The following is a 54,853-nucleotide window of genomic DNA, read 5'->3' on the forward strand; positions in this document are numbered from 1 at the left end:
GATTCGGCTCATGATGCTGGCGCCAGTGGAAGCCACAGCACGATGCGCAGGCCGCCCAGCGGCGATGCCGAGGCATCGATCTCGCCGCCGTGCGCCTCGACCATGGCGCGGCAGATGGACAGGCCGAGGCCGGAGCCGCCGAATTCGCGGCTGCGCGAGCTGTCGGCACGGAACAGGCGCTCGAAGACCATCGGCAGCTCGTGCGGCGCCACGCCCGGCGCGCTGTCGTCGAAGCGCAGCACCAGGCGCTGCGCGCCCGCGCTGCCCTCGACGGCGGCGCCGATGCGCAGCAGGCCGCCGGCGTCGGTGTAGGCGAGCGTGTTGTCGAGCAGGTTCATGAACACCTGGTGCAGCCGATGCGCATCGCCCTCGACCATGGGCTGCGATGGCGCGGCCAGCACATCGACCGTTTCGGCATCCACCGCGATGCGGCGTTGGGCGAAGCGGTCGCGCGTGGCGGCGAGCGCCTCCTTGAGCAAGGCCAGCGGGAACACCGGCGCCCGGGTGAGCGCCTCGGCCTGCGGCTCGCGCATGCTGCTGCGCAGGTCATCCACCAGTTGGCCGAGGCGCATGACCTGGCGGTGCAGCCGCAGCGCGGTGCGGTCGTCGAAGCTGCGCACGCCGTCCTGCAGCGCCTCGATCTCCGCGCGCATCGCCGCCAGCGGCGTGCGCAGCTCATGCGCCACGTCGGCCAGCCAGGCGCGGCGCGAGGCATCGGCGGTGTCCAGGCGCTCGGCCATGTCGTTGAAGGTGCGTCCGAGCAGGGCCAGCTCGTCCGAGCCCTGCACCTGCACGCGCGTGCCGAGCCGGCCGCGCGCCACGTCCTGCGCGCCCTGGGTGAGCGCGTCGATCGGGCTGAGCCAGCGCCGCGCCAACAGCCAGGACAGCACCAGCGCGAGGCCCAGGCCCACCAGGCCGGTGAGCGCGATGAAGCCCGACTGGCGCGCGACGAAGGCGCGGTCGGCCTCGCTCTCGATGCCTTCGACGGGCGCCAGCACCAGTTCGCCGACGACCAGGTTGGCGCGGCGGATCGGCAGGTGCGCGGCCGAGGCCGGGTCCACGGTGGCGCCCGCCACCTGCCGGCCCTGGGCATCGACCACGCCGAGCCGCCGGTAGATGGAGTCGGCCGCGTCGCGCAGCCCGGCGAACAACCAGGGCGGCGCCGGGTGCAGGTAGCGCCGGGGCAGCAGCTCCAGCTGCGGGGGCGGCCCGGGCGGCTCGCCGGACTCGAGGCGCGGGGAGCGCGCGTACCAGGGCGGCAGGCGGGCATCCTCGCCCTCGCGCCCTTCGCTGCGCGGCAGGCCGGCATCGCCCATCTGCAGGCGGCGCCACAGCTCCTCGTTGTCGCGCAGCCGGTCCCAGCCGCCGTTGGCCACGTAGTGCTTCTGCAGGAGCTGCGCCAGCCAGTCCATGCGTCGGATCTCGATCTCCGCCACGTAGGGGCCGAGGCCGCGCTGCAGCGCGAAGATGGAGAAGCCGGCGGAGATCAGCAGCAGCAGCACCAGCAGCGTGGCGAGCGCGAAGAAGATCTTCCGGGTGAGCGTCAGGCGGGGCATCGGCGACAGGGGTGGCGCATGGCGGCATTCTGCGTCACCGCCCTGCACCCGCGCCGACACCGGCCGGCGGGATCAGAAGGTATGCCGGATGCCGAAGTCATAGCCGGTGGAGGAACGCGGCAGGCCGCTGCCGAAGCCGACGCCGTTGCCCGCGTTGCCGGTGGTGATGGCCGAGCTCAGGCTGCCGGTGTAGGCGGCGTCGTTGCGGTTGTTCACGCGTGCGACGGCGGCGTAGAGCGCGGTGCGCTTGGACACGTGCTGGCTGTACTGGACCTGGCCGTAGAAGCCGCCAAGGTTCGGCGGCAGGAAGTAGCCGATCGAGTTGCTGGCGCGCGTGAGGCGGCATCGCCTCAGCGCCGCGCGCGCGACTCGCGCACCAGCAGGACCAGGGCCCATGCATGGGACACCAGCATGAAGATCACGCTGGCCGTCATCAATCCGTCCTCGAAGGTGTCGCTCATCCCGTCCTCTCGGCGGAGATGATCGCGGGCGATTGCGTAGAAATCTGGGAGCGGGCGCGCGCCCGCATTCCTCCGAAGTTGCGGCCGGGCATCGCGCCCACGCATCAACGATCCCGCATCGACGTCAGCGGCCCCGCGAACCACGGCAACGCCTTCTCCAGCAGAAGGCCCACATCGAGCGCCTCCGGCGCCGGCGCGAACGCAGCGGCCGGCTGCCGCAGCCCGGCGCCGATCATGGCAGCGCGTTCCGGTGCGGTGCCGCAGGCTCTTCCTGCGCCAGCGACAGGGGCATGCGCAGGGTCAGTCCCATGCCGCCCAGCGCACAGAAGCTTGACATCTGCTCGAGCAGAGTGCGCAGGTCCAGCCATCGGCGCGCAGGCGGCTCGACGTGTGCGACCAGCGCCTGGTGTGCACGCCGCCTGCGCCAGCCCAGCAGGAGTGGCAACACGAGCAGCGAAGCGCTCAGGCCGAACGCGACGCAGAGAGTGGGCGAGAGTGCCATGGGAATGCCTTCGGATGAGTGGCTGCGGGGATGGATCGCCGACGCGATCCATCGCCTCATGCTGGCCGCCGAATACGGAGGAATCTGGGAGCGCGCCGTCCGCCTCAGGCGAGCGGCCGGCGCAGGTCGCGCTCGCTCGCTACCGCGAAGTAGAACCACTCGGTCCCGGGCAGCGCGGCCGAGTTCGGGAAGACGATGAAGCCGTCGCGCTCGGCGGCCAGCACGCTGCCGTCGGCGCGCACGCCGATGGGCTCGCCGCGCGCCACCGGGTCGAAGGTGGCCCATTCGCGCACGAACTGGTCTTCCTCGCTGTCGCGGTCGATCACGCTGACGAGGCGCAGCAGCGCAGGCGCCGCGGCCGGGGGCTGCAGGTGCCGGTCAGACGCAGCCTGCGGCTGCGCGTGCGGATCGGGCGCGATCATGCCGAGCAGGCGCAGGGCGGCATGGATGGCGCGGTGCGCGACCTCCGGTGCGGCCGGGTCCCGGTGCTGGCCGCACTCGAGCGTGACGCCGTAGCCGCCGCGGCTGCGCATGTATTCGTTGGTGCCCTTGCCGAAGGCGATCTCGCTCTCGTCGGCCGGCTTGCCGCCGGCGCGCTGCGCCAGGCCGGCCGCGTAGATGTCGAGCCAGCCTTCCACCACCCGCGACGTGCCCAGGTGCAGGGCAAGCTGGCCTTCCTCGAAGGCGCGCGCGAAGGGCTCCAGCGTGCCGCTGTTGTCGCGCGGGCCGATCATGGCGAAGGCCTCGCCGGCGCTCTGGAAGGAATGCAGGTCGAGCAGCACGTCGTGCGCATCGAGCAGCGGGCATAGCAAGTCGGTGATGCGCGACTCGTAGTCGGCCGGCTGCTCGCCCGCGCGGGTGGGCTGGAACAGACGGTTGAGGTTGCGCTCGCCCTCGCGCCGCATCAGGCTGCGGGCCAGCGGATTGGCCACCGGCACCATGGTGAGCTGGCCGCGCACCAGCGCGAGCGCGCCGCTGTCGAGTTCGGCCAGGGTGCGCTCGATGCCGGCGGTGCCGCAGGTCTCGTCGCCGTGCACGCCGCCCAGCACGATCAGCTTCGGGCCGGGCTCGAGGGCACTGAAGCCATGCACGCGGAGGACGTCGGGGACCGGGGCGGGGGTTCGCTGCTGCTCGCTCATCTCGCTGCCCATCCTACAGGGCGGCACAGGCCGGTCCTACCGGGCTTTCCGCGATGGCATGCGAGAACGCTGCGATGACAAAGGAGCATGCCATGCCCAGCAAAAAGCCCGCAGACAAGACCGCCGCCGACAAGACCGACCCCCTGAAGGATGCGGGCGGCGGCCAGACCAAGGTCGGGCAGGGCGGCGAATCGGCGCCGCGCCTGCCGCACGAGCGCGACCAGTCCTCCGACAGCCAGCAGAACCAGGGCGGCTCGGCCGAGTTGGGCCGCAAGGGCATGGAGGACGTCGAGCGCGGCGTGGTCGACACCGACCGCGGCCCCGAGGCCGACCGGGTCTACAACGAGAAGCTCAAGCGTTGAGCGAAGCCATCCCGAGTTGAGCGCGCATCTGCGCGATCACGGCCGCGTAGTCCTTGGCGTTGAAGATCGCGCTGCCGGCCACGAAGGTGTCCGCGCCGGCGCTGGCCACGCGCGCGACGTTGTCGGCCTTGATGCCGCCGTCCACCTCCAGGCGGATGTCTCGCCCGCTGGCCTCGATGCGCTTGCGGGCCTGCTCGATCTTGCGCAGCGCCGAATCGATGAAGCTCTGGCCGCCGAAGCCCGGGTTCACGCTCATGATGAGAATGAGCTCGATGTCGTCGATCGCCCAGTCCAGCGGCTCCAGCCCGGCGCCCGGATTGAACACCAGCCCCGGCTTGCAGCCGGCCGCGCGGATGGCCTGGATGCTGCGGTGCGTGTGGGGCGAGGCGTCCGGGTGGAAGCTGATGTAGTCGGCGCCGGCCTGCGCAAAGGCGGCGGCCAGGGCGTCGACCGGCTCGATCATCAGGTGCACGTCGATCGGAACGGGCGTGCCGTCGGCCTGCTTCGCATGGGGCTTGAGTGCCTGGCACACCATCGGCCCGAAGGTGAGGTTCGGCACGTAGTGGTTGTCCATGACGTCGAAGTGGATCCAGTCGGCGCCGGCGGCGATCACGTCGCTCACCTCGGCGCCCAGGCGGGCGAAGTCGGCCGAGAGGATGGAGGGGGCGATGCGGAAGGGGCGGGGGCTCGTCATGGGCCGGAATTGTCGCAGGCCGGGGTGGCGGGTTGTTAACATTCGCCGGATGTCCAGCCATCCGATCCGCATCCAGGCCGAGCCGCGCTACCTGCCGGACCAGTCCTCGCCCGAGGACCGGGTCTACACCTTCGCCTACACGATCACCGTGACCAACGAAGGGACCGAGGCGGCGCAGTTGATCTCGCGCCACTGGCTGATCAATGACGCGGCCGGGCAGACGCAGGAGGTCAAGGGCCTCGGCGTGATCGGACAGCAGCCGCTGCTGGCGCCTGGGCAGTCCTTCCGCTACACCAGCGGGTGCCGGCTGCAGGCACCCAGCGGTACCATGCATGGGAGCTACTTCTTCGTGACCGAGCGCGGCGAACGCTTCGACGTCGCGATCCCCATGTTCGTGCTGGAAGCCGACACGGGCGGAACGCCCGTCTCGCGCGTGCTGCACTGAACGCATTTCACCTTTCTCGAGCAATGAACGCCTTGCGCGCTCTGCTCGACTCGTGGCGCCCCGGGCGGGCGCGCGACTTTTGAATTGATTGGGCGATGAGCGCTTTCATTACCAATGACCTGCTGGGCTTCTGGTCCGAGTGGGTGCGGCCCTCGGCGGGGCTGCCCATCGTGCTGTGGTCGCTGCTGCTGGCCGCCGCCGCGGCGGCTGGCCACCTGGTGCAACGCTACGCGGGCATGCCCAAGGTGGTGGGCTACTCGATGGTCGGCACCGTGACCGGCCTGGCCGGCTTCGAGGGCGTGATGTGGCCGCTGCAGGGCATCAGCCTCTTCCTGCTGGAGCTCGGCGTGGCCATCGTGCTGTTCGAGGCCGGCGGCCGCCTGCCGCTGCGCTGGTTCCGCCACAACCCGATGGTGCTGGTGCAGAGCCTGCTGGAGGCCGCCCTCACGTACTTCGGCGTGTTCTGGGTGCTGCACTGGATGGACGTGCCCGACCCGGTGGCCAACCCGATCGCGCTGATGGCCATCGTGGCCTCGCCGGCGGTGCTGATGCGCGTGGTGATCGACACCCGCGGCTCCGGCCCGGTGACCGAGCGCGCCATGACCCTGGCCACGCTCAACACCTTCTACGCGCTGGCGCTGGGCTTTGCGCAGGCCGGGCTGATCGAGCATGCGCCGCTCGGCCTGTTCCAGAAGCTCTACCCGGTGGCGGTGGTGCTGGGCCTGTCCTTCGTGGTGGGCGCACTGATGGCGCTTTCGCTGCGCTCGGCGCTGCGGGTGATGAGCCCGACCAGCGAGAACACGTCCATCCTGCTGCTGGCCATCATCGCGGCCGGCGCCGCCATCGCCGCGCATTTCGGCGGCTCGGCACCGCTGGCGGCGCTGATCGGCGGCGTGCTGCTCAAGGCCTTGCATCCCAAGCCCTGGATCTGGCCGCGCCAGCTGGGTACGGCGGCTTCGCTGCTGACCATGCTGATGTTCGTGCTGGTGTCGGTGGTGGCGGCGCAGGCCGACTGGAGCCTGCCGATCGCCAGCGTGGTGCTGGCGGTGATCGCCGTGCGCACGGTCGCCAAGATCGCCGGCGTGGCCATCGCCAATCCGGGCAGCGGCGCGAGCTGGCGCCAGGCGCTGTGGGTGGGCTGCGCGATGTCGCCGCTGTCCTCCATCGCGCTCATCATCACCTCCGGCTTCGTGAGCGCCTCTCCGCTGCTGGGGGCGATGATCACGCAGATCGCGCTGCCCGCGATCCTGCTGATGGAGATCCTGGGCGCGGTACTTGCCACCATCGCCATTCACGGCGCCGGCGAGAGCTCCAGGCCCTGGACGCCGGAGGCCTTCGGCATCACGGAGGACACGCAACGATGAGCCTGCAGGGCCCCGACCTCCTTCCCGGCGCGACGCCGCCGGCGCCCGGCTCCTCCGCCAGCCGCGCCGTGCCGCTGGAGCCCTTCAACAAGTCCGTCGCGCTGTCGCTGGGCGTCGAGCTGGAACTGCAGCTGGTCAACACCCACGACTACGACCTCGCGCCTTACGCCGAGGACATGCTGCGCCTGATGGCCCTGACCCCGCTGCCCGGCAGCGTGGTGCCGGAGATGACCTCGAGCATGATCGAGATCTCCACCGACATCTGCCATTCCGCCAAGGACGTGGTGGCGCAGCTCTCGCCGATCCGCGACGCGCTGGTGAAGAACGCCGACAAGCTCAACATCGCGGTGGTGGGCGGCGGCACGCACGCCTTCCAGCAGTGGCACGAGCGGCGCATCTACGACAAGCCGCGCTTTCGCGAGTTGTCCGAGCTGTACGGCTACCTGTCGAAGCAGTTCACCATCTTCGGCCAGCACGTGCACATCGGCTGCCCCGACGCGGACGGAGCGCTGCTCATGCTGCACCGCATGTCGCGCTACATCCCGCACTTCATCGCGCTGTCGGCCTCCTCGCCCTTCGTGCAGGGGCAGGACACGCAGTTCGACTCGGCGCGGCTGAACTCGGTGTTCGCCTTTCCGCTGTCCGGCCGCGCGCCCTTCACGCTGTCGTGGAAGGAGTTCGGCAACTACTTCGAGCGCATGACCCGCACCGGCGTCGTGCGCAGCATGAAGGACTTCTACTGGGACATCCGGCCCAAGCCGGAGTTCGGCACCATCGAGATCCGCGTGTTCGACACGCCGCTGACGGTGGAGCGCGCTGCCGCGCTGGCCGGCTACGTGCAGTCGCTGGCCGCCTGGTTCCTGCAGGAGCAGCCCTTCACGCCCAGCGAGGACGACTACCTGGTCTACACCTACAACCGCTTCCAGGCCTGCCGCTTCGGCCTGGACGCGGTGTACGTCGATCCCGCGAGCGGCGAGCACATGCCGCTGCGCGACCATATCCTGATGACCATGACGCAGCTCGAATGGCACAGCGAGGCACTCGACGCCACCGAGGCCCTGGCCGTGCTGCGCACCAGCGTGGAGGCCAACCGCAACGATGCCCGCTGGCTGCGCGAGCGCCAGGCGAAGGAGCGGCTGCTGGCCGAGGTGGTGCGGCAGTCCGCCATGCGCTTCCGGCACGGCTGAAATGACGCTCTCCCCCAGGCTCCCCCACTTCGTGTGGTCCGCCAACCCCCTCTCCGGGGGCAACACCAGCGGCCCGGCCAAGCCGGTTCCGCGGTGTTCCCCGGCTGGCATGCGCGGCTTGTCGCGTTGCAGCGCGCGGCGAAGCAACTGAGAAGAAGTACATGGGTGAATTCGATCTCATCGAGCGCTACTTCAAGCGTCCCGCGCGCCGCTCGCCGCTGGGCGTGGGCGACGACTGCGCCCTGCTCGCGCCCTGTCCCGGCATGCAGTTGGCGGTGTCCATGGACATGCTGGTGGAGGGGCGCCACTTCCTGTCCACCGTCGATCCCGCGCGGCTGGGGCACAAGGCACTGGCGGTCAACCTGAGCGACCTGGCGGCCTGCGGCGCGAAGCCGCTGGCCTTCACGCTGGCACTGGCATTGCCGGCCGCGGACGAAGCTTGGCTCGAAGGCTTTTCACGCGGTCTCTTCGCACTGGCCGACGCACATGGCTGTGAGTTGGTGGGCGGCGACACCACGCGCGGGCCGCTCAACATCTGCATCACCGTCTTCGGCGAAGTGCCGGCCGGCGCTGCCCTGCTGCGCTCCGGCGCCAAACCGGGCGACGACCTGTGGGCCAGCGGCACGCTGGGCGATGCGCGGCTCGCGCTGGAGGTCTTCCGCGGCACGCTGGAGCTGCCGGCCGCGGCCTTCGCGCAGGCGCGCCGCCGCATGGAACAACCCGAGCCGCGCGTCGCGCTCGGCCAGGCGCTGCGCGGCATCGCGACCGCGGCGGTCGACCTGAGCGACGGCCTGGTGGGTGACCTCGGCCACATCCTCGAGGCCAGCGGCGTGGGCGCCACGGTGGACGCGGACGCGGCCTGCGCGCTGATCGGCATCGACGGCGCGGCCCTTCTCGATCCGGTGCTGCGCCGCACCTGCGCACTCGCCGGCGGCGACGACTACGAGCTGCTGTTCACCGCGCCGCCCTCGGCCGCCGAGGCGGTGCGCGAAGCCGGGCGCCGATGCGCGACGCCCGTCGCGCGTATCGGCCACGTCGAAGCCACGCCGGGGCTGCGCATCGTGGACGCGACCGGCGCACCCATCGCCCAGGCGCTCACGCCCTTCGACCATTTCCCGGACAAGGCGCGGGACTGAAGGCCCACCTCGACGCACGAGGGGCGCGATCGGCCCCGTGCACCGGCGCCATGGCCAAAAGCGCTCAGGCCAGCAATGCCTCCAGGACGAAACGTGTCGGGCCGCTGGCGCCTCGGTCGCTGACCGCGAGACCCAGCTGCCGCCATAGTGCCGGGCTGAGCGGACGAATGGCGATGCGAGGATCACGCGCGGGCTCGTGCGATTCCTCCGGCAGCAGAGCCGCTCCGTAGCCGGCGGCCACCAGCGTCCTGATCGCATCGTTGTAGTTGAGCTCGATGCGCGGCCGGCAATGAACGCCAGCCGCAGAGAACCATTCCGCCGTCAGCCGGTAGAGACGCGTGGAGGCATCGTTCAGGATCAACGGCCGCTCGGCCAGCCACTGCGGCGTCAGTCGTCTAGGTGCTTTCCAGGCCGCCGGCAAGAAGGCGACGACAGCCTCGCGCCGCAGCGGCGTGACATGGACGCCCCGCACAGGCGCCTGCGGGAGCGCCACGACCGCCAGGTCCAGGCTTCCTGCGGCGAGCCGGGTCATGCTTTCGTTGGATGTCAGCACCTGCACGTTCACGTCGACGCCGGGATGGCTCTGGGCAAGACGCTCGAGCGCGGGCGGCAGGAGGTGCGCAATGGCGCCCGTCGAGGCGCCTACGCGCACGCGGCCCGTCTGGCCGGCGAGCTGACGTCGAACGTCTTCCACGGCGTCGTCCGCGTCTGCCAGCAGCCTGCGGGCACGCGCGATGAACCGCTCTCCCAAGGCGGTCGCTTGCGCGGGCCCTCGCCCGCGAACGAGCAACTGGCCACCCAGGCGCGACTCCAGTTCCGCGACCTGTACGGTGACGGTGGGTGCCGCCAGGTGAAGGGCGCGCGCGGCGTTGGCGAGGGACCCGAGGTCGGCGATGGCGACCAGGGTGCGCAGATGGTCGAGGCTCAGTTCCCGCATCGCGCTAATTTAACTTTTCTTAATCCTGCGTTGCATATATTTAGCTGGAGCCATCGAGGCCATATCCCTACGATCGCACGCCATGGACCTCAACATCTACATCGACGGCGACCAGGGCACCACCGGCCTCGACCTGCAGAACCGGCTGCGGGGCGGGGAATTCCGCATCCGCACCTTGCCGGCCGACGTGCGCAAGGACGCGGCTGCCCGGCGGGCCGCGCTCAACGAGTGCGACATCGCCATCCTTTGCCTGCCCGATGCCGCGGCGCGCGACGCGGTGGCGATGATCGAGAATCCTTCGGTGCGTGTCATCGACGCCAGTTCGGCTCACCGCACCAGCCCGGGCTGGGTCTACGGCCTGCCGGAGCTCGATGCAGGGCAAGGCGAACGTATCGCCTCGGCATCGCGGGTCACGAACCCGGGCTGCTATCCCACCGCCGCGGTCGCCCTGCTGCGACCGTTGACGGATGCGGGCCTGTTGCCCGCCGACTATCCGCTGGTCATCCATGCCGTTTCAGGCTACTCGGGTCAGGGCCGGGCGGGGGCGGAAGCGCATGAGGCCGGAGCGAGAGCAGGGGCGCATTCGCTGAAGGTCTATGGCCTTGCGCTCGAGCACAAGCACGTGCCGGAAATCGAGGCCTATGCCGGCTTGGCGGCCCGGCCCATCTTCGTGCCCGCCTATGGCAGCTACCGCCAGGGCATCGTGCTCACGATCGGGTTGCACACGCGAATGCTTCCCTCGGATGTCTCCGGCACGCGCATCCACGAATGCTTCAGCGAGCGGTACCGCGATGCAGCGCATGTGCGTGTGATGCCGATGTCTTCCGCTGCGCCCATGACCGAACTGGACCCGCAAGTCCACAACGGCTCGAACGACATGAGTCTGGCCGTCGCGAGCAATGAGCGCACGGGCCAGATCGTCTTGAGCGCGGTTCTCGACAATCTGGGCAAAGGTGCGGCAGGCGCGGCCGTGCAGAACCTGCGTCTGATGACGAGGGATTCTTAGCCGGCGTTGTCGATCCGGAGCGCAGATGGGGAGAGGGCACGTCGCGAAGCCAAAGCCCGACTTTGGCGCAGCGAGCTTGTGCCTTGTTCCAAGTGCGGCTGACATCGACTGTCAGGCCGGCGACATCGGCGCCGGGTCGACGCAATTCCCCACAGATTACCTTTGGAAGCCCGCCCTTTGGGCGAACTTCGGCGGTTCGGCGAAAATACGCCCTTCGCCCCTTCCGCGGCCCCCAGCCCGCGAGCCCGATGTCCAGCCTCCTGTCCTACAAGCTCCTGATCCCCCTGATCTTCCTCGGCGCCGGCCTGTACGTGCATTTCCGCGGCCAGGTGCGTCACGGGCTGGGGCGGCAGCTGAGCGACCACTCGACCTTCTTCGCGCCCCTGAACGTGCTGATGTACTGGTTCTCGTCGGTGCCTTCCAAGCCCTACATCGACGTGAAGCAGTTCCCGGAGTTGCGGGTGCTCGAGCAGAACTGGCAGACCATCCGCGACGAGGGGCTCGGGCTGTTCGACGAGGGCCACATCAAGGCGGCGAAGGGCTACACCGACATCGGCTTCAACTCCTTCTTCCGCACCGGCTGGAAGCGCTTCTACCTCAACTGGTACGGCGATTTCCTGCCTTCGGCCAAGGGCCTGTGCCCGAAAACCACGGAACTGCTCGCCGGCATTCCCTCGGTGCGCGCGGCCATGTTCGCGATCCTGCCCCCGGGCGGCCGGCTGGTGCGCCACCGGGACCCCTTCGCCGGCTCGCTGCGCTACCACCTGGGCCTGAAGGTGCCGCAAGACGCGGCGAGCTGCCGCATTTTCGTCGACGGCCAGTCCTACCACTGGAAGGACGGCGAATCGGTGATGTTCGACGAGACCTACATCCACTACGCCGAGAACCTCACCGACGAGACCCGGCTCATCCTGTTCTGCGACATCGAGCGGCCGCTCAACAACCCGATCGCGCGCTGGATCAACCGCGAGATCGGCTGGCGCATGATCAAGGCCGCCGCCACGCAGAACGAGGAAGGCGAGCCCATCGGCGGCCTGAACAAGGCCTTCGCGCAGGTCTACAAGATCCGCGTGCTGGGCAAGCGCCTGAAGGCGTGGAACAAGCCCACCTACTATGCGGTGAAGTGGGCGATCTTCGGCGGGCTGTTCTACTGGCTGTTCTTCTGAACGCCCGATAAGTTCATCGCTGCCGCCAGGCGCCGCCCCGACTCGCGCAACGGCACCAGCCACGTCTCGGGATCGAGAACGGCTTGCCGCTCGTCGACCAGGCGACCGCCGCGCTTGCGCCACCTTCCCGCAACCATCACCGAGTCGATGTTGGCAAGGCTCGTCTGCATGAGCGCAGCATTGATGGGGTCGTGCAGGGGCTGCATGTTCGGCAGTCTTGCGTCGACGAGCACCAGGTCGGCTTGTTTGCCCGGCGTGATGGTTCCGATGCGGTCGATCTGGCCCAGCATGCGCGCGCCCTCGACTGTCGCCCAGCGCAACGCTTCGACCGTCCTGATCGTGGAAGTCGGCGGAATGACGGAATCGAAGGTCGCCGCCGCTCGGCGAAATGCTTCGTTGTCCAGGGACCGCTGATGGCCGAGCGCCATTCGCGCCGCCGTGAACATCTCCCCGGAGAGGCCCGATTCCAGGTCAACGCCGATCGACGCAGCGACGCCCCGGTGGCGCAGGCGGCCGATGATCGGATGGCCATGGCCCTGCGTCATCTCGTTTTCCGGCGTGATCGAGAAAGACACGCCGGCAGCGACGAATCGATCGAGTTGCGCGTCAGAGAGATCGTTGCCGTGCACGATGTTGATGTGGGGTCCCAGCAGCCCCTCGCGTTCGAGGACCACCCAGCCGTCCGGGGCCCGGGCCGGGCCTCCTCCCTGATGCATCGAGGCGGTGAGGTTCAACTCGCGCGCGAGCCTGAAGTCTGCCAGCGCAACATCGAGCGTCGAGTAATGGGGACCGAGCACGGCCATCCCCACGCTCAGCAGCCTCTCGTCTCCAAACCGCGGCTGTGCCAGCAACCGCTCCACTTCCTTGCGGGGGTGGCGGACTTCCCAGAAAGGAGCCTGGCCGGGCTTGGGACCGGGCTTCGGACTGCCGTGAAAGAAAGCCGCACGGATGCCGCTGCGTTCCAGTGCATCGACTGCCGCATCCGTGTGCGCCGGGGTCGGGTTGTTGTGGCACCAGTCGACGAGCGTCGTGGTTCCGCAATTGAGCTGGTTCAGGGCACCGGCCAACGTTCCGATGTAGACGTCGGCCGGGGCGAACCGGGTCGCCAATCCGGCGTGCATCCAGCGGAAGTATTCCTGAAGGGTCCAGTTGCTGGCGACTCCGCGCAAAGCCGTCTGCCAGGTGTGCATGTGCGCGTTGATGAAGCCCGGCATCGCGATGAAGCCACGCGCGTCGATGACTTCATCGGCGGCAAGGACAGGCGCAGCGGACGGTTCGCTCGACAGCGAGACGATGCGATCGCCTTCGATGACCAGTTGGGCGTTTTCGATGACGCCGAGGACCTCGTCCATCGAGACGACCGTGGCGCCGGAGATCAGCACGCGATGAGAAGTGGACGCCATGAAGCTATCCGCAAGCCCGGATGCGCTTTGCCGCCAACTCGGCAAGCATGATCGTGGGGAGGTTGGTATTCGCACTCGGGATGACGGGCATGACGGAGGCATCCGCAACGAACAGGTTCTCGATGCCATGCACCCGGAATTGCTCATCGACGACGGACATGGCATCGTCCGCCCGGCCCATGGCACAGGTGCCGACCGGATGCCCCATCGGACTGATCGAAGACAGGATCTGCTCGTCCGAGATCACGCGCCCACCTCCACGATGTGCGGCAGGCGCCCCGCTCTTGAATGCGCGACCGAAGATCTGGCGGCGAAGCAGGGCCGGCGAATTGGCAGCGGCCTCCGCCGCCATGGCCAGCACTTTCCCGGCAAGCCCGGGCCGGTTGAACTGCTTGATCGCCAATGCGCCAGGGAGCAGGAACGCTTCGTGGTACTGAGCGGCGACACCGGGATCATGGAGCAAGCGCTCGGCCTGCCGGGCGGCCGAAACCATGCGCGGACCATCTGCCGGGTCCGACATGAAGCGGAAGTGGATGTGGGGACCGTCCAACGGATCGGCGCTCTTGAGCCGGACCGATCCGCGAGACCTGGGCGCGTACAGCGCGCTTCCCACCAATGCGAAGTCAGGGCCATACGACTCTCCACTCACCCGTCCGATGACGAAATTGAACAGATCGCTGGGCGGACAACCAGGCATCCCCGACGACGACCTGATGCCGGCCAGGGCAAAGCGCCGCAGATCCTGGGCGACACGCTTGCCGCGGGGCAGCGTGAGCGCGAAGAACATATAGGGATGGTTTTGCAGATTGCGCCCGACGCCAGGACGTTCGAGAACGGGTTGGATGCCCAGGGCTGCCAGCTCGCTTGCCGGCCCGATACCGGAGCGCAGCAGCAGCGTCGACGTATGGATGGCGCCCGCGCACACGACCACCCGACTGGCGCTCAAGTGAACGATCGCACCGTTCCGGTTGACCTCCACGCCGAAGACGGCGCCTGCGCTGGTGCGCAGCCGGGTCACGTGGGCGTTCGGCAGGATTTCGAGGTTCGACCGTGCCCTCACCTCGGGCGTCAGGTAGCACCCGGCGGTGGTCACGCGTGCCTCCGCGTCGATGGCATTCGGCATTGAAAAAAAGCCGTCGCCAGGTTGCTCGTTGATGTCCGCCACGAAGGGCAGCCCGGCACGCTCGGCCGCCTCTTCCATGGCCCGCACGAAAGCCGGCCATTGCTCCCTCGGCGTGCGGGAGATCGCGTGCAATCCACCGGCCACGCCGCGTCGATCGCGGTCGTTCTCGATCCGCCGGAAATGAGGCAGGACCGTCTCCCAGGAAAAATTGCCGGCTCCCGCGTCGGCCCATTGCGCATAGTCGGATGGCACGCCGCGCAGCGCGAACATGCCGTTGATGCTCGAACCCCCACCCATCACGCGTGCCTGCGGATACGGCATCGGCGCGCCGCCGTCCGTTGCGGTGGCGGTCAGGCCGCTCCAGAAGTAGTTCGGGTTGAGCGTCGACGCCGGGAATGGATCGCGGATGTCCGCAGGCTCGCCGCCCGGGACGACGTCATCCCCGGCCTCGACCAGCAGGACACGGCAGCGGGGATCCTCTGACAGCCGAGCCGCGACTACCGCGCCGGCGGTGCCACCGCCCACGATCAGGAAGTCGTTTTGCATGCTGCGCGCGGAGCCGCCCTACTCCGGCACGACGCCGGCGGCGCGGATCAGGCGGGTCATCAGCGGGAAGTCCTTTCGCAGTTGCGTGGCGAACGCCTCCGGCGTGGAGCCGACGGATTCCATGCTCAAGTCGCGGAGGGTGCGGCGCACCTCCGGTGTGGACAAGGCGCCGACCAGCGCCTGCTGCAACTTCCGCACGACCGCTTCAGGCGTCTGCGCGGGGGCGGCGAGGCCGATCCAGGGGGACATGCGAACCAGGGGGTCCGCCATCCCCTGCTCGGCGAAGGTCGGCACGTCGGGGGCGAGCGGGTCCCGCCGTTCACCCGTCACGGCCACCAGCTTCACCTGCCCTTTCTGCGCATAGCCGGCGGCCACGGCTGTGCCCAGGAAGGCGATATCGATGTTGCCGCCCAGCAAGTCCTGCAGTGCAGGCGCGGCGCCGCGATAGGGCACATGCACCAGCGGTGCGCCGGCACGCAGGCCGAGTGCCTCGCCGATCAGGTGCGGATAAGTGGCCGGCCCCCAGGATCCGTAGCTGACCTTGCCGGGGTTGTCCCCGATGCTCTTCAGCACGTCCGGCAAGCCCGCGGCGGACTGCATGCCGGGCCGCACCATCATCGCCACGCCGTAACGCGCCAGGAGCGACACCGGCGCAAAGTCGCGCAGCGGGTCGTAGGGCATCTTCTTGACGACCCCCGTGACGTTGATGAAGACGTCCGAGTTGGCAAAGAGCAGCGTATGGCCGTCCGCGGGCGCACGCGCGACTTCCGCACTGCCGATGGTGCCGCTGGCGCCGGGCTTGTTGTCGACGACGACCGGCTGCCCGACCGACTCGCTGAGCGACTGCGCGATCCGGCGGCCGAGGACGTCGGTCGGCCCGCCCGCGGGAAACGGGATCACCAGCCGGATCGGCTTGTTCGGGAACGGCACCTGCTGGGCGTTGGCCAGCGGAAGGCTCGACGCGACGCACGCAAGAATGCAGAAGGCGAGCTTCGCGGTCGCCCTGGATCGGATGTTCATGTTGTCTCCGGTGATGGGACCAGACCCGTGGCCGGCCGCGAGCGGCCGGGCCAGTCGTCCTCGATGAAAGTCACGCGCAGCAGAATGCGCCAGCGGCCATCGAGGCCTCGCTGCATCTTGTCCACGTACCGGCCCATTCCCCACACGAAGGACTTGCCGCCATCGCCCGCATCGATGCGGAACATGTAGCTCACGACATCCGCCGTGTCCCCGTGCACGTCGACTGCGCTGTTGAGCACCAGGTGCTTGTGGTACTTGTCGGGCGCATGGCTATGCGTGGTCGCGAACTCCCGGGTTCCCGCAACGCCCTGCCACCGATTGACGGTGCCGTCCGGGCGGCGGGTCTCGCGAACCGCATCCTCCGTGAAGCAGTCCATCAAGCGCTCGACGTCGCCGTAGTCGAGGGCGTGGCCATACTGCATCAGCGTATCGAGGATCGCGTTGCGGTCCTCCAGCGCCTGCACGCGGGCCTTGAGCGCTGCAAAATCGTCCTGGGACATTCTTGACTCCATGGAAATGTTGGGCAGTACGCGCCGCGCCTTGGCGGCATGAGCGCCGGCGGAACGGTCTTGAGCAGGGCGCGCCCGCCTCGCTAGTCCGTGATTTCGATCCGGAAGCCCTGCGCCCAACGAGCGCGAATGGGCTGCTCCGGGATGAGCGAGAAGCGCCGGCGGATGTTGTCTTTCGAGCGCTCCAGCGCTGCGCGAACCGTGGGCCAGTCGATGCCGACCAGGCGGCCATCACGCTTGACGACACGGCCGTCGACCATCACCGTGTCGACCAGGCTGGAGTGCCCGTAGCTCACGATCGCCGCGTAGGGGTCCCACATGGGAGCCAGGCCCAGGGCATCGGTCCGCAGCAGCAGCAGGTCCGCTTTCTTTCCCACTGCGAGGCTGCCCGTGATACCCCCGAGCCCGATCGCCTCGGCCGCGCGCACGGTGGCGATTTCCAGCACCTTCTTCTGGTGGACCTTGCGGGTCATCTTGCGGGGGTTCTTCAACGACCGCTCCAGCCGCCACACGTTCAGCAGGGCCCGCATCTGCCCGAACATGTCGCCGCCGAAGTCGATGGTCGCGTCGATGCCGAGGCTCGACTGCCCACCCATCGCCGTGAACCGGTCGACAACGGGATAGGCGCCGTAGGTCATCTCGATCTCGATGGCGGAGCTGATCGACGCGCCGCCGTCGATGATCATCCGGAGCTCCTCGTCGGCGAGATGGTTGCCATGGACGAACAGCAGGTCCGGGCACATCTCGCCGGCTCGGTGCAACTCCCGCACCACATTGAGCGGCTCGCGAGCGCTCATGCCGACATGGATGCTGATGCGCGCCGGATGCAAGGTCCGGGCCCAGCGCAGTTCCTCCAGCATGGATGCCGATTCGGGCAGCGTTTCGAACTCGCGCGAAGCGATGCCGAAACGAACCCGCGCCGAATCGTCGGCGAAGTACTTCTCACGGATGCGCGTGGCATTGCGCTGGTGCCACGCGTCGAGCGGGCCGTTGACGTCTCGAAGCAGGCCGGGGAGGTCCTGCGCCGGCCGTCCCGGCTGGTATGCCAGGTTGCGGTAGGTGCCGTAGCAATAGATGCCGCGGATGCCGGACCGCAGGAAGCCGGTTGCCAGGGCGTCCGAGTGCGCCTCCGACAACTGCAGATGCGAGTGATCGACCAGCGTCGTGATGCCGGAATCCAGCGCTTCCAGCGCGCCGACCCAGTTCGCCAGTTCGGCATCCTCGGGCTCGTAGCTGACGCAATACATGCCTCGGATGTACGTCATGTAGTCGAGCAGGTTCCAGTCGGTCCTCACACCGTGCAGAGGTGTCTGCCACGTGTGGCGGTGGGTGTCGACGAAGCCCGGACACATCACCATGCCCGCTCCGTCGACGACCTCTGCGTCGTCGACCGTCAGTGCCGGCGCGATAGCCGCGATGCGATCGCCTTCGACGAGGAGATCGCCCACCGGCATGTCCGCCGACTTGCCGTCCATCGTGAGGATGGTGGCGCCCTTGAACAGGATGCGCTGCTGGTTCACGTTCGTGCGAACTCGCGACGGGCTACCTGGCGGCGGCGCGCAGGTTGCCCTTCTGCACGACGTCTTTCCACTTCGCCATGTCCTTGGCGACCATGCTGCCCAGCGCGGCGGGCGTTCCGCCCACCGGGATGTAGCCGTTGGCCTTCAGCACGGCCAGCAACTCCGGAGACGAGAGCGACTTGTTGATCGCGCCATTCAACTTGGCGATGGCCTCCGGGGGCGTTCCGGACGGCGCGAAGATGGCGAACCAGCTGTTGCCCTCCAGGTTCTCCACACCTTGCGAAACGAAGGTGGCGGCTTCCGGCACGAAGGTCCATCGCTCGTTGCCAGTGACCGCGATCGGCCGCAACTTGCCTGACTCGACGAAGGGCTTGAGCCCGGCCGCATCGAAGGTCATGTCGACCTGACCGGCGGCCACCGCGGTCGCTGCCGGTGGTGTTCCCTGGAAAGGCACGTGGAGCAGGTCGAGCCGGGTCTGCAGCTTGAAAAGCTCGGCCATCAGGTGGTAGCCGCTGCCCTCGCCTGCACTGGCATAGGACAACTGCCGTCCCGCGGTTCGGGCGTACTCGCGCAATTCCTTGATGTCGTGGATCGGGAGGGAACTGCTGACCGCGAGCATCGCGGGAGAGTCGGCCACGTAGGCCACGGGTGCGAAGTCCTTGATGGGGTCGTACTGCAGGGAAGGTTCCCACGCAGCCGCCACGCTGAAGTTGGCGATGGTTCCGAGGTAGATGGTGTAGCCGTCCGCGGGCGACTTCGCCGCAACGGCGGTGCCGATCTTCCCGGCCGCACCGGCCCGGTTGTCGACGATAACAGGCTGCCCCAGCTGCTTTCCCAGTTCCACGCCCAGCGCCCGGCCCAGGACGTCGGTGCTTCCGCCCGCAGGCCAGGGCACGATCAGGCGGATCGGCTTGTTGGGATAGGGCTGTGCCTGGGCGCCGGCGGAAAAAAGCCCCGTGGCGGTCCAGACGATGGCGGCGGTCAGCGCGGACGTGAGTCTGCGTCGTGTCGGATGTCTCATGTTTCGGCTCCTTGCCGCTGTTGTGAGTCGAATCCTAGGCAGCGCAGGCATGTCAGTAAAATTAATTCTTTGCTTTCTGTAAGTAGCAAAAGTGATCAACGTATCGACCCGCGTGCTTCGCGCGCTGATTGCGCTGGACGAGCTTCGGCACTTCTCGCTGGCCGCGGAACGCTGCAACGTGACGCAGTCGGCGTTCAGCCAGATGATCGCGAAGCTGGAAACCGAGGTTGGCCTGCGCCTGGTGGATCGGGACAGGCGCCGGGTCAGCCTGACGGGCGACGGCGAACGCCTGGTCGCCTCGGCGCGGCGGGTGGTCGGCGAGCTCGACGAGATCGGGGCCGACCTGCGCGACCGCGCCAGCATGGGCAAGGGACGCGTCGCCATCGCGACTTCACCTCCCTTCGCGGCGCACTGGCTGCCGCCATTGATTGCGCAGTTCCGCGCCAGGTACCCGGGCATCCGTGTCGAGCTGTTCGACCACCTGCCTCCACGATGCATGGAACTGGTTCGCGAGCGGCAGGCGGATTTCGCTATCCTCAGCGCGCCCGGGCCGCTGGCGGGCCTGCAATACCGCGTGCTGCTGCAGGAGTCGTTCGTGCTCGCGTGCCCCGCCGGCCACCAGCTCGCTTCACGCAAGCGGGTCGGCTTGCGCGACCTCGACGGCGCGCGCTTGATCCGCTACGCCCGCTCGGGCAGCATCGGCCAGCACCTGGAATACGCGATGCGCGGCATCACGGTGGAGGACGCGATGGAAGTGGAGCACTTGCCGACGGTGGCCGGCCTGGTCGCCGCAGGACTCGGGGTCAGCGTGGTGCCAAGGATCGCCGTGCCGTTCTTCGACGCGACGAAAGTGGCCCTCGTGCCGGTGGTCTCACCGGGTCTGGAACGCCCCATCCATCTCGTGTGGCAGACCTCGCGCGTGCTCGGTCCCGCGGCGCAGGCTTTCGTCGATCTGCTGGAGTCGCACTTGCCGCGCCAGAAGCGGGCGAGAGCAGATTGAAGGCTCGAGCGCCATGGCGATCAGTTCACGACCGCGGAGGGCTGGGTGGCGCCTGCGTGGCACGCCGCCCCTTGGCGATCACGTTGTCGAGCCAGTCGTCGATCTCGATCCTGCTGAAGATGAAGATCAGCGCCACGGACGCCGTGTTGAAGACCACCAGCCCCATGTTGCCATCCCTCATCAGGTAGGAGGCCGCCGGCGCCACGCTCGTGCAGACCATGGTGGCAGCCCCCATGCCGGTGTAGTGCATCGCGCAGACGGCCACGCCCATCACGGCGGCCGCGATGAACTGGTGCGCCAGCTCCGTGAGGTTGAAGGCCAGCCATAGCGCCGTCGCCGCCGCGCCGATGGCGATCGCGACGGAGGCGGTCACCATGAGCCAATCGAAATCCATGCTCGCGCGCATGTTCATGGCGAACATGCCGATGTAGTGCATCACGCACACGCCGATGCCTGCCAGCAGGCTGCCGGCCAACCAGCCGCCGCGCGTGAAGCGCCTGCCGCCGGCCAGGTACAGGGCAATGCCCGAGAGCGCGATCGCGGCGACCAGCGACAGGACCGTGAGCGGCACGTCGTACGCGACCGTCACGGGCAGCCGGTAGGCCACCATGCCGATGAAATGCATGGACCAGATGCCGATGCCGCCCAGCGCCACCGCGCCACCGGCCAGCATGGAGAGGTCGAGCGAGCCGTCGCGGCGCACCAGCTTGTGGGCACACAGCAAGGCCAGCAACGAGCCGAAGAAGGAGATCACATACGAGAGCGCGACGGCGCCGGCGTCATAGCGCGGAGACAGCAGTTGGCCGACGACGGGATCCATGGCTTCCTTGGGTGAACCGGATGATCGTACGGTCCAAGCCCAAGGCGGCAGGAATTCAGCGGCGACCTCCCCGCTAGGAAATGTGCACTTTTTGGCGTCTGGTCACCCGCCTCGCAGCAGCGCCGCCACCTGAGGACCTGGGCGCCGCCGGCCGAGGCCCAGTGCACGATCTGCTCGACGGTCACCGCGTCGGCCCCGGTCTCGCCCTCGCCTTCCGGTCTCGGCCGGGCCTGCGCGCCGGCGTGGGCGCGGTGCAGCAGCCAGGCGAAGTGCAGCTCGCTGATCATATCGGCCGCCTACGTCGGGCGCAGCGCTGGCCGATCCTCAAGCCTTCCGGGCTGGGATCAGCTCGTCGCCTTCGATGTGGATACGGGGCGCAAGACTGAGTACAACTTTGGTGACCGGTGGTGCATCGAAGAACACATCTATGTCCGGACCTCCGGCACGGGGCCTGCCTCATGGATCGTCGGCACCGGCTTGGACATGGAGCGCCGGCAGACCGCCCTGATGGTTTTTTCGGCGGCCGACATTGCGGGTGGCCCCATTGCACTGGCCTACCTGCCCCGTGCCTTGCCCTTCGGTCTGCCCGGAATATTCGCACCGGCATCAGCAACAACGTCACAGCGCTAGACATCAAGGTCGGTCGATCGGCCAGCAGGGAGTCGTCCAAACCGCCGATCGCGGCCTCGTTTGACGTTCGCCCAAACTTTTCTTGACAGACGTCAAGGCGATTTCTAGCATTTATGCGGACGTCTTGACAGTCGTCCAAAACATAAAGGAGACAAGGCATGAATGGAATGGACCTGACCGGCCGCAAGGCCCTGGTCACCGGTGGCGCGCGCGGCATCGGTGCAGGCATCGCCCAGGCGCTGGCAGCGGCCGGCGCCGCCGTCATGATCGGAGACGTGCTCGCCCCGCTGGGCCGCGAGACCGCTGCCGGCATCGCCGCGGGCGGCGCCAAGGCCGGCTTCGTGCCGCTGGACGTCACGCTCGACGGCGACTGGGACGCCGCGGTCGCCGCCACGGTGGAGGAGCTGGGCGGCTTCGATCTCCTGGTCAACAACGCCGGCATCGAGATCACGGCGCTCGTAGCCGACATCGATGCGGCCGACCTGCGCCGCATGCTCGACGTGAACATCGTCGGCACCGCACTGGGCATGAAGCACGCGTTTCGCGCGATGCGCCCGCAAGGCCAGGCGGGAAAGGGCGGCACCGTGGTCAACATCGCCTCGGTGGCCGCCACCATCGCCTTCCCGGGCATCGCCGGCTACTCGGCCACCAAGTCGGCGGTCGACCGCCTGACGCGCGTGGGCGCGATGGAGGCCGGCAAGCTCGGCTACGGCGTGCGCGTCAACTGCATCTACCCGGGCCTGGTGCCCACCGAGATGGGCCAGAAGCTGGCGGGCGACGTCGTCACCGCCGGCCTGTTCGCCTCGCCCGAGGCCGCCATCGGCGAGGTGATCGGACAGACGCCGCTGGGCCGCCTCGGCGAGGTTCGCGACATGGCGGACGCGGTGGTCTTCCTCAGCAGCGACGCCTCCCGCTTCATCACCGGCACCGGCCTGGCGGTCGATGGCGGCATGGGCATGTGAAACCCGAAAGGAACGCACCATGAGCAAGAGCAGCAGCAAGAAGAAGCCCGTCGTGGTCTACGGCGCCAGCGGCTACACCGGCCGCCTCGTGTGCGAGTACCTGCGCGAGTACGGCGTCCCGTTCATCGCCGCCGGCCGCAGCAAGGAGAAGCTCGACGCGGCGATGAGGGCGAACGTGCCGGGCATCGAGACCGCCGACTACGAGGTGGTGGAGGTCCCGCACACCACCGCGGCGCTGACCGAGCTGTTCCGCGGCGCCTCCGTGGTCCTCAACACGGTCGGCCCCTTCGCCCGCTTCGGGCCGGAGGTGGTGCAGGCCTGCCTGGCCGCGAAGTGCCACTATACCGACACGACCGGCGAGCAGGACTGGCTGATCACGCTCGACCAGGAGTACGGCGAGCAGTTCGAAAAGGCAGGCCTCCTGCTGTCGCCCGGCCTGGCCCAGATGTACACCACCGGCGAGATCGCGGCCCAGCTGTGCCTGGAGACGCCGGGCCTGGACACGCTGGACATCGCCGTGTTCTGGGGCGGCAGCCCCACCATCGCGTCGACCCAGACCATCCTGGTGAACGCGGCGACCTCCAAGGCCTTCCACCTGCAGCAGAACCAGTACGTGGAATGGCAGCCCGATGCGGGCCTGTACCACCTGGCCATCCCGGGGCAGCACGAGACCGCGCTGGCGCTGCCCTGGGGCGGCACCTCGCACCCGGTGTGGTTCAAGCGCGATCCGCGCGTGGCCAACGTCAAGGTGCTGGGCGGCGTGTTCAACAAGCCGCTGATGCTGGGCGTGCCGCAGATCGTGGCGGCCGCGCTGGAAGCCACCAAGAACATGAACCCGGATGAGCGCTACGCCGCGCTCGCGCAGACCGCCGCCGGCGTGATGAACACGATGCCGCCGCGCGAGAACCCGCGCATCAACAAGTCGGTGGACTCGGTCCATGCCTCGGGTCCGCTGGGACGCGCGCACTGCGTGATCTACGGCAACTGCAATTACAAGCAGACCGGGCTGCTGCAGGCCCATGCCGCCGCTTCGCTGCTGCAGCAGGCGCCGCGGCGCGCCGGCTTCGCCAGCGGCTGCCAGGCCTTCGGCCACCACGAGCTGCTCGGGGTGCTGCGCAGCTTCGGCCTGGTGCAGGCGCCGGTGCTCACGGTGCATGCCTGACCAGGCGCCCGCCATGCGCCTCGTCGACTACCTCGACAAGGGGGGCCAACTGGGGCCCGCTGCGCCGTGCCTGGTCATGGGCGATGCCGTGATGAGCTACGCCGAGGTGCAGCGCATCAGCCACCGCGTCGGCCGGGCACTGCAGCGCGCCGGCATCGGGCCGGGCGACAAGGTGGCGGTGCTCAGCAGCAACGACGCGACCGCCTTCGCCTGCGTATTCGGCATCTCGCGCGCGGCCGGCGTGTGGTGCCCGATCAACCCGCGCAACGAGGCCGGCGAGAACCGCTACGTGCTCGACCGCTTCGACTGCGCCTGCCTGATCTTCCACAGCGCCTACGCGCCGATGGTGGAGCAGATGCGTGCCGGCCTGCCCCAGATCCGGCAGTGGGTGTGCCTCGACCAGGCGCTGCCCTTCGCGCCATCGCTCGCGCAGTGGCTGGAAGGCGTGTCCGACGCACCGCTCGCGGTCGCACCGGCGGACGACCTGGCCATGATCGCCGGCACCGGCGGCACCACCGGCCAGCCCAAGGGCGTGATGCTGTCCGGCGGCAACCTGGAGTCGATGTCGGCCCTGACGCTGATGGGCTATCCCTTCGAGGGCCGGCCGGGCTACCTCGCGCTCGCGCCGCTCACGCACGCGGCCGGCGTGCTGTGCCTGCCGGTGATGGCGCTCGGCGGCCGCATCGTGATCATGCCCAGGCCGGACCTGGGCGAGTTTCTCGCGCTGATCGAGCGGCACCGCATCACCCACACCTTCCTGCCGCCGACGCTGATCTACATGCTGCTGGCGCACGAGCAGCTGGCCGGCACGCGGCTGGATTCGCTGCAGTGCTTCTGGTACGGCGCCGCGCCGATCTCCCCAGCGCGCCTGGAGGAGGCCCTGACGAAGATCGGCCCGGTGATGGCGCAGCTGTTCGGCCAGACCGAGGCGCCGATGATGATCTCCATGATGGCGCCGAAGGAGCACTTCCTCCCCGACGGCAGCGTGGCGCGGGCCCGCCTGGCCTCCGCCGGCCGGCCCGGGCCGCTGGTGCAGGTGGCCACGATGAACGCCGGCGGCGAGCTGCTCGCCACCGGCGAGACCGGCGAGATCGTGGTGCGCGGCTCGCTGGTCATGATGGGCTACTACAAGGACGCCGAAGCCACCGCCGAGGCCGGCCGTCACGGCTGGCACCACACCGGCGACATCGGCCGGCTCGACGAGGACGGCTACCTCTACATCGTCGACCGCGCCAAGGACATGATCATCACCGGCGGCTTCAACGTCTACTCGGTGGAGGTCGAGCAGGCGCTGATGCAGCACCCCGGCGTGCAGGATGGCGCGGTGATCGGCCTGCCCGACGAGAAATGGGGCGAGCGCGTGGTGGCCGTGGTGCAGCCGCGCGCCGGCCATGCGCTCGACCCGGACGAGGTGCAGGCCTTCGTCAAGGCCCGCATCGGCAGCGTGAAGGCGCCCAAGCAGATCGAGCTCTGGCCCGACCTGCCGCGCTCCAAGGTGGGCAAGGTGCTCAAGAAGGACATCCGTGCCGAGCTACTTCAGCGCATGGAAGCCAAGCCATCATGAGCACGCACGCGTACGTCGCCGGCGTCGGCATGATCCCGTTCACCAAGCCGGGCGCCGCCGCGCCCTACCCGCAGATGGGCGCCGAGGCCGCGCGGCTGGCACTGGCCGACGCGGGCATCGGCTACGCGCAGGTGCAGCAGGCCTACGTGGGCTACGTCTACGGCGACTCCACCGCTGGCCAGCGCACGCTGTACGAGGTGGGCATGACGGGCATCCCGGTGGTCAACGTCAACAACAACTGCGCGACCGGCTCCACCGCGCTGTTCCTCGCACGGCAGGCCATCGAGTGCGGCGCGGCCGACTGCGTGCTGGCGCTGGGCTTCGAGCAGATGAATCCCGGCGCACTGGGCACGGTGTTCGACGACCGGCCCAGTCCCTTCGATCTCTTCGACCGCGAGGTCGACGCGCTGGTCGGCATGCCGGAGCTGCCGCTGGCGCTGCGCTACTTCGGCGGCGCGGGCCTGGCGCACATGCAGCGCCACGGCACACCGCTGTCGGCCTTCGCCAAGGTGCGGGCCAAGGCCAGCCGGCATGCGGCCCGCAACCCGCTGGCGCTGCTGCGCAAGGAACTGAGCGAGGCCGACGTGCTGGACGCGCCCACGCTCTGGCCCGGCGTCCTCACGCGCCTGATGGCCTGCCCGCCCACCTGCGGCGCCGCAGCGGCCCTGCTGGTGTCGGAGCGCTTCGCCCGCACCCATGGCTTGCCCACCGGCGTGCGCATCGCGGCCCAGGCCATGACCACCGACACGCCCGACAGCCTGGAGAGCCACGACATGCTGCGCGTGGTGGGGTACGGCATGAGCCAGGCGGCCGCACGCCAGGTCTACGAGCAGGCCGGCATCGGGCCGGAGGACCTGGACGTGGTCGAGCTGCACGACTGCTTCGCGCACAATGAGCTGATCAGCTACGAGGCGCTGGGCTTGTGCCCGGAAGGCGGCGCCACCGCCTTCATCGAGGCCGGCGACAACAGCTACGGCGGCAAGGTGGTCACCAATCCCTCGGGCGGGCTGCTGTCCAAGGGGCACCCGCTGGGCGCGACCGGGCTGGCGCAGTGCTACGAGCTCACCCACCAGCTGCGGCACAGCGCGCAGGAGCGGCAGGTGGAGGGCGCGCGCATCGCCCTGCAGCACAACCTGGGACTGGGCGGCGCCTGCGTCGTGACGCTGTACGAGCGGGCTTGATGCTTCCGGCGAGGGCGCCGATGCGCTTCGTCAGTGATAGTCGTCTTCGCGCTGATGGCGAATCGCCGAAACGACGACCTCTCGATCACTGGAAGCGCGGTCGCGTTGTCGATGTACCGCAAGCCGGTCATCGAGTCGCCGCTGATTGCCATGCAACATGGGTGCGCCTCCGACAGTCAACTCTTCAGCGCGAGGCTTTCCTGTGCAACGTCAGCGCATCAGCCCGTTGAGCTCCGCACCCGGGGCCGCATCGGCAAAGCCGTCGAAGCGCCCTTCCTGCAGCGTGCGCGCCGCGCGCATGAAGCCGCCCCAGGCAGCGCGCGCCAGCGCGCCGCCCACGCTGACGCGACGCACGCCCATCGCGGCAATGTCCTGCAGCGTGAACTCGCTGGTGGCGCCGACCAGCAGGTTGACGGGCTTGGGCGCCACCGCGGCGACCACGGCCTCGATCTGCTCGCGCGTGCGGATGCCCGGCGCATAGAGGCAGTCGGCGCCGGCCTCGGCATAGGCGCGCAGGCGTGCGATCGCGTCGTCGAGGTCGGGGCGGCCGACGAAGAAGTTCTCGGCCCGGCCGATCAGGAGCGTATCGCCGCCCTCCTGGTCGATGGCCGCGCGCGCGGCACGCATGCGCGCGACGGCCACGTCGATGTCGAACAGCGGATGCGCCGGATCGCCGGTCGAATCCTCGATCGACAGCCCGGCCACGCCGGTGTCGATGGCCATGCGCACGCTCTGCGCCACGCCCTGCGGGTCGCTGGCGAAGCCGCTCTCGAAATCCGCGTTCACCGGCAGATCGGTGGCGGCGGCCAGCTCGCGCAGGTGGGCCAGCACCGCCTCGCGCGACAGCGCGCCGTCGGCATGGCCGCGCGACCAGGCGAAGCCCGAGCTGGTGGTGGCCAGGGCCTGGAAGCCCAGGCTGTGCAGGTAGCGTGCACTGCCCACGTCCCAGGGATTGGGCAGCAGAAAACAGCCCTGGACATGCAGCGCGCGGAAGGTGGCGCGTTTCTCGGCGACGGAACGGGTCATGGGAACCTCGGCGGGTGGTGAAGGGCTGCGAAAAGAGCCCAGGGCCGGGTTATAGAGCAGCGACGCTGCGGCCGGGCGGGGTGCTGCAAAATAGGCGGATGAAATGGCTTGCGTCCCTCCCCCTTGCCCTGGCCATCGCTGGCTGTGGCGTGCCTCCCAACCAGGTGGTGCCGATGCGCGACGGCACCCTGCGCGCCACCACCTACGTCGAGGCCACGGATCATTGCGCGGAGAAGGGGACCACCGCCCGGATGCTCGGCAAAGCCCCGGCCGAAAAGGGCGTGCTGTTCCGCTGCGAGTAGGGCCTGTCCAGGCCCTCGCTCAAGCCCGCCGCATGTCGAGCGGCGCGAAAGAGGAATCGAGCTCGCGCCCACTCAGCACCGCCGTCATCGCGCGGTACAGCTGGCTCGGCAGCACCGGCTTGTGCAGCAGCGGCACGCCGGTCGCGCGCGCTTCGCGCAGTCGCTGCGGCGCGGTGTCGCCGGTGATCAGCAGGGCCGGCAGGTCGGCGCCGAATTCCGCGCGCAGCGCCGCGATGGCTTCGGCCCCGGTGCGCAGTTCGCGCAGCCGGTAGTCGCTGATCACCAGGTCCGGCGGCCGGGCGCGTGCCAAGGCCTGGGCCTCCTCGATCGAATCGGCCGCGTCGCAGGCGCAGCCCCATGCCGTCAGCAGCTGGCGCATGCCGGTGCGCACCGATTCGTCGTCGTCGATCACCAGCACATGCAGGTCGAACACCCGCGCCGGGCCGGGCACCATGCGGGCGCCCTCTTCTTCCGCCACGCCGGCACGCTCCGCGGACAGGGCCAGCCGGAACACGCTGCCGCGCCCGGGCACCGACGACAGCGACAGCGTCTGCCCCAGCGCCTTGGCCAGCCCCTGCGCGATGGCCAGGCCCAGGCCCAGGCCCTTGCGCCGGTCACGCTCCGCGTTGCCGAGCTGGTGGAACTCCCGGAAGATCGCGTCGTGTTGCCCCGGCTCGATGCCGATGCCCGTGTCCCACACCTCCAGCAGCACCTGGTCCCCGCGCGCGCGACAAGCGACCAGCACGCCACCCTCCTCGGTGTAGCGGATCGCGTTGGACACCAGGTTGCGCAGGATCAACGCCACCAGCGCCGGATCGGAGCGCACCGCCGCGTGGGTCTCGCGCGAGCGGTAGACGATGCCCTTGGCGTCGGCCTGCGGCGCGAGTTCGTTCTCGATCTTGTTGAGCAGGGGCTGCAGCGCGAACACCTGCATCTGCGGCTCGACCACGCCGGCCTCGATGCGGGAGAAATCCAGCAGCGTGTCGAGCATCTCGGCCGAGGCCTGCCAGGTGGCGCGCGCATTGGCCAGGGCATCGTATTGGTCGGCCGAGAGCTTGCTGCGCGCCAGCACCTCCAGGAACAGGCCCTGCGCATGGATGGGCTGACGCAGGTCGTGGCTGGCGGCGGCGAGGAACTTGGACTTGGCGAGGTTGGCCTCTTCGGCGGCACGGTGAGCGGCCTGCGCATGCTCGGTCTCGACCCGCAGGCGCTCGATCAGCTCGTGGTTCTCGAAGCGCAGGCCGATCGCGCGCCGCGCCGCGCGTGATCCGTTGCGCGCCTGGCCCAACAGCGCGGCGGTGTAGAGCACCGCGGCCACCGCCAGGCCGTTGTAGGCCGGATCGTCCATGGTCCACAGCTTGGCGCCCAGCACGATCAGCTCGGCCGTGCCGAACACCACGAAGACCGGAAAGATCGGCGCCAGCGAGGACATCGAGCTGCCCGCCACGCCCGCCAGCACCGCCACCACCAGCACGCTGCCGGCCACGGTGGTGGTGCCGAGCGCGGCCCAGGCCAGCGCGCCCCAGAGCGCGCCGTCGATCACGTTGACGACCATCTTGCGCCGCAGCAGCCGGCGCGCGTCCTCGGGGCTGATCTCCATGGCCAGCAGACGCTGGGCGTCCCAGGCCAGGTACAGCTTCATCAGGATGGTGAGGCCGGCCCACGCGCGGATGGCAAGCGCGTTGGCCTCGTTCGACAGCACCCACACGAGCAGCAGCGCCAGCAGGATGGTCGGGATGACCGAGCTGCCGATGTTGCCCAGCTGCAGCCGCAGCTGTTCCACCAGCATCCGGTCTTCAGGCTGGCGGGGCCGCGAGACCATCAATCGATCAGTCAGTCAGGCCACGAGGCCGCGCTGCCGGGCCGCGAAGCCGGCCTCGGAGCGGCTGGAGACCTGCAATGCCGCGAGCACCGCCTGCACGTGGCCGCGCACCGTGTTCTCCGACAGGTTGAGCCGTCGGCCGATGAGCTTGTTCGACAGGCCCTGGCACATCAGGTCCAGCACCTCGCTCTGGCGCGGCGTCAGCAGCGACGCGTCCGCGCCCCCCGCCAGCGCATGGGCGGCATCGCCGGCGACCGGCAGGCCCTGGCGCAGTTGGCCGATCACGCCGAGGATGCGGTCGGCCGGATCGGCCTTGGAAACGAAGGCGGCGGCGCCACGCTCCAGCGCCATGCGCACCTTCTGCGGCGAGACGTCCGAGGACAGGATCACCACCGCCGCATCGGGCCACTTGCGCTTGACCAGCGCGATGCCCTCCAGGCCGTTGAGCCCGTGCAGCTGGATGTCCAGCAGCACCAGCGCCGGCTCCTGCAGGGGGGTGCGCATCGCCTCCTCCAGCGAGGCGGCTTCCGCCACCTCCAGCCCGGGGATGCCGGCATCCAGCACCATGCGCAGGCCGCAGCGGAACAGCGCGTGATCGTCGATGAGGAGGAGGCGGGGCGGCAGCATGGGGCAGGCAGGCGGAGAGGCGGAGCGAAATCGTGCCCAGGCATTCTGCCCAAGTGGGCCCACCGCGCGGTCGGTCCAAATGGACTATTTACGTAGGAAGGCCCTGCGGCGACCATCGCTGCACCAACAATTTCACGCTCGCTGCCCCTTTCATCGTCGACATGAAGCCCCTGGTCGAAATCCAACGCGTCGGACCGAACGCCTTCACCTACCGCATCAGCGCCTTCGTCGCCGGTGCGGAGGAGGCGGGCGACAGCGGCACCTTCGACTCGCTCGCCCACTGCCTGTTCGACGCGGGCGCCTCCCTGGGCAACTACTTCTCGAGCGTGGAGCTCAACGTCGACGGACTGTTCGTCGGCGCCTACGCCGTCGACGCCCTGTGCCGCCATTCCAAGCGGGTGGCACAGCGCATCCTGCAGCACTACCAGCCGGCCTGAAGCCAGGGCCGTCAAGGCACTAGCTCACCCTTCCTTCAGCGCCCGCCGCAGCGTTTCGATGAAGCTGCGGCTCGCCGCCGACAGCGAACGCCCGCGCTTGGTGACCACGAAGATATCGCGCGACACGCGCGGCGCCGCCAGGCTGCGCACCACCAGCGAGGCATCGCCCGAAGCGCGCGCGAAGGCCGAGGGCATGATCGAGGGCCCCATGCCGCTGGCCGTCATCCACAGCGCGGTGGACAGGAAAGACACCTCGTTGACCACGTTGAGCACCACCCCGGCCTGCGCGGCCGTCGCGTCGATCAGCGGCCGGATGCCGTAGCCCGGCCGCACCGTGATCAGCGGTTGCCCAGCCAGTTCGGGCCAGCGCACCGGCTTCGCGCTGGCTGCCAGCGCATGGCCGCGCGCGCACACCAGGCTCAGGTGGTCGCGCATCAGGGTCTGCGTGTCCACCTCGGCACCCGGGCGCTCGGGCGTGCCGATGCCGAAGTCCACGTGCTCGCCGATGATGCGCGAGACGAACTGGTCGGGCGCGCAGTCGTCCACCACCACCCGCACCTGCGGATGGGCCTCGCCGAAGCGGCGGATCGCAGCCGGCATGAGGAAGGAGGCGAGCGTGGGCGTGATCGCCAGGCAGACGCGCCCGCGCTGCAGCTGCGACAGCTCGCGGAAATCGGCCGACAGCGAATCGACGTCGCGCAGGATGCGCTCGGCCGCCGGCAGCATCTCGTTGGCCGCGGCGGTGGGCTGCAGCGAGCGGGTGGTGCGGTCGAACAGGCGCGTGCCCAGGCCCTCCTCGAGCTGGCGGATCAGCATGCTCACCGCCGACTGCGTGACGTACAGCTTCTCCGCCGCCGCGCTGAGCTTGCGCAGTTGGTAGACGGCAAGGAAGGCGCGCAGCTGCCGGATGGTGGGGCTGAACTTCGGAAGCGGATTCATCAGGTCAGATCATATTTCGTTCGGAATTTATTGATTTACGAATGAATGGCGCTGCCGTCCAATCCGTTCCAGGAGACATCACGAGGAACATCGATGAAGACATTCGCCCGTGCCCTGGGCCTTCTGGCCGCCACCGGCTTGCTCACCGCCCCCGGGCTCGTGTCGGCCCAGGCACCTGACCCCTTTCCCGCCAAGCCGATCCGCATGATCGTGACCTTCCCACCGGGCGGCAGCGCCGACGCGGTGGTGCGCATGCTGGTGCCGCGGCTGGGCGAGAAGCTGGGCCAGCCGGTGGTGGTGGACAACCGCCCCGGCGCCGGCGGCAACGTGGGGCTGCAGGCGGTGGCCAGGTCGCCGGGCGACGGCTACACGCTGGGCGTCGGCGCGGCCGGCGCGCTGTCGGCCAACAGCAGCCTCTATGCGCAGATGCCCTTCGATCCGATCAAGGACTTCAGGCCGGTGGGCATGCTGGCCGCCATCCCCTTCGTGATCGTGGGCCACCCCTCGCTGGAGGCCAGGACATTGCCGCAGCTCATCGCCATGGCCCGCGCGCAGCCGGGCAAGCTTTCGATCGGCCATGGCGGCAACGGCACGGCCATGCACCTGTCATCCGCGCTCTTCGCCCAGATGGCGCAGCTGAAGCTGGTGGAGGTGCCCTACCGCGGCTCCGGCCCGGCGGCGGTGGACACGATGGCTGGCCAGGTGCCGCTGGCGGTGGTGGACCTGCCTTCTTCGCTACAGCAGATCAAGGCCGGCAAGCTGACCGCCTTCGCCGTCACCAGCCCGCAGCGCCTGCCCATGCTGCCCGAGGTGCCCACCGTGGCCGAGGCCGGCCTGCCCGGCTACGACGCGGTCGGCTGGTTCGGCGTGGTGGCGCCGGCCGACACGCCGGCGCCGATCGTCACGCGCCTCAACGCCGAGATCACGGCCGCGCTGCGCGACGAGCACATCCAGGCGGCCATGCGCAACCTGGGCGTGGAGCCTGCCCCCGGCACGCCCCAGGCCTTCGAGGACTACATCCGGAGCGAAACCAAGAAATGGTCGCAAGTCATCAAGACCGCCAACATCAAATTGGAATGACATGAACGAGGAATTGAACGCAGACGTCCTGGTGGTGGGCGCCGGCCCTGTCGGCCTGACGCTGGCCATGGACCTGGCCTCGCGCGGCGTGCAGGTGCTGGTGGCCGAGACGCGCCGCTACGCCGAGCCGCCCAACGTCAAGTGCAACCACGTGTCGGCGCGCAGCATGGAGGTGTTCCGGCGTCTGGGCGTGGCGCAGCAGCTGCGCGATGCGGGCCTGCCGGCCGACCATCCGAACGATGTGGTGTTCCGCACCAGCGTGACCGGCATCGAGCTCACGCGCATCCCGATCCCCTGCCGGCGCGACCGCTACACCGAGACCGAGGGCCCCGACGCCTGGTGGCCGACGCCGGAGCCGCCGCACCGCATCAACCAGCTGTTCCTGGAGCCGATCCTGCTCGAGCACGCGGCGGCGCAGCCGAACATCCGGCTGCTCAACCGCACGCAGGTGACGGACTTCGAGCAGGACGCGAAGGGCGTCAGCGCCAACGCCGTCCCCCTCGACGGCGGCGAAGCACGCCGCATCCGCTGCCGCTACCTGGTGGGCTGCGACGGCGGCGCCTCCGGCGTGCGCAAGCGCATGGGTGCGACGCTGGAAGGCACCGCCGTGATCCAGCGCGTGCAGTCCACCTACATCCGCGCCCCCGGGCTGCGCGCCCTGATCCCGGGCAAGCCCGCCTGGTCCTACTACTCGGTGAATCCGCGCCGCTGCGGCACGATGTTCGCGATCGACGGCCACGAGACCTGGCTGGTGCACAACCACCTGAACGCCGAGGAGCCGGAATTCGATTCGGTGGACCGCGACCGCTCGATCCGCGAGATCCTCGGCGTGGGCGACGACTTCCGCTACGAGGTGATCAGCAAGGAAGACTGGGTGGGCCGCCGCCTGGTGGCCGACCGCTTCCGCGACCGCCGCGTCTTCATCGCCGGCGACGCGGCGCACCTGTGGGTGCCCTACGCGGGCTACGGCATGAACGCCGGCATCGCCGATGCGGTCAACCTGGGCTGGCTGCTCTCGGCCTGCGTGCAGGGCTGGGCCGGCGAACGCATCCTCGACGCCTACGAGGCCGAGCGGCAGCCCATCACCGAGCAGGTCTCGCACTTTGCGATGGACCATGCGCAGAAGATGATCCGCGCGCGCCGCGCCGTGCCGCCGGACATCGAGGCCCCGGGCCCCGAGGGCGAGGCGCTGCGCGCCGAGGTCGGCCACGAGGCCTACGAGCTCAACGTGCAGCAGTTCTGCTGCGCCGGCCTGAACTTCGGCTACTACTACACAGGCTCGCCGATCATCCCCCCGGACGAGGAGGCGCCACCGCCCTACACCATGGGCGGCTTCACGCCCTCTACCGTGCCGGGCTGCCGCGCGCCGCACCTGTGGCTGCCGGACGGGCGCTCGCTCTACGACGCCTTCGGGCCCGGCTACACGCTGCTGCGCTTCGACCGCCGCGTCGACACGGCCGCGCTGGAGAACGCCGCGCGCGCGGTCCGCATGCCGCTCGTGGTGCTCGACGTGGAAGCGCCAGACCTGCCGCGCGCCTACCGGCACCGCCTGGTGCTGTGCCGGGCCGACCAGCACGTGGCCTGGCGCGGCGACCGCCTGCCGTCCGACGCGGGCGCGCTGGTGGCGACGCTGCGCGGCGCCGGCTAGCCTACTTCGGCTGCAGCAGCTTCTGCAGGTTCGCCATGTTCTCCTGCAGCCGGTCCTGCACCACCTTCCAGGCGTTGTTGCGCGTCTGCGCTTCCATCTCGGCCAGTTCGCGGAAGTTGGCCATCGCCTGCTCGATCCCGCGCTGGGCCGCCTCGGACTGCTTCGACATCGCGTCCGGGCTGGCCACGCTGCCGAGCGCCTGCTGCCATTGCGCCAGCGTGTCGCGCAGGATCTCGCCGCGGCGCTGCGCCAGCGCCTGGATGCCTTCGTAGGCCTGCCGGTTGGCCTCGGCCAGCGCCTCCATGTCCTTGCGCTGCCATTCCATCAGCGCACCGACGTCGACACCGGGCAGCTTGTATTGCTCGATCAGCTTGCCGAGGTCTTCCAGCGACGGCATGCCCGCAGGGATGAATGCCGAGGTGTCGGCCGCCTTCTTGTCAGTCGCCATGTGATGTCTCCTGGAGGTGAACGGAATGGTGATGGTAGATCGGGCCGTCAGGCTGCCGCCAGCCGCGGGCTGCCCACGGTCGCCGGCCGGATGACGCCCATGAGGATGATGCCGGACAGCAGCCACAGCGCCATGGTCAGGTACATGCTGTTGTCCGAGTTACCGCTGCTGCTGGTGACCCAGCTGGTGAGCAGCGGCGTGATCGCCGGCCCCAGGTTGCCCAGGCTGCTGATCAGGGCGATACCGCCGGCGGCCGATTTCCTCGGCAGGTACTCGCTGATGGCGGCGAAGAAGATCGGCGTGTTGGCCGACTGGCCGATGGCCATGATGGCCAGCCCCGCGAGCCCCAGCACCATGTTGCCCTTGGCGAAGACCGCGAACAGCAGGCCCACCGCGGCGAGCGCAACGCAGAAGAAGAAGTGCTTGCGGCGCTCCAGGTGCCGGTCCGAACTGCGTCCCACGAACACCATGCCGATGGCGCCGACCACCGCGGGAATGGCGGACAGCAGCCCGATCGTGAACACGTCGGCGATTCCCCAGCTCTTGATCAGCGTCGGCATGAAGAACACCAGCGTGTAGTTGGCGCCCAGGAACAGGAAGTACACGAAGGCCATCGTGAACACCTTCGGGTCGCGCAGCAGCGCCCAGAAGGAGCCGTGCGACGCGGTCTCGACGGCGTGGGCGTCGTTGTCGATGTGGTCACGCAGCGCCGCCTTCTCGGCCGGCGAGAGCCAGTTCGCCTGCTCGGGCTTGTCCTTCAGGTAAAGGAAGGCAACGATGCCCAGCACGGAGGCCGGCAGCCCCTGCACCACGAACAGCCACTGCCAGCCGTGGTGGCCGCCCAGGCCGTCCATGTACTTCATGATCGCGCCCGAGAGCGGGCCGGCGAGCAGGTAGCCGATCGCGGTGGCCGTCATGAAGATCGAGATGACCTTGCAGCGCCGCGCCGACGGATACCAGTAGGTGAGGTACAGGATGATGCCGGGGAAGAAGCCGGCCTCGAAGGCGCCGAGCAGGAAGCGCAGCACATAGAACTGCGTCGTCGTCTGCACGAACATCATCGCCGAGGCCACCAGACCCCAGCAGAACATGATGCGCAGCAGCGTCTTGCGCGCGCCGATCTTCTCCAGCATCAGGTTGCTCGGCACCTCGAACAGGAAGTAGCCGATGAAGAAGATGCCCGCGCCCAGGGCATAGGCCTCGTTGCTGAAGGCCAGCGTCTGCTTCATCTGCAGCTGCGCGAAGCCGATGTTGATGCGGTCGATGAAGGCGACGATGTAGCAGATGATCAAGAGCGGCAGCAGGTGCCAGCTGACCTTGGAGAACAGCGCCTCGTCTTCGGCGGTGTAGCGGGCCTGGGCAGGGTTCATGGGTCTTGTCTCCTTCTGGGGGTACGGGCTTCAGGCGCGCCGGGCGGACGCGCTGGCGCGCTTCGCCGCGGCGGCCGGACGACGTGCCGGTGCGCGCGTCCGGGCGGCAGGCGCGGGCTCGGCGGGGCGCGCCTTCCTGCGTGGGGTCTTCGCGGCCGGGGCCTGGACCGGCGCAGCGGCCGGCGCCGGTTGCGGCGATTCGGCGGCCGCATCGCCGACGCCCGGCAGCTGCCGGATCTCCTCGAGCGCGGCGCGCAGGTGGCCTATCAGCTCGTACGACTCCTCCTGCGACAGGATGCGCCGGCAGGCGGTGAGGCCGAAGTCCAGCGAGCCCGCGTAGCTCTGCACCGTGATGTTCAGCGCGTTGCCGTGGTAGGGGATCGACACCGGGTAGAAGTGCGTCATCCGCGCGCCGCACACGTACAGCGGCATCGCCGGGCCCGGCACGTTGGAGATCAGCACATTGGCCACCGGCGGCAGCCGGCGCGCCAACTGCGAGCGGCCGTACAGCGAGGCCAGGCTGGTCATCAGCCAGGGCGAGCCGGTGACCGGCAGGTCCACGCCGAGCACCGGCCGCAACTCGCGCACCACCGCCTTGGCCGCCTCGGACGAAGCATGGATCGCCTTGAAGCGCTCGGCCGGATCGTCGATGTCGGTGGCCAGGTCCACCCGCACCATCGAGACCTGGTTGTTCATCGCGTCGTCGCCCTCGGCGCGCAGGCTCACCGGCACGCCGGCGATCAGGGCCGCCTTGGGCAAGAGGTTGCGCTCCTTCATGAAGCGGCGCAGCGCGCCGCTGCACATCGCCATCACGATGGTGTTGACGGTGCCGCCGACGCGCCTGCCCAGCGCCTTCATCTCGTCGAAAGGCAGCGACATCGTGCTGTACGAGCGCTGGTTGGTGATCGAGTCGTTGAACATCGTCTTGGGTGCGAGGCCGAGGTTCAGCGCCCGCTCGCCGCTGCCCTTGCGCTGCCCGGCCAGCACGCTGCCGGCGGCGGTGAGCGCGCGCGCCGCGGTGGGCAGCAGTTCGGCGAGCTTCCGGTACTGGCGCGCCGAATTGGCCACCGCCGCCTGCAGCAGCTCGGCCACCCCGAGCTGGTAGCCGACCGCACCCGGCCTGCGCCGCGGCGGTGGCACCTCGCGCACCTGCGGCGAGACGTCATACAGCACCTTGGCCAGCTCGGTGCCGGCCTTGCCGTCCACGCCGCTGTGGTGGGCCTTGGTGTAGAAGGCGATCCCGCCGTCCTCCAGCCCCTCGATCACGTACATCTCCCACAGCGGGCGGCTGCGGTCCAGCAGGCTCGAGTGCAGGCGCCCGATCAGCTGGTGCAGCTGCGCCATCGTGCCGGGGCGGCGCAGCGTGAGGCTGCGCACGTGGTAGTCCAGGTCGATGTCGTCGTCCTCGATCCACACCGGCTCGGCCAGCTCGAAGGGCATCGGCGCCAGCTTGCGCGTGAGCACCGTCGCCAGGTGCACCCGCTTGCCGATCATCGCCTTCACGTCCTCGTAGTAGTCGCCCTGGTAGCCCTTCGGGAGCTCCAGCAGCATCAGGCTGCCGACGTGCATCGGCGTCTCGGGCGTCTCGAAGTGCAGGAACGAGGCGTCCAGGCTGCTCAGGTGGTCCATGGTGATGGCCTTCGTGGAAAAGAATGGAGGAAAGGTGGCGGGCTCAGGCCTGCGCGGCGGCGCGCTTGCGCGCCTCCTCGTCGACCAGGTCCTTCTTCGACAGCTTGCCCACCGCCGTCTTCGGCAGCTCGGCACGGATCTCCAGTGCCTGCACCATCTCGTGCTTGCCCAGCCGGTCCTTGAGGAAGGCCTGCAGCGCCTCCAGCGTGAAGGCCTCGGCCCCGGGCTTGAGCGTGAGGAAGGCCTTGGGCGACTGGCCGCGGTACGCATCGGGGATGCCGATCACGCACACCTCGGCTACCGCGGGATGCTGGTAGATGGCCTCCTCCAGCACGCGGGGGTACACGTTGTAGCCGCTGCACAGCAGCATGTCCTTGCAGCGGTCGACGATGAAGATGAAGCCGTCCTCGTCCATGTAGCCCACGTCGCCCGTGCGGAAGAAGCCGTCGAAAGTGGTGCTCTCCGCGGTGGCCTCGGGCTTCTTCCAGTAGCCCCGCATCACGTTCGGCCCCCGGATGCACATCTCGCCCTTCTCGCCCAGCGGCAGGTAGCGGTCCGGGTTCTCCAGGTCGAGCATCCGGATGGTGACGCCGGGATGCGGGATGCCGCACGAACCCTGCTTGCGCTTGCCGTATGCCAGCGAGAAGGTGCCGGTGGGCGAGGTCTCGGTCATGCCCCAGCCCTCGGCCAGCCAGGTGCCGGTCACGGCCTTGAAGCGCTCGGCGATCTCCAGCGGCAGCGGCGCGCCGCCCGAGTTGCACAGCTTGAGCGAACGCAGGTCGTATTGGGGCGCCTCCGGGTCGCAGACGACGGCGGCGAACATGGTGGGCACGCCGCAGAAGACGGTGAGCTTCTTTTCCGAGATGTCGCGCAGCGCGGCCTTGGGGTCGAAGCGCACGTGCTGCACGATCTCGGCGGCCAGGCGCACGCCCAGCAGCAGGTTGACCGTCAGCGCATAGATGTGGAAGGGCGGCAGCACGGCGAGCAGGCGCTCCTGCCCCATCGTCAGCACGGGCGGCGTGCCGAACTGCGTGATCACCACCTGCTCGCAGGCCGAGGAGAGGTTGGCATGCGTGAGCATCGCGCCCTTGGGCAAGCCGGTCGTGCCGCCCGTGTACTGCAGCACCGCGAGAGCCTCCCGCGGGTCGCCGATCGGATGGCGCACGTACTGCCCGTCGTTGTCGAGCAGTTCGGCGAAGCGCACATGGTCGCCGCCGGACGGAACGTCGACGGTTTCCTGCCTGGCCTTCATCTGCGCGGCCACCGCATCGGGTGCACCGGTCATCTCGGCCACAGTGCCGACGACGAGCTTCTTCAGGCGTGTCTTGCCGAGCATGGCAGCCATCTGCGGATACAGGCTCGCCACGTCGAGGGTGATCAGCACGTCGGTCTGGCTGTCTTCGATCTTGTGCTCGAGCACCTTGGCGGCATCGAGCGGCGAGTAGTTGACCACCGTGCCGCCCGCCTGGAGCACGCCGAAGACGGCGATCAGGTAATGCGGCGTGTTGGGCAGGAACAGGCCGACGTGCACGCCCGGCCCGACGCCCAGTGCCTGCAGGCCCTTGGCCGCGCGGTCGGCCAGGTCGCCCAGCTCGCGGTAGGTCAGGCGCTTGCCCATGAAATCGATGGCCGGCCGGTCGGGGAAGCGGGCGACGGCATCGCCCAGGATCTGCTGCACCGGCGCGGGTTGGATCTCGGCGTCCCAACTCACGCCCTCGGGATAGGAAGCCAGCCACGGCATTTCGTTCATGGTCGTTGTCTCCGTCAAGTTGTCGATCGCAGGCGCGTGCTCAGGCGGCCGCGCGCAGTTCGGTGTCGCGATAGGGATCGGGATAGACCAGGCCGCGCAGGCCGTTGCGCTCGAAGGGGCGCCATTCGCCCTCGGGCTGGGCCAGCCGGTCGGCGATGGCGTACAGCACCACCGGGTTGTGGCCGAGCCCGCAGTGGCTGCCCTCGACCTCGATGTTCTCGGCCGCGCGGCCCGGGCGCTCCAGGCAGCCCTGCCAGGCGACGATGCCGTCGCTGCGGCTGAAGATGGCGGTCGCCGGCACCGGCGGCGGCTCCTTCATGCGTTCGCGGTCCGCCCAGTCCTCGACGCTGCGGCCGCTGACGGCCTCGTACAGCTGCCAGGCGTTGCTGGCGCGCGGCGCGCCGGCGAAGGGGCTGCCCAGCGTGATCACGCCTCGCACCTGCGAGGGCGCGCGCCGCGCCATCTCGCGGGCGAAGATGCCGCCCAGGCTCCAGCCGATCAGGCTGACCGTGCGCCCGTAGCGCGCATGCAGCTCGGCCAGCCGTTCCTGCATGCGCTCCTCGACACCGGGGCGCGGGCCGAAGTTGGGGCCCAGCTTCCAGCCATGCGCGCGATAGCCGCGGTCGCGCAGGAAAGCGCGCAGCGGCCGCGTCGAGGCATCGCTGGCCGACAATCCCGGCAGCACCAGCACAGGGTGGCTATCACCGCGTGGTGCGCTGCGCAGCAGCGGCGCCATTGCGAAGAAGGCCGACAGCTCGGCGATGGCGCGGGCCTCGAGCAGCAGGAGCTCGCGCGACGGCGGGGCGGACCCGTCCCGTGGCGGCGCATTGCGCGATGCATTCATGTTGTCTCCATGCGGGCCTCGTATCGGCCACCCACGGGTGGCCGATACGGGCGTCTTCTTGGTTGATGTGTGACACCGAAGCGGCATCTTTGCGTGCCGCGGAAGACAGGAACAGGTGCGATCAGACCGCCCTGCGGGTGATTTGGGGACGGGCTGTCACCTCGGCGTCTGGCCTCGGCGTCCGGTCAGGGCGCCGCGAGCGCCCCGGCGCCGCGGTGCGACCGGTAGTCGTGCGGGCTCCTGCCGGTCCAGCGCGCAAAGGCGTGCCGGAAGTTGGCCGCGTCGCTGTAGCCGAGGCGGCTGGCGATCTCCTCGGTGGTCATGCGCGTCTTGCGCAGGTACTCGATCGCCAGGGCGCGGCGCACGCCCGCGAGGATGTCGCGGTAGGTCGTGCCCTCCACCTCCAGCCGGCGGCGCAGCGTGCGCGGATGCAGCGCCAGTTCGCCGGCCATGGACTCGATGGTCGGGAAGCGCCAGGGCATGTGCTCGACCAGCGTGCGCCGCACGGCCGAGGCGATGCCGCCGGACTGATTCAACTCCTGAAGGAACTGCCGGCATGCGTCGCAGGCCATGGCGTGGGTGATCGGATCCTGCATGCGCGGCGCGCAGTGGCCCCACGCGGGATCCCAGCGCAGCTCGTTGGCGGGCTGGTCGAACTCCACCGGGCAGCGGAACAGCGTGCGGTACGCGTCCGCATGCGCGGGCGCGGGGCAGGCTGCGCGCACGCCGGTGAAGCCGAAGGCCTCGCCGTACAGGTCGCGCGCGAGGGTCAGGTGCGCCGCATAGGTGAACTCCAGCGCGAAGCGGTAGAGCGGGTCGCGCGGGTCGGGCGACAGCAGCACTTCGAAGCTGCAGCGGCCCGGCTCGCGGGCGTGGTCGTAGGCCATGTCGGCCATCGGCCCGATGACGCGGCGGTACTTGACGGAGAACTCGAGCAGCGACGCGTAGGTGCGGCTGCTCAGCAGCGCGTAGCCCCACATGCCGTAGGCGGTCAGGTGCATCCGCGCGCCAGCGCGCAGCGCCACCGTCGGATCGCGCGCGCGCTCGAGCGCGTTGCCGAACACGGTGGCGACCTGGGCGTAGGAGACGCGCGTCTCCGGCACGCGCAGCGCGGCCTCGTCGAGGCCGCTGCCGGCCAGCGCCTGCCCGGGCGGGATGCCGTCCTCGGCCAGCGCGGCGACGACGGCCGCGATGCGTTGTGGCGTGTAGACGCGCGGCTCGAAGTCGGGTGGCGGGCGGTACACGATGTATGGCTCTGTGTTCCGACGCCGCAGCGTGCGGCACCGAAAGTGGGCGCGAGGATAGCGAAGGCCGATACGCCCCAGAACCGGGCTTTCCCGATATCGGCGAATTGTCCCGAAGTCACCGCCGCATGGCCGGAAAGAACCTTCCTGCGGCACCTGCGCTGCGGAAAGATCGCCTTTTTACTTCTGCAGCAGGCCACCATGCACCGCGATCCACCGCCCACCCTGTTCGCCAGAAGCAACGGCATCGAGCTGGCCTACGACAGCTTCGGCGACCCCGACGCGCAGCCCCTGCTGCTGATCATGGGCCTGGGCACGCAGATGATCGCGTGGGACGAGGCCTTCTGCGAGCAGCTCGCCGCGCGCGGCTACCGCGTGATCCGCTTCGACAACCGCGACATCGGCCAGTCGACCCGGCTCACCGCCGCCGGCATTCCCGACATCGGCGCGCTGCTGGCCCAGGCACTGGCCGGCGTGGCGACGGACCCGGCGCGCGTGCCCTACACGCTGACCGACATGGCCGACGACGCGGTCGGCCTGCTGGATGCGCTGGGCATCGCCAGCGCGCACATCGTCGGCGCCTCGATGGGCGGCGCGATCGCGCAGGAGATCGCATTGCGTCATCCGCGGCGCGTGCGCACGCTGGTCTCGATCATGGCCACCAGCGGCGGGTCCGGGCTGCCGCCGCCGCGGCCTGAGGCGCTGCAGGTGTTGATGACGCCGGCGCCGACCGACCGCGACGGCTACATCGCGCGCCAGCAGCAGGTGATGAAGATCCTGCGTGCCGGCGACGACCCCGAAGAAGAAGCGCTGGACGCCGCGCGTGCGCAGCGTGCCTTCGAGCGCGGGCTGAACCCGCCGGGCTATGCGCGCCAGCTGGCGGCGATCATCGCCTCGGGCAGCCGGCGGGAGCGGCTGTCGCTGCTGCGCACGCCCACGCTGGTGATCCACGGCGATGCCGATCCGCTGGTGCCGATCGAATGCGGCATGGACGTCGCGCGCAGCGTGCCCGGTGCGCGGATGGTGACCATCCCGAACATGGGCCACGCGCTGCCGAAGCAGACCTGGGCGCCGGTGATCGACGCGATCGCCGACCACGCCGTCTGGACCGACTGAGTCCTTCTCAGTGCACCGCCGGCTGTGCCGCGCGGCTGCGCCGCCACGCCGCAGGCGGGCAGCCGTACTCGCGCCGGAAGGCACGGCTGAACGCGGTGTCGGTCTGGTAGCCCACATCCTCGGCGATGCGCGCCAGCGGCGCATTGCTGCGGCTGAGCAGGTTGGCCGCGAGCAGCATGCGCCACTGCGTCAGGTACTGCATGGGCGCGCTGCCCACCAGCTGCTGGAAGCGCTCGGCCAGCACCGAGCGCGAGGTGCCGGCGGTGCGCGCCAGCTCTTCCAGGGTCCAGGCCTGGGCCGGGTTGCCGTGCAGCGCGGTGAGCGCGCTGCCGACGATGCGGTCGCCCATGCCGGCGAGCCAGCCGGTGCGGCCTTCGCCCTGCTCGTTCATGTACAGGCGCAGCACCTCGATGAACAGCAGCTCGGCCAGCTTGGCCAGCACGCCCGCGCCGCCGGGGCGCGGCGAGCGCGCCTCGGCCAGGGCATAGCGCACCGAGCTCTCCAGCCAGATGCCTGCATCCGAGCCGCGCACGTTCACGCGCACCAGCCGCGGCAGCCCCGTGAGAAGCATGCGCGCCAGCCTTGTGTCGCAGGCCAGGTAGCCGCAGACCAGCCGCGTGGTCACGCCGCCGCCGCCATAGGCCAGCATGCGCGGACGGCGCGACAGCACCTGGTCGAGCCGCGCGCCGGTGGCCGGCGGCAGGCCGGGCTCGGAGGTCATGCGGTGGGCATCGCCGTGCGGGAACACGATCGCGTCGCCGGCCACCAGGCGCACCGCGGGCTGGCCGGCCATCTCGACGAAGCACTCGCCATGGGTGATCAGGTGGAAGATGACCACCCGCTCGGCGCCGGGCTCCAGGAAGGGCGCGGCCACCTCGGCGGGCGGCGACTGGTAGCACCAGGGCGCGCTGAAGCGGCCGTGGATGAAGATGGCCCCCACCAGGCGCACCACGCGAAGGATCTCGGACAGGGCGTCCATGCTCATGAGAGTTCGATCTGCAACGCGAGCGGGGTGGGGTGCTGCGTCGCATTCGGAATGGGCGAGCGCTGCACGGCCGCCTCCACCAGCGCGCGCAGGCGCTCGGGCGCCACGCCCTCGGCCGCGATGCGCACCTGCAGCTGCATGTCGCGCGGGCCGGCATAGACGGTCTGCCCGTCCGCCTCCGGCAGCCCGACCAGGCCGCGCGTGTCGGAGCGGCTGCCCACCGAGGCCTCCAGCAGGTCCAGCGCAATGCCCTCGCTCGCCGCCGCCATGGCGATGGAGGTGGTCGCGCAGGCCGCGACGCCGGCGCGGAACATCCACCCGGGCGTGACCTTGTCGCCGGTGCCGCCGAGCTCGCAGGGCATGTCGGTCAGCATGCGGGTGCCGTTGGCATGGCTGGATTCGACGCGCACGCCGCCCTGCCAGCGGGCGGTGGCGGGCGCGTCGTCGTGGAGGCCCTGGTCGGGTCGGCGCTGCAGCACCGTCTCGACGCGCTGCAGGGCGGCAGCGATGTCTTGCATGCTCATCGTTGGCTCTCCGGGGTGACCCATTGTCGGAGCCTCGCCGCGCCGGGCCAACTAGGCCGAACAGCCGATGCCATCACGCGGACGATCGGGCAAACCGCGGCGACGCAGGGGCAGGACGCGCGGGGGCCCGGCGTGTTCCAGTCCGTCTCAGGCCCGGCGCCCTCGTGTCGACCGGCCTTCCGAGTCCATCCCATCCCCAGGAGCCTTTCACCATGAATGTCCCCACCACCGACCTGAACGCCCTCAAGACCCGCCAGCAGGCGGCCTGGTCCAGCGGCGACTACGCCATCATCGGCACCACCCTCCAGATCGTCGGCGAGCAGCTGGCCGAGGCCTGCGACCTGCGCTGCGACGAGGCGGTGCTCGACGTGGCCGCCGGCAACGGCAATGCCACGCTGGCGGCGGCGCGCCGCGGCTGCAAGGTCACCTCCACCGACTACGTGGCCGCCCTGCTGGACCGCGGCGCCGAGCGTGCCAAGGCCGAGCGCCTGGACGTGAAGTTCCAGGTCGCCGACGTCGAGGCCCTGCCCTTCGGCGATGCGGGCTTCGACGCGGTGCTCTCCACCTTCGGCGTGATGTTCGCGCCCGACCATGCGAAATCGGCCGCCGAGATGCTGCGCGTCGTTCGACCGGGCGGGCGCATCGGCATGGCCAACTGGACGCCCGAGGGCTTCATCGGCCAGCTCTTCAAGACCCTGGGCCGCCACGTGCCGCCGCCCGCGGGCGTGCAGCCGCCCTCGCTGTGGGGCACCGAGGCGCACCTGCGCTCGCTGTTCGGCGATGCGGCCGAGGTGCGCGCGACGCCGCGCATCTTCAACTTCCGCTACCGCTCGGCCGCGCATTTCATCGAGATCTTCCGCACCTGGTACGGGCCGGTGCTCAAGGCCTTCGCCAGCCTGCCGCCGGAGAAGGCCACGGTGCTGGAACAGGACCTGGGCGAGCTGCTGAACAAGCTGAACCGCGCCGGCCCGGATTCGCTGGTGGTGCCCAGCGAGTACCTCGAGATCGTCGTCACCCGCCGCCGCTGAAAGAGCCGGCCATGGAGCCGCGCCTGCAACGCAGGATCCAGCGCTATGGCTGGGACCTGGCGGCCTCCGACTACGAGCCGCTGTGGCAGGCGCAGCTGGCCCCCGCACACGAGGCCGTGCTGGCCCGTGCGGCGCTTCGTCCTGGCGAGCAGGTGCTCGACGTGGCCTGCGGCACCGGGCTGGTGTCGCAGGCGGCGGCCGAGGCGGTCGGCCCGGCGGGGCAGGTGCTGGGCACCGACCTGTCGCAGCGCATGGTCGAGGCGGCGCGCGCGCGTGCCGCGCGGCGCGGCCTCGCGCAACTGCGCTTCATGCGCATGGATGCCGAGCAGCTCGCCCTGCCCGAGGCCGGCTTCGACGTCGCGCTGTGCGCGCTCGGCCTCATGTACGTGCCCGATCCGGAAAAAGCCCTGCGCGAGCTGCGGCGCGTGCTGCGCCCGGGCGGCCGGCTGGCGCTGGCGGTGTGGGGCGAGCGCGCGCGCTGCGGCTGGGCCGCCCTGTTCCCGATCATCGATGCCGAGGTGCGCAGCGAGGTCTGCCCGCTGTTCTTCCGGCTCGGGCAGCAGGACACGCTGGCCCGGCTGTGCGCCGAGGCAGGCTTCGCGCGGGTCGAGCAGCAGCGCATCGCCACCACCCTCTGCTATGCCGATGGCGACGCGGCCTGCGGCGCCGCCTTCGTCGGCGGGCCGGTCGCGATGGCCTGGTCGCGCTTCGACGACGGGGTCCGGGCCCGGGTGCAGGCACGCTACCGCGAGGCGATCTCCGACTGGCGGCAAGGGCAGGGCTATCGCATTCCGGGGGAATTCGTGATCATCTCCGCCGTGGTGCCGCCCCTCCGCTGAAGGGAGCGCGCGCCGCGGAGGAGGAGCGCCATGACACAACGCACCGACACGTGGAGCGCCGGCGATCTCTACGAACCCTATGTCGGCCGCTGGAGCCGCCGGGTCGCGGTCCGCTTCATCGACTGGCTGGGCCTCGCGACGGGGCTGAGCTGGCTGGACGTCGGCTGCGGCACCGGCGCGCTCACGCAGACCCTGCTGGCGCGGGCGCGGCCGGCCTCGGTGCTCGGCATCGACGCCTCGGCCGGCTTCATCGCCCATGCGCGGGCCCACACGGCGGATGCGCGGGCCTCCTTTCTGGTCGGCGATGCGCAGGGCCTGCCGCTGGAACCCTCGCCCTTCGACGCGGCGGTCGCGGGCCTGCTGCTGAACTTCCTGCCCGATCCCGCGCGCACCATGGCGGGCATGGTGCGCGCAGTGCAGCCCGGCGGCACGGTGGCGGCCTATGTATGGGACTACGCCGAAGGCATGGCGTTGATGCGGCACTTCTGGGACGTGGCCGTCGCGCTGGACCCTGCCGCGGCCCGCTTCGACGAGGGACGGCGCGAATCCGTCTGCGCGCCGCAGCCGCTGCAGGCTCTGTTCGCGTCGGCAGGGCTCGATCGCGTAAAGGTCGACCCGATCGACATCGAGACACCCTTCCGCGACTTCGACGACTACTGGACACCCTTCCTCGGCGGCCAGGGCTCGGCGCCGGGCTATGCGGTGTCGCTCGCGGAGCCGGACCGCGCCCGGCTGCGCGAGCGCCTGCGGCTCGCCCTGCCGACGCAGCCCGACGGCCGCATCGTGCTCCAGGCACGGGCCTGGGCGGTGCGCGGGCAGGTGCACTGAACGCCGGCGCCGGCCGCGGCTCAGGCCCCGGCTCAGGCCCCGGCCTTCTCCAGCGCCGCGACGATCTCCTTCGCAAGCGGTCCGCCGGACGCCGGGTTCTGGCCGGTCATGAGGCGCCCGTCGACCACCACCTTCGGCTGCCACTGACCGGCGGATTCGAAGAGCGCCCCTTCCTCGACCAGGGCCTGCTCCAGCATGAACGGGACATCGGCCTTGGCGTAGCCCTCCTCTTCCGCGTTCGAGAAGGAGGTCAGGCGGCGCCCCCGGACGAAGGGCGTGCCGTCGTCCAGCCTCGCGCCGAAGAAGGCGACCGGCCCATGGCACACGGCCGAGACGATCTTGCCGCCGTTCCAGGCGCGCACCACCGCCTTCTTGACCTCGGCATCGGTCGCGATGTCGGCCATCGGACCCAGGCCGCCCGGGAAAAAGATGGCGTCGTAGTCGAGCACGTCCACTTCCGAGAGCTTGCGGCTGCGGGACATGCGGCGGTACGCGCTGCTTTCCTTGAACGCCTTCTGGGCCGGGTCCTTCTCGTCGTAGGCGTCCTCGGGCGGCTTGCCTCCCAGCGGCGAGGCAAACTCGACGGCAACGCCTGCATGGTCGAACACCTCGAAGGGATGCGCGATCTCGGCAAAGAAGAAGCCGGTCGGACGGTCCTTCGGGCCGATCCGCGCGGTGTTGGTGGCGATGAACAGCACATGTTTCATGACTTGCTCCTCGGGCGGGCGATGGTGGACGCGAGCGACCACCATATCCGCCGGCGTCGGCATGCGGGGGGTGCGCACGGTTAAGCGTGGTTGCGCGTGGTGAAGCGCGACCGGCCGGCCGCCGGGCCGCCCGGCCATTTACCGCATTTAACTGTCGTGGCCGGCCAATGCCGCTAAGGTGTGGTCGGCGCCGGCCGGACCCGGCCGACGCGGTACTGGCTGACGGAGCCCTGCATGAGCAACCCACGTGCTGACCTGATCGCGGCCGAACGCCGCCGGCAGATGTTTCCCCCGCCGCTGCCGCCGCAAGACATCGAGCGCATGGCGCGCTTCTCGGAGCGCCGCCACTACGAGCCGGGCGAATTCCTCAAGGTGGCCGGCCGACCGTCGCCGGGACTCTTCGTCCTGCTGTCGGGCCACGTGGTGGTGAACCAGCGCACCGGGCTGGGCACGCTCATCCGCCTGGTCGAGCACCGGGCGGGCGAGTTCATGGGCGAGGTCGGGCAGCTGGGCAACGCCGCCTCGCTGACCGATGCGGAGGTGATGGAGGCGGTGGACGCCCTGCTCATCCCGACGGACCGGCTGCGCGCGCTGATCATCGGCGAGGCCGAACTGGGCGAACGCATCATGCGCGCGCTGATCCTGCGGCGCATGCTGCTCATCGAGGCCGGCGTGAGCGGCCCGGTGGTGGTGGGCGCCCCGGCCTCACCCCGGGTGCAGCGCCTGCTGGCCTTCCTGCGCCGCAACGCGCAGCCGCACCAGGTGATGGCGCCCTGCGACTGCGAGGCCACCTGTGCCCTGATGGAGCAGTACGGCGCCCTGCAGGACGACGCGCTGGTCATCTTCCCCGACGGCGCCGTGCTGCGCAACCCGAGCGAGCCGCAGCTGGCCTGCCTGATCGGAATGGTCGACACGCGCGAGCGCGACGAGGTGTTCGACGCGCTGATCATCGGCGCCGGGCCGGCGGGGCTGGCGGCGGCGGTCTATGCGGCGTCGGAAGGCCTGAAGGTCGCCGTCATCGACAGCCGCCACTTCGGCGGCCAGGCGGGCGCCAGCACCCGCATCGAGAACTACCTGGGCTTCCCGACGGGCATCACCGGCGAGGCGCTGACGGGCCGGGCCTGGGTGCAGGCGCAGAAGTTCGGCGCGGAAGTGATGATCCCGGTGGAAGCGAAGCTGCTGGACTGCTCGCGCGCCGACCCTTCCGGTGCGCTGCGCGTGCAGCTGGGGGACGGCCGCTGGCTGTGCTCGCGCGCCATCGTCATTGCCAGCGGAGCGCGCTACCGCCGGCCCGACCTGCCCGGATTGGCGGACATGGAGGGCCGCGGCGTCTGGTACTGGGCCTCGGCGACCGAGGCGGCCCTGTGCGCGAACTCGGAGGTGGTCCTGGTCGGCGGCGGCAACTCGGCCGGGCAGGCGGCCGTGTACCTGGCGCAGCACGCGGAACGCGTCTACATGCTGGTGCGCGGCCCCGGCCTGTCGGCCACCATGTCGCGCTACCTGATCGACCGCATTGGCAACACGGCCAACATCGAGGTGCTGGCCCACACCGAGCTGCACGAGCTGCGCGCGGACGCGACGGGCTCCCTGGCGAGCGCGCGGTGGCGCGACCGGCGCGACGGGCATCTCTGGGATTGCGACATCCGCAACCTGTTCCTCTTCATCGGCGCGGACCCGGAAACCGACTGGCTCGAGGGCTGCGGCGTCGACCTGGATGCGCATGGCTTCGTCCTGGCAGGCGCAGACGCCGCCGGGCCGGGCCGGGCCATCCCCCGCGCGCTGGAGACCAGCGTGCCCGGCGTGTTCGCGGTCGGCGACGTGCGCTCCGGCTCCGTCAAGCGCGTGGGCGGCGCCATCGGCGAGGGCGCCGCGGTGGTCGCGATGCTGCATCAGTACCTGGGCGCATGAGGAGGACGACGATGCCGGTCCGCAGTCCCATCCATGTCGACATCGTCCACGAGGATGCCGTCGTCGGCGCCGGCATCGCCGCCATCCTGAACGGTTGCGACGGCATCGCCGCGGCCGTGGCCGGCACGCGCGAAGCCGGCGCGGGTGAGGCGTGCGACACCGACGTCGTGATCGCCGACCATGCCACCGCCATGGAGATGGCGGGCCGATTCGCGTGCGCCCCGGCCGGCCGACAGCGCCGGCCCGGCATCCTGGTCCTGACGCACCTGGACCGCGAATGGGACGTGCGCATCGCGATGGAAGCCGGGGTGCACGGCTATCTGCTGCAGCGCTGCAAGCCGGCCCAGCTGGTCGACGCGGTGCGCACCGTCCACGCCGGCGCGCGCTACGTGTCGGGCGAGCTCGCCCTGAAGCTGGCCGACTGCCTGATGCGGGACGCGCTGACCGTGCGCGAGATGGAAGTCCTCCGCGCAATGGCCACGGGCGCCACCAACCGGCGCATCTCGATCGCGCTCGGCATCGCGGATGCGACGGTCAAGGCGCACGTGCGGGCGATCCTCAGCAAGGTGGGGGCAGGGGCGCGAACGGAGGCGGTGGCGATCGCGGTCCGGCGCGGACTCGCCTCGACGAATGCGCCCTCGACGCCGGCAGGACTCTGAAGAGCACCGTCAGGTGGGGCAGGCTGCCCCGGTCTTGATCCAGGCATCGATCAGCGCACCGAACTCCGCCTGCGTCCCCGGCGCCGGCTCGCGGTGGGCGCCCGGCATCCAGCCCCAGCCGACCAGCGGGTCGTGCGTCATGTGCTCATGGATCTGCGCCAGCGTCCGGTTGCCGTTGCGCTTCGGGTCCTTGATCTGCTCGCAGATGCCGCCGAGCGACACGCCCACCCACCCCATCTCCCGCGGCGCCAGGTGCCACAAGGCGTGGCCGGGCACGCCGGAGGCCTGGTTGTTCGTGGCCTGGTGACAGCTGTTGCAGCGCAAGGCGGGAGCGCCCATCCCGTCCTTGCCGCGGGTGACGTTGGGCACGTGCAGGCGCAGCTCGGTGCCCTGCCCCTGGAAGGGCCGGTCGCCGCTCGGGTGGCAGTTGAGGCAGCGCGGGCTCTGGATCACCCTCCCGGCCTCGACGAACAACGCGCGCGAGCGCTCCTGGGTGTTGGCGATCGCATCGAAGCTCTGGACGCTGCGCAGCGGCACGACGTTCTGGGCCGAGGCACCCGAGGCGCACAGCACCATCGCGACGATGGACAGCCCGCGCCGGTCGATCTGCGTGAGGACGCTCATGCCATCAACTCCTTCACGGGAACGGGATAGTTGCGGAAACGCTTGCCGGTCGCGGCATGCAGCGCATTGATGTACGCCGGGATCACGATGGCGCAGCCGATCTCGCCGACGCCGCCCGGGTCGTTGCCGCTCCTGACGAGGCTGACGTCGATCGCGGGGGTCTGGTCGATGCGCAGCAGCTGGTAGTTGTGGAAGTTGCTCTGCTGCACCTGCCCCTTGTCGATGGTCACGGTGCCGTACATGGCGGCGGTGAGTCCGAAGATGTGCCCGCCTTCCATCTGCGCGACCACGGTGTCGGGATTGATGACCACGCCGCAATCGATGGCGGAGGTCATGCGCTGCACCTCCACGGTGCCGTCCTCGGCCACCCGCAGCTGGACGACGAGCGCGATGTGGCTGCCCCAAGCCGAGAGGACGGCAACCCCCATGCCGGTGCGCGGCGGCAGCGACCGGCCCCAGCCGGCCTTGCCGGCCGCGAGTTCGAGCACGGCCTTCGCGCGCGGATTCCTGCCCAGGTGCGCCGCCCGGAAGGCCACCGGATCGGCGCGCGTGGCCACGGCCACTTCGTCCATGAAGCTGTCGATGACCCAGCCGTTGTGCCCGGGCCCGACGCCGCGCCAGAACGCCGTCATGACGCCCGCGGGCGGCTCGATCGGCACGTACTCGACGTACTTGGCGGGAATCGAGAACGGGCCCTCGGCGGCATCGACCGCGTCGGGATCGACGCCGTTCGCCGGAATCCAGGGCGGCGAGAAGCGGGCGATGACCGCGGAGCCCGCCAGCCGGTGGCTGAACCCCGTGACGGTGCCCGATGCATCCAGCGTGGCCGCGAGCTCGTCGCAGTAGAGCGGCCGGAAGCTGCCGTGCCGGATGTCCTCCTCGCGGCTGTAGATGACCTTCAACGGGAACGGCACCTGCTTCGCGATCTTCGCGGCCTGCTCGACGTACTCCGCATCCAGGCGCCGGCCGAAGCCGCCGCCGATGAGGAAGTTATGCACCCGCACGTTCTCCACCGGGATGCCCGTCGCGCGCTGGATGGCCTGCTGGACCTTGACCGGGGACTGGGTGCCGAGCCACACGTCACACGCGTTGCCGCGCGCATGGATGGTGCAGTTCATCGGCTCCAGCGGCGCATGCAGCATGGTCGGCGCACCGTACTCCGCCTCGATCACGCGCGCCGCGCCGCTGCGCAAGGCCGCGAAGTCGCCTTCGTTGGTGGAGACCAGCCCCTTCTGCTTGAGCGCGCCCCGCACGGAGGACTCCCACGCGGCGGTGGAGAAAGTGGCGTTGGCGCCCTCGTCCCATTCGACCTCCAGCACCGCCAGGCCCTTGCGGGCCGCGCCGTAGTGGTCCGCGATCACCGCCACGATGTCGTCCCCGGCGACCACCTGCCGCACGCCCCGCACGGCCAGTGCCTTGGCGTCGTCGACCTTGCGGACCTTGCCGCCGAGCACCGGGCAGTGCCGGATGGCGGCGACCTTCATGCCCGCCAGCCGCATGTCGATGCCGAAGCGGGCGCTGCCGTCGGTCTTGGCGCGCGCGTCGGTGCGCTTGGCCGGCGTGCCGACCAGCTTGTAGTCCTTGGGGTTCTTCACGGGCACGTCGGTCGGGACCGGCAGCGCGGCGGCGGGGCCGATCAGCGATCCGTAGCTGCGTTCGCGGCCGCTGGCCGTGTGGATGACCTTGCCGCGGCTCGTGCGGCAGTCGCCGGGGCTGACCTTCCAGGCCTGCGCGGCCGCCGCGACCATCATCGCCCGGCAGGTGGCGCCGGCCCCGCGGACGGCCTTCCATGCGCCCTGGATGGAGCACGAAGCGCCGGTCACCTGCAGGCCGAGGATGGGGTTGCCGTAGCGCTTCTCGTCGGCCGGCGCCTGTTCGACGGTCACCGACGACAGGTCGACGTCCATCTCCTCCGCCAGCATCATCGGAATGGCGGTGAAGGAGCCCTGCCCCATCTCGACGAACGGATTCACGAAGGTGACCGCACCGCTCGGCGCGATCCGGACGTAGACGTTGGGCGCAAACTCCCTGGCGCCGCCCTGTGCGAGGGCCTGCTTCGCGGGGAGATGGAATGCGGCCACCAACGCGCCGCCGGCGCCCAGCGTCACGGTGAGAAAGCCGCGCCGCGTGAGCGCGGCGCCGGATGGGGTGTCGTTCTCGTGCGCGGCCATCGCTCAGCTCCTGGCCGGGCCGCCCGCGGCCAGCGCGATGGCCGAGCGGATGCGCGGGTAGGTGCCGCATCGGCACAGGTTGCCGGACATCGCCGCGTCGATGTCCGCGGCGCTCGGCCGCGGCACCTGCCGCAGCAGCGCGCAGGCCGACATGATCTGCCCCGACTGGCAGTAGCCGCACTGCGGCACCTCCTGCTGGAGCCACGCGGCCTGGACCCGGCGGCCGATGGGCGTCTTGATGACCGCCTCGATGGTCGTGATCGACGCGTCGCCCACCGACTCGACGGCCGTCGAGCAGGAGCGGGTCGGATTGCCGTTGACGTGCACCGTGCATGCACCGCACAAGGCCATGCCGCAACCGAACTTGGTGCCGGTCAGGCCGATGACGTCGCGCAGCACCCACAGCAGGGGCGTGTCGCCGTCCACGTCGACCACGTGGGACTGGCCATTGATCCTGAGCTTGTACGACATGGAGCGGGGCCTCCTGGACCGGGTTTGCGCAACTATCGACCGGGGCACGCGGCCTGTCTTCGGCACTTGGAACGTCTCGCTTCACCGCCGTTGAGCCGACCCCGCCCTCATCACAAAGGACTAGCAACTGCTGAGCCGCGGGGCGCACAACAGCGCGACGAATCCGGGCTATCGTCCTGCACGCAAGCGCGGACGCATGCGATGCTGCCCGTGCGAAGCCGAGGGGTTTGCGCATGACGTTCTTCGAAGGCCTGCCGGTGCTGCCCTCGATCTCGTTCGAGGAGGACTGAGCATGATGATCGTCCGGCGCGCGTTCGACCGCTCCAGCATGGCCGAGTTGCCCGAAGACGATGCCGCGTCGCTGGAGCGCAAGCTCGCGGTTGCGGCGCAGCGCCATGCCGATCGGGACCGCTGGCTCCCGCCGCACGAACGGATCGGCATCCTGCGCCGGCTGGTGCCGCTGGTCGAAGGCAAGCGCGTGCACCTGGCCCGGCAGATCTGCCTGGAAGGAGGCAAGCCGCTCATGGACGCGCTGGCGGAGGTGGACCGCGCGGTCGACGGCATCCGCCACGCGGTCGACGTCCTGCGCACCGACGGCGGCCGCGAGATCCCCATGGGCCTGACGGCGGCGAGCGCCGACCGGCGCGCGTTCACGTTCCGCGAGCCGATCGGCGTCGTGGTGGCGATCTCCGCCTTCAACCATCCGCTCAACCTCGTCGTCCACCAGGTGGTCCCGGCCGTGGCCGCCGGCTGCCCCGTCATCGTGAAGCCGGCCCCGGCCACGCCCCTGAGCTGCCTCGATCTGGCGGACCTGCTCGAACAGGCCGGGCTGCCCGAGGGCTGGTGCCAGGTCTTCCTCTCCAGCGACACGGCGCTCGCCCAGGCCCTGGCGACGGACCCGCGCGTGGCCTTCCTGAGCTTCATCGGCTCGGCGCGGGTGGGATGGCACCTGCGCTCGATGCTGCCGCCGGGCACGCGCTGCGCCCTGGAGCACGGCGGCGCCGCACCCTGCCTGATCGACCGCTCGGCCGACCTGGGCCGGCTGCTGGAGCCGCTGACCAAGGGGAGCTACTACCACGCGGGACAGGTGTGCGTCTCGACGCAGAGGATCTTCGTGCACCGGAGCTTGCGCGATGCCTTCCTCGAGCGATTCGCTGCCCGGGTGCTGGCGCTGCGCGCGGGCGATCCGGTGCTGGAGTCGACCGAGTTGGGCCCGCTGATCTCGCCGGAGCAGGTCACGCGCGTCGAGCAGTGGATCGAGGAGGCGGTGGCATCGGGCGCGACGCTGATCGGCGGAGGGCGTCTTTGCGAAACCACGCTGCTGCCCTCCGTGCTCGTCGAGCCATCGCCGAACGCCAAGGTGTCGACGCTCGAAGTGTTCGGGCCCACGACTTGCGTGTATGCCTTCTCC

General features: G+C 69.9%; 55 protein-coding genes (2 of these 55 only partly in view). 24 read left to right on the forward strand and 31 right to left on the reverse strand.

Annotated elements, in window-relative coordinates:
* The 6 genes from A8M77_RS10030 to A8M77_RS10050 all read right to left on the reverse strand — a co-directional run.
* Positions 1-12: the beginning of a response regulator gene (locus tag A8M77_RS10030; protein WP_086921416.1), read on the reverse strand. It extends 666 nt beyond the left edge of the window; the window shows 12 of its 678 coding nt (coding positions 1-12); it begins with the start codon at positions 10-12; its stop codon lies off the left edge, out of view.
* The gene (locus A8M77_RS10035) at positions 9-1,556 is read right to left on the reverse strand and encodes an ATP-binding protein (protein WP_086921417.1); all 1,548 of its coding nucleotides are present in this window, start codon (positions 1,554-1,556) and stop codon (positions 9-11) included. The genes A8M77_RS10030 and A8M77_RS10035 overlap by 4 nt, the downstream gene beginning before the upstream one ends.
* Before the next feature lie 72 nt (positions 1,557-1,628).
* Positions 1,629-1,952, reverse strand: coding sequence for a hypothetical protein (locus A8M77_RS36790; protein ID WP_238136771.1), 324 nt, complete (start codon positions 1,950-1,952; stop codon positions 1,629-1,631).
* Between the two features lie 169 nt (positions 1,953-2,121).
* Positions 2,122-2,253, reverse strand: a complete 132-nt coding sequence (locus A8M77_RS37220; RefSeq protein WP_272947431.1) for a hypothetical protein — start codon at positions 2,251-2,253, stop codon at positions 2,122-2,124.
* Positions 2,250-2,519, reverse strand: coding sequence for a hypothetical protein (locus tag A8M77_RS10045; protein ID WP_086921418.1), 270 nt, complete (start codon positions 2,517-2,519; stop codon positions 2,250-2,252). The genes A8M77_RS37220 and A8M77_RS10045 overlap by 4 nt, the downstream gene beginning before the upstream one ends.
* Before the next feature lie 104 nt (positions 2,520-2,623).
* Positions 2,624-3,658, reverse strand: coding sequence for a succinylglutamate desuccinylase/aspartoacylase domain-containing protein (locus A8M77_RS10050; RefSeq protein WP_086921527.1), 1,035 nt, complete (start codon positions 3,656-3,658; stop codon positions 2,624-2,626).
* A 92-nt stretch (positions 3,659-3,750) separates the two neighbouring features.
* On the opposite strand from A8M77_RS10050, the gene A8M77_RS10055 reads away from it, so the two are divergent.
* On the forward strand, positions 3,751-4,020 hold the full coding sequence (locus A8M77_RS10055; RefSeq protein WP_086921419.1) for a hypothetical protein: 270 nt from the start codon (positions 3,751-3,753) through the stop codon (positions 4,018-4,020).
* Here the strand turns inward: A8M77_RS10055 and rpe are convergent.
* On the reverse strand, positions 4,010-4,714 hold the full coding sequence (gene rpe, locus A8M77_RS10060; protein WP_086921420.1) for a ribulose-phosphate 3-epimerase: 705 nt from the start codon (positions 4,712-4,714) through the stop codon (positions 4,010-4,012). The genes A8M77_RS10055 and rpe overlap by 11 nt on opposite strands.
* Before the next feature lie 49 nt (positions 4,715-4,763).
* Here rpe and apaG point away from each other — a divergent pair, with 49 nt between their 5' ends.
* The 4 genes from apaG (at position 4,764) to thiL (ending at position 8,846) form a co-directional block, all read left to right on the forward strand.
* Complete coding sequence (gene apaG / locus A8M77_RS10065; protein WP_086921421.1) at positions 4,764-5,159, forward strand: Co2+/Mg2+ efflux protein ApaG; 396 nt, start codon at positions 4,764-4,766, stop codon at positions 5,157-5,159.
* 95 nt (positions 5,160-5,254) lie between these two features.
* A complete protein-coding gene (locus A8M77_RS10070) occupies positions 5,255-6,523 on the forward strand; it encodes a cation:proton antiporter (protein ID WP_086921422.1) in 1,269 nt (422 codons plus the stop codon).
* A 68-nt stretch (positions 6,524-6,591) separates the two neighbouring features.
* A complete protein-coding gene (locus tag A8M77_RS10075; RefSeq protein WP_086921528.1) occupies positions 6,592-7,710 on the forward strand; it encodes a YbdK family carboxylate-amine ligase in 1,119 nt (372 codons plus the stop codon).
* 161 nt (positions 7,711-7,871) lie between these two features.
* On the forward strand, positions 7,872-8,846 hold the full coding sequence (gene thiL / locus A8M77_RS10080) for a thiamine-phosphate kinase (RefSeq protein WP_086921423.1): 975 nt from the start codon (positions 7,872-7,874) through the stop codon (positions 8,844-8,846).
* Between the two features lie 64 nt (positions 8,847-8,910).
* On the opposite strand, the gene A8M77_RS10085 is transcribed toward thiL, so the two are convergent.
* Positions 8,911-9,783 carry a LysR family transcriptional regulator gene (locus A8M77_RS10085; RefSeq protein ID WP_086921424.1) on the reverse strand — a complete coding sequence of 291 codons (873 nt, stop codon included), beginning with the start codon at positions 9,781-9,783 and terminating at the stop codon, positions 8,911-8,913.
* 82 nt (positions 9,784-9,865) lie between these two features.
* Here A8M77_RS10085 and argC point away from each other — a divergent pair, with 82 nt between their 5' ends.
* Together argC and A8M77_RS10095 are read left to right on the forward strand one after the other, a co-directional pair.
* Entirely contained in the window at positions 9,866-10,789 is a 924-nt protein-coding gene (gene argC / locus A8M77_RS10090) for an N-acetyl-gamma-glutamyl-phosphate reductase (protein ID WP_086921425.1), read from the forward strand.
* A 248-nt stretch (positions 10,790-11,037) separates the two neighbouring features.
* The gene (locus A8M77_RS10095) at positions 11,038-11,955 is read left to right on the forward strand and encodes an aspartyl/asparaginyl beta-hydroxylase domain-containing protein (RefSeq protein ID WP_086921426.1); all 918 of its coding nucleotides are present in this window, start codon (positions 11,038-11,040) and stop codon (positions 11,953-11,955) included.
* On the opposite strand, the gene A8M77_RS10100 is transcribed toward A8M77_RS10095, so the two are convergent.
* The 6 genes from A8M77_RS10100 to A8M77_RS10125 all read right to left on the reverse strand — a co-directional run bounded on the left by A8M77_RS10100 (position 11,937) and on the right by A8M77_RS10125 (position 19,097).
* Positions 11,937-13,358: an amidohydrolase family protein gene (locus A8M77_RS10100; protein ID WP_086921427.1), complete on the reverse strand. Its 1,422-nt coding sequence runs from the start codon at positions 13,356-13,358 to the stop codon at positions 11,937-11,939. The genes A8M77_RS10095 and A8M77_RS10100 overlap by 19 nt on opposite strands.
* Before the next feature lie 4 nt (positions 13,359-13,362).
* Positions 13,363-15,027: a GMC family oxidoreductase gene (locus A8M77_RS10105; RefSeq protein ID WP_086921428.1), complete on the reverse strand. Its 1,665-nt coding sequence runs from the start codon at positions 15,025-15,027 to the stop codon at positions 13,363-13,365.
* An 18-nt stretch (positions 15,028-15,045) separates the two neighbouring features.
* Positions 15,046-16,047, reverse strand: a complete 1,002-nt coding sequence (locus A8M77_RS10110) for a Bug family tripartite tricarboxylate transporter substrate binding protein (RefSeq protein ID WP_086921429.1) — start codon at positions 16,045-16,047, stop codon at positions 15,046-15,048.
* Positions 16,044-16,547, reverse strand: coding sequence for a nuclear transport factor 2 family protein (locus tag A8M77_RS10115; protein ID WP_158100905.1), 504 nt, complete (start codon positions 16,545-16,547; stop codon positions 16,044-16,046). Before A8M77_RS10115 ends, A8M77_RS10110 begins: the two co-directional genes overlap by 4 nt.
* A gap of 92 nt (positions 16,548-16,639) precedes the next feature.
* Complete coding sequence (locus A8M77_RS10120) at positions 16,640-18,076, reverse strand: amidohydrolase family protein (RefSeq protein ID WP_272947432.1); 1,437 nt, start codon at positions 18,074-18,076, stop codon at positions 16,640-16,642.
* Between the two features lie 22 nt (positions 18,077-18,098).
* Positions 18,099-19,097 carry a Bug family tripartite tricarboxylate transporter substrate binding protein gene (locus A8M77_RS10125; RefSeq protein WP_158100906.1) on the reverse strand — a complete coding sequence of 333 codons (999 nt, stop codon included), beginning with the start codon at positions 19,095-19,097 and terminating at the stop codon, positions 18,099-18,101.
* A gap of 112 nt (positions 19,098-19,209) precedes the next feature.
* Here A8M77_RS10125 and A8M77_RS10130 point away from each other — a divergent pair, with 112 nt between their 5' ends.
* Positions 19,210-20,097: a LysR family transcriptional regulator gene (locus A8M77_RS10130; protein ID WP_158100907.1), complete on the forward strand. Its 888-nt coding sequence runs from the start codon at positions 19,210-19,212 to the stop codon at positions 20,095-20,097.
* A 25-nt stretch (positions 20,098-20,122) separates the two neighbouring features.
* Here A8M77_RS10130 and A8M77_RS10135 read toward each other — a convergent pair whose 3' ends face one another.
* Positions 20,123-20,917: an MHYT domain-containing protein gene (locus A8M77_RS10135; RefSeq protein ID WP_086921433.1), complete on the reverse strand. Its 795-nt coding sequence runs from the start codon at positions 20,915-20,917 to the stop codon at positions 20,123-20,125.
* A 285-nt stretch (positions 20,918-21,202) separates the two neighbouring features.
* Between A8M77_RS10135 and A8M77_RS37415 the strand changes: the two genes are divergently transcribed.
* From A8M77_RS37415 to A8M77_RS10160, 5 genes are all read left to right on the forward strand, one after another.
* Entirely contained in the window at positions 21,203-21,547 is a 345-nt protein-coding gene (locus tag A8M77_RS37415) for a carotenoid oxygenase family protein (RefSeq protein WP_443270884.1), read from the forward strand.
* Between the two features lie 158 nt (positions 21,548-21,705).
* Positions 21,706-22,509 (forward strand): SDR family NAD(P)-dependent oxidoreductase, encoded by an 804-nt coding sequence (locus A8M77_RS10145; RefSeq protein ID WP_086921435.1) that lies wholly within the window; start codon positions 21,706-21,708, stop codon positions 22,507-22,509.
* Positions 22,510-22,528: 19 nt separating this feature from the next.
* Positions 22,529-23,671, forward strand: a complete 1,143-nt coding sequence (locus tag A8M77_RS10150; protein WP_086921436.1) for a DUF5938 domain-containing protein — start codon at positions 22,529-22,531, stop codon at positions 23,669-23,671.
* Positions 23,672-23,684: 13 nt separating this feature from the next.
* Positions 23,685-25,235, forward strand: a complete 1,551-nt coding sequence (locus A8M77_RS10155) for an AMP-binding protein (RefSeq protein WP_086921437.1) — start codon at positions 23,685-23,687, stop codon at positions 25,233-25,235.
* Positions 25,232-26,416, forward strand: coding sequence for a lipid-transfer protein (locus tag A8M77_RS10160; RefSeq protein WP_086921438.1), 1,185 nt, complete (start codon positions 25,232-25,234; stop codon positions 26,414-26,416). The genes A8M77_RS10155 and A8M77_RS10160 overlap by 4 nt, the downstream gene beginning before the upstream one ends.
* 210 nt (positions 26,417-26,626) lie before the next feature.
* Here the strand turns inward: A8M77_RS10160 and A8M77_RS10165 are convergent, their stop codons facing one another.
* On the reverse strand, positions 26,627-27,442 hold the full coding sequence (locus A8M77_RS10165; RefSeq protein WP_086921439.1) for an isocitrate lyase/PEP mutase family protein: 816 nt from the start codon (positions 27,440-27,442) through the stop codon (positions 26,627-26,629).
* A gap of 98 nt (positions 27,443-27,540) precedes the next feature.
* Between A8M77_RS10165 and A8M77_RS10170 the strand changes: the two genes are divergently transcribed.
* Positions 27,541-27,744 carry a hypothetical protein gene (locus A8M77_RS10170; RefSeq protein WP_086921440.1) on the forward strand — a complete coding sequence of 68 codons (204 nt, stop codon included), beginning with the start codon at positions 27,541-27,543 and terminating at the stop codon, positions 27,742-27,744.
* 19 nt (positions 27,745-27,763) lie between these two features.
* Here the strand turns inward: A8M77_RS10170 and A8M77_RS10175 are convergent, their stop codons facing one another.
* The gene (locus A8M77_RS10175; RefSeq protein WP_238136772.1) at positions 27,764-29,533 is read right to left on the reverse strand and encodes an ATP-binding response regulator; all 1,770 of its coding nucleotides are present in this window, start codon (positions 29,531-29,533) and stop codon (positions 27,764-27,766) included.
* 48 nt (positions 29,534-29,581) lie between these two features.
* Entirely contained in the window at positions 29,582-30,193 is a 612-nt protein-coding gene (locus A8M77_RS10180; protein WP_086921442.1) for a response regulator, read from the reverse strand.
* Positions 30,194-30,354: 161 nt separating this feature from the next.
* Between A8M77_RS10180 and A8M77_RS10185 the strand changes: the two genes are divergently transcribed.
* On the forward strand, positions 30,355-30,630 hold the full coding sequence (locus A8M77_RS10185; RefSeq protein WP_086921443.1) for a hypothetical protein: 276 nt from the start codon (positions 30,355-30,357) through the stop codon (positions 30,628-30,630).
* 24 nt (positions 30,631-30,654) lie between these two features.
* On the opposite strand, the gene A8M77_RS10190 is transcribed toward A8M77_RS10185, so the two are convergent.
* Positions 30,655-31,569 carry a LysR family transcriptional regulator gene (locus A8M77_RS10190; protein WP_086921444.1) on the reverse strand — a complete coding sequence of 305 codons (915 nt, stop codon included), beginning with the start codon at positions 31,567-31,569 and terminating at the stop codon, positions 30,655-30,657.
* Between the two features lie 93 nt (positions 31,570-31,662).
* On the opposite strand from A8M77_RS10190, the gene A8M77_RS10195 reads away from it, so the two are divergent.
* Entirely contained in the window at positions 31,663-32,649 is a 987-nt protein-coding gene (locus A8M77_RS10195; protein ID WP_086921445.1) for a Bug family tripartite tricarboxylate transporter substrate binding protein, read from the forward strand.
* Between the two features lies 1 nt (position 32,650).
* Positions 32,651-34,297: an FAD-dependent oxidoreductase gene (locus A8M77_RS10200; RefSeq protein ID WP_086921446.1), complete on the forward strand. Its 1,647-nt coding sequence runs from the start codon at positions 32,651-32,653 to the stop codon at positions 34,295-34,297.
* A 1-nt stretch (position 34,298) separates the two neighbouring features.
* Here A8M77_RS10200 and phaP read toward each other — a convergent pair whose 3' ends face one another.
* The 6 genes from phaP to A8M77_RS10230 form a co-directional block, all read right to left on the reverse strand.
* On the reverse strand, positions 34,299-34,745 hold the full coding sequence (gene phaP / locus A8M77_RS10205) for a phasin family protein (protein WP_202820617.1): 447 nt from the start codon (positions 34,743-34,745) through the stop codon (positions 34,299-34,301).
* Between the two features lie 47 nt (positions 34,746-34,792).
* Entirely contained in the window at positions 34,793-36,115 is a 1,323-nt protein-coding gene (locus tag A8M77_RS10210; RefSeq protein ID WP_086921447.1) for an MFS transporter, read from the reverse strand.
* Between the two features lie 30 nt (positions 36,116-36,145).
* Positions 36,146-37,744 carry a WS/DGAT/MGAT family O-acyltransferase gene (locus tag A8M77_RS10215; RefSeq protein WP_086921448.1) on the reverse strand — a complete coding sequence of 533 codons (1,599 nt, stop codon included), beginning with the start codon at positions 37,742-37,744 and terminating at the stop codon, positions 36,146-36,148.
* 43 nt (positions 37,745-37,787) lie between these two features.
* On the reverse strand, positions 37,788-39,494 hold the full coding sequence (locus A8M77_RS10220) for a long-chain-fatty-acid--CoA ligase (protein ID WP_086921449.1): 1,707 nt from the start codon (positions 39,492-39,494) through the stop codon (positions 37,788-37,790).
* 40 nt (positions 39,495-39,534) lie between these two features.
* Positions 39,535-40,338, reverse strand: a complete 804-nt coding sequence (locus A8M77_RS10225; protein WP_086921450.1) for an esterase/lipase family protein — start codon at positions 40,336-40,338, stop codon at positions 39,535-39,537.
* Positions 40,339-40,523: 185 nt separating this feature from the next.
* Entirely contained in the window at positions 40,524-41,582 is a 1,059-nt protein-coding gene (locus tag A8M77_RS10230) for an AraC family transcriptional regulator (RefSeq protein ID WP_202820618.1), read from the reverse strand.
* Positions 41,583-41,783: 201 nt separating this feature from the next.
* Here A8M77_RS10230 and A8M77_RS10235 point away from each other — a divergent pair, with 201 nt between their 5' ends.
* Complete coding sequence (locus A8M77_RS10235) at positions 41,784-42,698, forward strand: alpha/beta fold hydrolase (protein ID WP_086921451.1); 915 nt, start codon at positions 41,784-41,786, stop codon at positions 42,696-42,698.
* A gap of 7 nt (positions 42,699-42,705) precedes the next feature.
* Here A8M77_RS10235 and A8M77_RS10240 read toward each other — a convergent pair whose 3' ends face one another.
* Both A8M77_RS10240 and A8M77_RS10245 read right to left on the reverse strand, forming a co-directional pair.
* Positions 42,706-43,683: an AraC family transcriptional regulator gene (locus A8M77_RS10240; protein WP_202820619.1), complete on the reverse strand. Its 978-nt coding sequence runs from the start codon at positions 43,681-43,683 to the stop codon at positions 42,706-42,708.
* A complete protein-coding gene (locus tag A8M77_RS10245; RefSeq protein WP_086921453.1) occupies positions 43,680-44,207 on the reverse strand; it encodes an OsmC family protein in 528 nt (175 codons plus the stop codon). Before A8M77_RS10245 ends, A8M77_RS10240 begins: the two co-directional genes overlap by 4 nt.
* Before the next feature lie 212 nt (positions 44,208-44,419).
* Here A8M77_RS10245 and A8M77_RS10250 point away from each other — a divergent pair, with 212 nt between their 5' ends.
* From A8M77_RS10250 to A8M77_RS10260, 3 genes are read left to right on the forward strand one after another with little or no spacing between them, the layout of a single operon-like run.
* Positions 44,420-45,235, forward strand: a complete 816-nt coding sequence (locus A8M77_RS10250) for a class I SAM-dependent methyltransferase (protein WP_086921454.1) — start codon at positions 44,420-44,422, stop codon at positions 45,233-45,235.
* An 11-nt stretch (positions 45,236-45,246) separates the two neighbouring features.
* Positions 45,247-46,074 (forward strand): class I SAM-dependent methyltransferase, encoded by an 828-nt coding sequence (locus tag A8M77_RS10255; RefSeq protein ID WP_086921455.1) that lies wholly within the window; start codon positions 45,247-45,249, stop codon positions 46,072-46,074.
* Positions 46,075-46,104: 30 nt separating this feature from the next.
* Positions 46,105-46,902: a class I SAM-dependent methyltransferase gene (locus A8M77_RS10260; RefSeq protein ID WP_086921456.1), complete on the forward strand. Its 798-nt coding sequence runs from the start codon at positions 46,105-46,107 to the stop codon at positions 46,900-46,902.
* A 32-nt stretch (positions 46,903-46,934) separates the two neighbouring features.
* Here A8M77_RS10260 and A8M77_RS10265 read toward each other — a convergent pair whose 3' ends face one another.
* Positions 46,935-47,609: a type 1 glutamine amidotransferase domain-containing protein gene (locus tag A8M77_RS10265; protein WP_202820620.1), complete on the reverse strand. Its 675-nt coding sequence runs from the start codon at positions 47,607-47,609 to the stop codon at positions 46,935-46,937.
* A 234-nt stretch (positions 47,610-47,843) separates the two neighbouring features.
* Here A8M77_RS10265 and A8M77_RS10270 point away from each other — a divergent pair, with 234 nt between their 5' ends.
* Positions 47,844-49,517, forward strand: a complete 1,674-nt coding sequence (locus A8M77_RS10270; RefSeq protein WP_086921458.1) for an FAD-dependent oxidoreductase — start codon at positions 47,844-47,846, stop codon at positions 49,515-49,517.
* 11 nt (positions 49,518-49,528) lie between these two features.
* Positions 49,529-50,176 (forward strand): response regulator transcription factor, encoded by a 648-nt coding sequence (locus tag A8M77_RS10275; RefSeq protein ID WP_086921459.1) that lies wholly within the window; start codon positions 49,529-49,531, stop codon positions 50,174-50,176.
* A gap of 9 nt (positions 50,177-50,185) precedes the next feature.
* Here A8M77_RS10275 and A8M77_RS10280 read toward each other — a convergent pair whose 3' ends face one another.
* Genes A8M77_RS10280 through A8M77_RS10290 form a run of 3 tightly spaced genes read right to left on the reverse strand, consistent with a single transcriptional unit; the run spans position 50,186 to position 53,442 of the window.
* A complete protein-coding gene (locus tag A8M77_RS10280; protein ID WP_143694575.1) occupies positions 50,186-50,800 on the reverse strand; it encodes an Isoquinoline 1-oxidoreductase subunit in 615 nt (204 codons plus the stop codon).
* Positions 50,797-52,971 (reverse strand): xanthine dehydrogenase family protein molybdopterin-binding subunit, encoded by a 2,175-nt coding sequence (locus A8M77_RS10285; protein ID WP_086921460.1) that lies wholly within the window; start codon positions 52,969-52,971, stop codon positions 50,797-50,799. Before A8M77_RS10285 ends, A8M77_RS10280 begins: the two co-directional genes overlap by 4 nt.
* 3 nt (positions 52,972-52,974) lie before the next feature.
* Positions 52,975-53,442, reverse strand: a complete 468-nt coding sequence (locus A8M77_RS10290) for a (2Fe-2S)-binding protein (protein WP_086921461.1) — start codon at positions 53,440-53,442, stop codon at positions 52,975-52,977.
* A gap of 292 nt (positions 53,443-53,734) precedes the next feature.
* On the opposite strand from A8M77_RS10290, the gene A8M77_RS10295 reads away from it, so the two are divergent.
* Positions 53,735-54,853: the 5' portion of an aldehyde dehydrogenase family protein gene (locus A8M77_RS10295; protein WP_086921462.1), read on the forward strand. 261 nt of this gene lie beyond the right edge of the window; 1,119 of the gene's 1,380 nt are visible here — the first part of the coding sequence; its start codon is at positions 53,735-53,737; the stop codon falls past the right edge of the window.

The organism is Variovorax sp. JS1663 (assembly GCF_002157355.1).
In the GTDB taxonomy this organism is placed as follows: Bacteria; Pseudomonadota; Gammaproteobacteria; order Burkholderiales; family Burkholderiaceae_C; genus Variovorax.

Coding starts and splice junctions, on each gene's coding strand:
- A8M77_RS10200 (WP_086921446.1), top strand. CDS start 32,651: ATGAACGAGGAATTGAACGCAGACGTCCTGGTGGTGGGCGCCGGCCCT.
- A8M77_RS10195 (WP_086921445.1), top strand. CDS start 31,663: ATGAAGACATTCGCCCGTGCCCTGGGCCTTCTGGCCGCCACCGGCTTG.
- A8M77_RS10280 (WP_143694575.1), bottom strand. CDS start 50,800: ATGAGCGTCCTCACGCAGATCGACCGGCGCGGGCTGTCCATCGTCGCG.
- A8M77_RS10115 (WP_158100905.1), bottom strand. CDS start 16,547: ATGTCCCAGGACGATTTTGCAGCGCTCAAGGCCCGCGTGCAGGCGCTG.
- A8M77_RS10235 (WP_086921451.1), top strand. CDS start 41,784: ATGCACCGCGATCCACCGCCCACCCTGTTCGCCAGAAGCAACGGCATC.
- A8M77_RS10085 (WP_086921424.1), bottom strand. CDS start 9,783: ATGCGGGAACTGAGCCTCGACCATCTGCGCACCCTGGTCGCCATCGCC.
- A8M77_RS10175 (WP_238136772.1), bottom strand. CDS start 29,533: ATGCTGGTGGAACAGCTGCGGCTGCAGCTGGGCAACATCGGCAGCTCG.
- A8M77_RS10245 (WP_086921453.1), bottom strand. CDS start 44,207: ATGAGCATGCAAGACATCGCTGCCGCCCTGCAGCGCGTCGAGACGGTG.
- A8M77_RS10255 (WP_086921455.1), top strand. CDS start 45,247: ATGGAGCCGCGCCTGCAACGCAGGATCCAGCGCTATGGCTGGGACCTG.
- A8M77_RS10050 (WP_086921527.1), bottom strand. CDS start 3,658: ATGAGCGAGCAGCAGCGAACCCCCGCCCCGGTCCCCGACGTCCTCCGC.
- A8M77_RS37220 (WP_272947431.1), bottom strand. CDS start 2,253: ATGATCGGCGCCGGGCTGCGGCAGCCGGCCGCTGCGTTCGCGCCGGCG.
- A8M77_RS10265 (WP_202820620.1), bottom strand. CDS start 47,609: ATGAAACATGTGCTGTTCATCGCCACCAACACCGCGCGGATCGGCCCG.
- A8M77_RS10160 (WP_086921438.1), top strand. CDS start 25,232: ATGAGCACGCACGCGTACGTCGCCGGCGTCGGCATGATCCCGTTCACC.
- argC (WP_086921425.1), top strand. CDS start 9,866: ATGGACCTCAACATCTACATCGACGGCGACCAGGGCACCACCGGCCTC.
- A8M77_RS10250 (WP_086921454.1), top strand. CDS start 44,420: ATGAATGTCCCCACCACCGACCTGAACGCCCTCAAGACCCGCCAGCAG.
- A8M77_RS10290 (WP_086921461.1), bottom strand. CDS start 53,442: ATGTCGTACAAGCTCAGGATCAATGGCCAGTCCCACGTGGTCGACGTG.
- A8M77_RS10145 (WP_086921435.1), top strand. CDS start 21,706: ATGAATGGAATGGACCTGACCGGCCGCAAGGCCCTGGTCACCGGTGGC.
- A8M77_RS10240 (WP_202820619.1), bottom strand. CDS start 43,683: ATGAGCATGGACGCCCTGTCCGAGATCCTTCGCGTGGTGCGCCTGGTG.
- A8M77_RS10035 (WP_086921417.1), bottom strand. CDS start 1,556: ATGCCCCGCCTGACGCTCACCCGGAAGATCTTCTTCGCGCTCGCCACG.
- A8M77_RS36790 (WP_238136771.1), bottom strand. CDS start 1,952: ATGGGCCCTGGTCCTGCTGGTGCGCGAGTCGCGCGCGCGGCGCTGAGG.
- A8M77_RS10100 (WP_086921427.1), bottom strand. CDS start 13,358: ATGGCGTCCACTTCTCATCGCGTGCTGATCTCCGGCGCCACGGTCGTC.
- A8M77_RS10165 (WP_086921439.1), bottom strand. CDS start 27,442: ATGACCCGTTCCGTCGCCGAGAAACGCGCCACCTTCCGCGCGCTGCAT.
- A8M77_RS10260 (WP_086921456.1), top strand. CDS start 46,105: ATGACACAACGCACCGACACGTGGAGCGCCGGCGATCTCTACGAACCC.
- apaG (WP_086921421.1), top strand. CDS start 4,764: ATGTCCAGCCATCCGATCCGCATCCAGGCCGAGCCGCGCTACCTGCCG.
- A8M77_RS10170 (WP_086921440.1), top strand. CDS start 27,541: ATGAAATGGCTTGCGTCCCTCCCCCTTGCCCTGGCCATCGCTGGCTGT.
- A8M77_RS10180 (WP_086921442.1), bottom strand. CDS start 30,193: ATGCTGCCGCCCCGCCTCCTCCTCATCGACGATCACGCGCTGTTCCGC.
- A8M77_RS10125 (WP_158100906.1), bottom strand. CDS start 19,097: ATGAGACATCCGACACGACGCAGACTCACGTCCGCGCTGACCGCCGCC.
- thiL (WP_086921423.1), top strand. CDS start 7,872: ATGGGTGAATTCGATCTCATCGAGCGCTACTTCAAGCGTCCCGCGCGC.
- A8M77_RS10155 (WP_086921437.1), top strand. CDS start 23,685: ATGCGCCTCGTCGACTACCTCGACAAGGGGGGCCAACTGGGGCCCGCT.
- A8M77_RS10105 (WP_086921428.1), bottom strand. CDS start 15,027: ATGCAAAACGACTTCCTGATCGTGGGCGGTGGCACCGCCGGCGCGGTA.
- A8M77_RS10220 (WP_086921449.1), bottom strand. CDS start 39,494: ATGAACGAAATGCCGTGGCTGGCTTCCTATCCCGAGGGCGTGAGTTGG.
- A8M77_RS10110 (WP_086921429.1), bottom strand. CDS start 16,047: ATGAACATCCGATCCAGGGCGACCGCGAAGCTCGCCTTCTGCATTCTT.
- A8M77_RS10150 (WP_086921436.1), top strand. CDS start 22,529: ATGAGCAAGAGCAGCAGCAAGAAGAAGCCCGTCGTGGTCTACGGCGCC.
- A8M77_RS10070 (WP_086921422.1), top strand. CDS start 5,255: ATGAGCGCTTTCATTACCAATGACCTGCTGGGCTTCTGGTCCGAGTGG.
- A8M77_RS10045 (WP_086921418.1), bottom strand. CDS start 2,519: ATGGCACTCTCGCCCACTCTCTGCGTCGCGTTCGGCCTGAGCGCTTCG.
- A8M77_RS10215 (WP_086921448.1), bottom strand. CDS start 37,744: ATGGACCACCTGAGCAGCCTGGACGCCTCGTTCCTGCACTTCGAGACG.
- A8M77_RS10185 (WP_086921443.1), top strand. CDS start 30,355: ATGAAGCCCCTGGTCGAAATCCAACGCGTCGGACCGAACGCCTTCACC.
- A8M77_RS10095 (WP_086921426.1), top strand. CDS start 11,038: ATGTCCAGCCTCCTGTCCTACAAGCTCCTGATCCCCCTGATCTTCCTC.
- A8M77_RS10275 (WP_086921459.1), top strand. CDS start 49,529: ATGCCGGTCCGCAGTCCCATCCATGTCGACATCGTCCACGAGGATGCC.
- A8M77_RS10225 (WP_086921450.1), bottom strand. CDS start 40,338: ATGAATGCATCGCGCAATGCGCCGCCACGGGACGGGTCCGCCCCGCCG.
- rpe (WP_086921420.1), bottom strand. CDS start 4,714: ATGACGAGCCCCCGCCCCTTCCGCATCGCCCCCTCCATCCTCTCGGCC.
- A8M77_RS10210 (WP_086921447.1), bottom strand. CDS start 36,115: ATGAACCCTGCCCAGGCCCGCTACACCGCCGAAGACGAGGCGCTGTTC.
- A8M77_RS10055 (WP_086921419.1), top strand. CDS start 3,751: ATGCCCAGCAAAAAGCCCGCAGACAAGACCGCCGCCGACAAGACCGAC.
- phaP (WP_202820617.1), bottom strand. CDS start 34,745: ATGGCGACTGACAAGAAGGCGGCCGACACCTCGGCATTCATCCCTGCG.
- A8M77_RS10285 (WP_086921460.1), bottom strand. CDS start 52,971: ATGGCCGCGCACGAGAACGACACCCCATCCGGCGCCGCGCTCACGCGG.
- A8M77_RS10135 (WP_086921433.1), bottom strand. CDS start 20,917: ATGGATCCCGTCGTCGGCCAACTGCTGTCTCCGCGCTATGACGCCGGC.
- A8M77_RS10270 (WP_086921458.1), top strand. CDS start 47,844: ATGAGCAACCCACGTGCTGACCTGATCGCGGCCGAACGCCGCCGGCAG.
- A8M77_RS10190 (WP_086921444.1), bottom strand. CDS start 31,569: ATGAATCCGCTTCCGAAGTTCAGCCCCACCATCCGGCAGCTGCGCGCC.